Origin of the sequence: Sphingomonas alba (assembly GCF_023516555.1) — a bacterium.
Lineage (GTDB): Bacteria > Pseudomonadota > Alphaproteobacteria > Sphingomonadales > Sphingomonadaceae > Sphingomicrobium > Sphingomicrobium album.
Map to the genome: position 1 here is coordinate 612,605 of NZ_JAMGBD010000001.1, position 54,663 is coordinate 667,267.

A 54,663-nucleotide genomic window follows, 5' to 3' on the forward strand; every position below is an offset into this window, starting at 1 on the left:
TTGCGACGCCGCTCACATTCCGAGCGAGCTGCACATTCCGCTCGACGGCCTGGAGATCGGCGATTCGATCCACATCAGCCAGGTGAAGCTGCCGCAGGGCGTCGTCCCGGCGAACACGGACGAAGACTTCACCGTCGCCACCATCGTCGCCCCGTCGGCGATGAAGGCCGAAGAGGAAGAGACCGCGCCCGAGGGCGAAGTCCCGACCGTCGGTGAGGAAGCGACTGAGGCCGAAGGCGAAGCCGAAGGCGGCGAAGAAGCCTGACGCTTCCGAAAATCCGGTTATAGAAGGCCGCTCGTCCCCATGGGGACGGGCGGTTTTCTTTTGGGGGAATGGACGTGCAGATCTGGGCCGGCCTCGGCAATCCGGGCGCGCAATATGCCCTCCACCGGCACAATGTCGGCTTCATGGCGGCCGACATCATCGCCGAGGTCCATGATTTCGGCCCCTGGACGAAGAAATTCCGCAGCCTCATCAGCGAAGGCCGCATCGGCCGCCATCGCGTCCTGCTCCTGAAGCCGCAGACATACATGAACGACAGCGGCGACGCGGTTCAGCAGGCGCTGAAATTCTACAAGCTCGACCTCGACGCGTTGACCGTCTTCCACGACGAGCTCGACCTCGCGCCGATGAAGGTGAAGGTCCGCACCGGCGGCGGCCTAGCCGGCCACAACGGCCTGCGCGCCATCAACGCCATTTTCGGTCCCGACTTCCGCCGCGTCCGCATCGGCATCGGTCACCCCGGCCACAAGGACAAGGTGACCGGCTACGTCCTCGGCAATTACGCCAAGTCGGAAATAGAGCCCTTGTCAGACCTGCTCGGCGCCATTGCCGCCGAAGCGGAATGGCTCGCCGCCGGCGACGACGCCCGCTTCATGAGCGACGTCGCCCTGCGCCTGCAGGACGAATCTTAGCCGGCGACCCCGCCCCGTTTGGGGATCATGTCCTCCGTAACTCCCGTCCGCTTCATTGCTTCGGCAATCATGCGCTTGAACCGGGGGTGCTCGCGAAGCGGGTCCATGTCCGGGTCGTTGAGCTGGGTGATCAACAGGCTTCGGCTTTGGCGCGGCATCACAGGCTCTATCATGTCCAAGGCCCCTTCGATGTCGCCGACCCAGTTCGCCAGCATGCAGGCAAAATTGTACGGCATGTTGACGTTGTCAGGGTCGACGACCATCGCCCTTTGGATCCGCTCCTTGGCCCGGTCGAGATCGCCAAGAATAGTCAGCGCCGCGGCGCTCACGCCCAATGCAGACGCATTGAGACTGTCCTTCTCCAAAGCCCGCTCGCTCCGTTCCAGCATCTGCCGGGCTACTTCGGGTTTGCGCCCGTCCTCGCCCAACTCCTGGAAACAGGTGAGAAGCATCATGCAGGAGTGAAAATCATTTTCATCGAGCGAGGCCGCGAGCATGTAGTGCTTGGTCGCCTCCTCGACGCGCCGGCGCTGCATCAGCAGCCGGGCAGCCTCGCGATTGACCTCCCAGCTGTTGGGGTCGAGCTCCAGGCCACGACGAATCTCGGCATCCGCGCGCTCGAAATCACCGTGCTCGGCAATATGGCGTGCCCGGACGCTATAGGGTGCGGCTAGCGTCGGATCGAGCCTGAGCGCTTCTTCCGCCGCCGTCAGCCCATCGTCGACATCGCGGCCATGATGATATCGCAAGCTGGCCTGGGCGATGGCGAGCAGGCCCCATGCCTGGGCATAGTCCGAATCCATGGCGATAGCCTGCTTCACGGTGCGAATGACGATCTCGTCGCGCCGGACGTCTCCGTAATTGCCCGAAATCCAAAGCTGGCGCGCCATCAAGTACAGGTTGTAGGCGTCGGCATTGGATGTTCCGCGTTGTTCGATCGCCTTCTTTTCCGCCGGCAACAGTTTGACCTTCAGGGCATCGACGATGGCTTTGGAAAGCTCGTCCTGCAGGTCGAAAATATCATCCAGGTCGCGGTCGAAGCGCTCGGCCCAGACGTGATCGCCGGTCGATCCATCGATCAGCTGCGCAGTAATCCGGACGCGGCCGCCCGCCTTTCGCACGCTGCCCTCCAGCACGTGGCTGACTCCCAGGCGATCTGCCAAGTTGCAGATATCGACCGACTGGCCCTTGAACTGGAACGCCGTGTTCCGGGCCGTCACTGAAAGCGCCGAGACCTTCGACAAGTCTGTGGTGATGTCCTCGCTGATGCCGTCGCTGAAATATTCCTGTTCGGCATCTCCACTCATATTCGCGAACGGCAGCACGCACACCGATGGGCCCTTTTTGCGCTGCGCTGCTCGCGGCGCCTCAGCTGTCGATGATTCCCCGGCAAGCGCTGCGATGCTCGACTCAACCTTGCGCCAACCCGCAGCGCCGGCATCGCCGCGCCAGCCGCTGAGATCGGCGCACTGAATCTGGTTGAACGGCATGGGCGGGGCGGCATTGTCCAAGCTTGCCTGCACCAATGTGCCAGCCGCCCTCGCGGCGTCGGCCTCGGCCCTCACCCATTGCGATTTAGCCGCTTCTGCCGACCACAGGACGAGAACAGCCGAGGCCTCTTTCAGCCGCTCCTCGATGACGTCGGCATAGGCGCGGTGCGCTGGCAGCTGGTCGTCCCGCCAGACTTCGTAGCCGCTGGCGCGCAAGGTTTCCGCGACGCGCTCCGCTCGCGATTCATCAGCCCGCGCGTAAGAGACAAAAACGCTTGTCACCCGTGCCCCTTCTCCCTCCCGGATATCAGGAACCCTGGAGCAAGTCATGGCACGCAGCTGTCAGCGGCGTCGCGCTGCGCCTGCACGAGGACTGAAGCGCGCGTTGAAGGCGACTGTGACGCGGTCGTCCTCGGCCGCGTTCGGATGAACCCAGTGCAGCACATTGGCTGGAAACATCAGCAGCATGCCCGGCTTGGGTTTAAGGCTGCTCCGTCCGGAAGTGAAAGGCGCCTTGACCAGATTATCGGCAAGGCTGGGGCGCGTGTCGATGAACTCGATTTTGCCTGACGCATCATTGCCCGCCCCCTCCGGCGTCACGACGTAGTAAGTGCCGGACCACAGGTGGCCGGGATGGTCGTGCGGCGTGTTGTAGGCGCCCGTCGGATTGACGTTGATCCAGCCTTCGCACTCGATCTGCAGCTTGCTGAGATCCGCATTGGGCGCCAGCTTCAGTGTCGCCTGCTCCACCGCCTCACGAATGATCCCGGCGAGCTTCGCCTGCGCCTTCTCCTTGCGGCGGAACAGGTCATAGTCGGAATGCCAGCCCTGGCGGTTGCTGCGCACCGCTCCCTGCTCGCTCGCCCGGCGTGTCTCGATTTCCTTCAAGAGATCGCGATTCAGCGCCTCCGCATCGTCGACCAGGAAGGTGACAAGCGGCGTCGGGAACAGGTTCTGGACGTGCGCGAGCTTCAGCAATGTTTCGGTTCCCCCATGAAGCCCCATTCCAAGCGCAACTCACGGCGACGCGCAATGGCCTTGCCGCGATCATGCCGCTAAGCGCGTTCTAATGACTGTGCGATCGCTCTTCCCGACCCTGCTTTACGAGGCCGAGATTGGCGACGCGAACCTTCTCGGCGAGCTTGCCCATTCGATCCGCACACTCGCCCGCGACGATGCTGCCGGCATCGGCTGGAGCCGCGATAAGGCCTATCCGGGCTACACCAGCTATGCCTCGCTCAATGACCTGCCCAAACGCGATCCGGCGATCGCCGACCTGACCAAGCTGCTCGCCAAGCATGCCGCGAAATTCGCCGCCGACGCAAACCTCGACCTCGGCCGCAAACCGCGCCTCGACAGCTTGTGGGTCAACCTCCTGAAGGGAAGCGGGCATCATAGTGCTCACATCCATCCGCATTCGGTCATTTCCGGCACTTTTTACGTCGAGGTCCCTGCCGGCTCAGGCGCCATCCGCTTCGAGGACCCGCGGCTGCCGCTAATGATGGCCGCCCCGGCCCGCGACGGCAGTTTTGTCAGCATTGAGCCGCGACCCGGCCTCCTACTTCTCTGGGAAAGCTGGCTCCGTCACGAAGTCCTGCCCGGCCGCGGCAACGGCGAGCGCCTGAGCATCAGCTTCAATTTCGCGTGATCCGCCGCTAAGGCGCGCGCAAACCTCCTTAGAAAGTCATCGAATCCATGGGCTTCCGCTGCGGCATCGTCGGCCTGCCGAACGTCGGCAAATCGACGCTTTTCAATGCCTTGACCGAAACGCAGGCTGCGCAGGCGGCCAATTATCCCTTCTGCACGATCGAGCCGAACGTCGGCCAGGTCTCGGTCCCCGACCCGCGCCTCGACAAGCTCGCCGCCATTGCCGGTTCTGCCAAGATCATCCCGACCCAGCTCGCCTTCGTCGACATCGCCGGCCTGGTGAAGGGCGCGTCCAAGGGCGAGGGCCTCGGCAACCAGTTCCTCGGCAATATCCGCGAGGTGGACGCCATCGTCCATGTCCTCCGCTGCTTCGAGAATGACGACATCCAGCATGTCGAGAACAAGGTCGACCCGATCGCCGACGCCGAGACGGTCGAGACCGAGCTGCTCCTCTCCGACCTCGAAAGCCTCGAGAAGCGCGTCCCCAACCTCGTCAAGCGCGGCCAGCAGGGCGACAAGGAGTCGAAGATCGCTGCCTCGGTCCTCAGCCAGGCACTCGACCTGCTGCGGGAAGGCAAGCCCGCCCGCCTCACCAAGCCCAGGGACGACGAGGAAGCCCGCGTCTTCAGCCAAGCGCAACTGCTGACCGCCAAGCCAGTCCTCTACGTCTGCAACGTCAACGAAGACGAGGCCGCCAACGGCAATGCGCAATCAAAGCGCGTGTTCGAAAAGGCCCATGCCGAAGGCGCCGAAGCGGTCGTCGTCTCCGCCGCCATCGAAGCCGACCTTGTCACCATGGACATGGACGAACGCCTCGCCTTCCTGGAGGAAATGGGCCTGCACGAGACCGGCCTCGCTCGCGTCATCCGTGCCGGCTACGACCTCCTCCACCTCATCACCTTCTTCACGGTCGGACCCAAGGAAGCCCGCGCCTGGACCGTCGAGAAAGGCGCCAAGGCTCCGCAGGCCGCCGGCGAGATCCACACCGATTTCGAACGCGGCTTCATCCGCGCCGAAACCATCGCCTATGACGATTACATCGCGCTCAACGGTGAAGCGGGCGCGCGCGATGCCGGCAAGCTACGCCAGGAAGGCAAGGAATATGTCGTGAAGGACGGCGACGTCCTCCACTTCAAGTTCAACGTTTGAGCCGCCGAGCGTAGCGAAGCCAGCGCAGAGCGCCGCCTGAGCAGCGCGTAGAGTCGGCGAACCGCGGCCGACCTCGCGGAGCGAGGATCGACGGCGCGAATTCACTTCGCGCCGCTGCACTATGTCTAACGGCGCGCCTCGCGGAACAGGAGCCACGCGAGCGCGCCAGGAACAAGCACGCCGATATAGCTGGCCCACTGAGGGACGTGGCACGGACCGACGACCACCTCGAACGGCCTGACCAGGCGATAGACATGCACCAATGCCATCGCTGTGAAGATGAGCGCGGCGATGAGGGTGAATGGACGATTGTTGTTCATGGGCTCCTCCCCTCGCCCTTGAATAGCACATGCCGCCTCGCCTAGCCTCATCTCGTGAGCGGCCAGACAGATATCCAAGAGCAGGGTTTTCAGCGGAGCATGGCGGCCGCCCGCCGCAATCCACAACTGCTCCGTGCCGGTCAGGCATTGTTCGACAACGACCTGCCAACCGCGGAGAGCATCCTTCGCCCCTATCTGAAGCAGCGCCCGACCGACGTCGCTGCGATCCGCATGATGGCGGAACTGGCCGCCCGGATCGGTCGCCTTGTCGATGCGGAGAACCTGCTTCGACGCGCCCTGGAACTAGCGCCAGCCTTCACAGCGGCCCGCGCCAACCTCGCGACCGTCCTCTACAAGCAGAACCGCGCGCCCGATGCGATCGCCGAGCTGGAATTGATCGAGCGGGAAGGCGAGAGCAATCTCGGCCACGCCAGCCTCAAGGCGGCTGCGCTCGGACGGATCGGCGGGCATGACGAGGCCATCGAGCTCTATCGCATCCTGCTCGAAGCCCGGTCGGACCAGCCCAAATTGTGGATGAGTTATGCCCACATCCTCAAGACCGTGGGCCAGCAGGCTGACAGCATTGCCGCCTACCGTCGGGCGCTGGAGCTCGAACCGACGCTAGGCGAAGTCTGGTGGAGCCTCGCGAACCTGAAGACGATCAGGTTCGACGACGCCGACATTGCTGCCATCACGCATGCCTTGGCCAAGCCCGGCCTCGGCAAGCAGGATCGCTTCCACCTCCACTTCGCGCTGGGCAAGGCACTTGAAGACAAGGGTGAAGCCGAGGCCTCCTTTGCCCATTACGCGGAGGGCAACCGCCTGCGCCGCTCGCTGCTCGATTATTCCCCGGACGACATGCACCGCCATGTCGAGCGGTCGGTCGCCTTGTTCACGCCTGGCTTTTTCGCCGCTGGCGACGGCCAGGGCTGCGACAACAATGCGCCGATTTTCATCGTTGGCATGCCGCGGGCGGGCTCGACACTCGTCGAGCAGATCCTTGCCAGTCATCCGGCGGTCGAAGGGACGGCCGAACTACCCGACATTCCGGCTATTGTCCGTCGCCTCGAGGGGCCAAGAGAGCGCGGAGACCCAAGCCATTATCCGGAATGCCTCGCTGACATTGGGGCGGACGAGTTGAAGGGTCTTGGCGAGGAATATCTGGACCGCGCCGCCGCCCAGCGTTTCACGGACTGCCCGTTCTTCATCGACAAGCTTCCCAACAATTGGGCGCATGTCGGGCTGATCCGCCTGATCCTGCCCAAGGCACGGATCATCGACGCGCGCCGCCATCCGCTCGACTGCGGCTATTCCAATTTCAAGCAACATTATGCCCGGGGGCAGCGCTTCTCCTACGATTTGGCGGAGATTGGCGCTTATTATTCCGATTACGTCACGCTGATGCGCCACTTCGATGCGGTCCTGCCTGGCTGCGTTCACCGCGTCATTCACGAGGAACTGGTCGAGAACCCGGAACGCGAAGTCCGGCGCCTGCTCGATTTCCTCGGGCTTCCGTTCGATCCGGCTTGCCTCGCCTTCCATGAAAATCCGCGTGCCGTCAGGACCGCGAGTTCCGAGCAGGTGCGCCGTCCGCTCAACCGCGACGGCTTCGACCGCTGGAAGCCATTGGAAAGCCAGCTGGAACCGCTGAAATCCGCCCTTGGCCCAGTGTTGCAGGATTGGCACCGTTAGCGTCGAAAACGGCAATCCGGCACCACAGGTGATTGCACCCAAGTAACAAAAGCTTCACGCTTCTCCCCGGGGACACAGGGGAGACGGGCATGCGCCTGCAATCGCACAATACGCCAAAGTGGAAACGCGCCGCGACGGCGCTTCTCGCCACGACTTTCATCTCCGCGCCGCTCTATGCGCAAACCGCTCCGGCGGACCCGGCAGAAAAGCCGGCGGCAGCCGCCGCGCAAGAGAGCGAGGATATCATCGTCACCGCCCAAAAGCGGACCGAGAATCTGCAGGATGTGCCGATTGCCATCACGGCGATCACCACCAAGACCCTGGATGACCTTCAGGTGGACAGTTTCGAGGATTATGCCCGGCTTGTCCCGTCGCTTTCCTCAAAGGCCGGCGGTGGCGGCGGCAGCGCCGACGGACCAGGCACGAACAACGTTTATTTCCGTGGCGTCGCCAGCGGCGACAATGCCAACCATTCGGCGTCCCTGCCCAGCGTCGGCACCTATCTCGACGAACAGCCAATCACGACGATCAGCGGCGCGCTCGACATTCACATTTTCGATATTGCGCGCGTCGAGGCGCTCGCTGGCCCGCAGGGCACGCTTTACGGCGCGTCCAGCCAGGCCGGCACCGTCCGCATCATCACTAACAAGCCTGACCTCAGCAGCACCTATGGCGCGGCAAACCTTGAGCTTAACAAGGTCGCTCATGGTGATTGGGGTTATACGGGCGAAGGCTTCATCAACCTGCCGATTTCCAGTAACGTGGCTACGCGTATCGTCGGCTGGTACCGCCACGATGGCGGCTACATCGACAATATCCATGGGTCGCGCACTATGCGTGAAGTGGATTCCTCCGGCACACCGACCGGCGGCAGCTTTACCTTCGACAATGGCGCCCTGGCCGAGGATAATTACAACGACGTCGATACCTATGGCGCTCGTGCGGCCCTCAAGATCGATCTCAATGACAATTGGACGATCACGCCCCAGGTTATCGGCCAGGTTCAGAAAGCCGATGGGTCGTTCGCGGAAGAACGTGGTCTCGGCAAACTCGAAACCATGCAGTTCAACCCTGAATCGCTGAAGGACAAATGGATCCAGGCGGCCCTCACCGTCGAAGGCAAGCTCGGCAATTTCGACGTCACCTACGCCGGTTCCTATATGCGCCGGCAGGTCGATTCAGAGCTCGACTATTCGGATTATTCTTACTTCTACGATGAGCTCACGACTTACGGCGCCTATTGGTACGACAACGACTATAATCCGCTTCTTCCAAACCAGCTGATCCAGGCTGACGACAGCTACAAGAAAATGTCGCACGAGCTGCGCGTCGCCTCACCGAGCGACAAGCGCCTTCGCCTGATTGGCGGCCTCTTCTACCAGCGCCAGGAACATAATATCGAGCAAAACTACATCGTTCCGGGGCTGGCTGATGTCGCCAAGGTCCCCGGCACGAATGACATCTGGTACACAAAGCAGCTGCGCGTCGACCGGGACTACGCGGCATTCGGCGAGCTTTCTTTCGATATCACTCCGCAGCTGACGGCAACCGCGGGCGGCCGCTGGTACAAATACGACAACTCCCTGGTCGGCTTCTTCGGCTTTGCCAGCTACGTCGGCGATTGCTTCGGACCGTCCGAGATTTCGGGAACGCCCTGCACCAACCTCGACAAGCGAGTGAAGGACACCGGGTTCGTCCATCGCCTCAACCTGACCTACAAGCCCAATGAAGACATGTTGTTCTATGCGACCTGGTCGCGAGGTTTCCGGCCCGGCGGCGTCAATCGTCGCGGCACCTTCCCGCCCTACGATCCGGATTATCTGACCAACTATGAGGCGGGCGCAAAAATCAGCTTCGGTCACGGCTCGCACTTCAACGTCGCCGGCTACATCGAAGACTGGAAGGACATGCAGGTCTCGCTGCTGGGACAAAACGGCCTCACCGTCGTCCGCAATGTCGGTAAGTCACGGATCACCGGCATCGAAGCCGACCTCCTCCTGCGGCCGATGCCTGGCCTGACGTGGAGTACCGGCGTCTCATACAACCATGCCGTTTTACGGGAAGATTTTTGCTTTCAAGAAGGCGTAGTCGACTGCCGCAACGCCGGCCTTCAGGGCGGGTTGGATTTCCTGGCCGAAAAAGGTGACAAGCTGCCGCTCACCGCCCCGTGGAAGGGCAGCTCGGCTCTTCGCTACGAATGGAACCTCAATGCCGACCTCAAGGCCAACGTCCAAGGCGTGCTCACTTATGAGGGCAAACGCAAACGCGACCTGCGGCCTGGCATCAACGACATTTACGGCGATTTGAACTCCTATGCGGAGGTCGACATTTCGGCCGGTTTGGACAAAGGCCCATGGAGCGTCGATTTGTTCGCCAAGAACCTGTTCGATGTGCGCGGACAATTGTCGAAAGGCATCCAGTGCCGCGAGGAAATCTGCGGCGACCCGTTCGGCGAAACGGCCAGTGGCGGCAAGATCTATACGGTCGTCAGCCGGCCGCGCACGATCGGCCTTCGCGTCGGCCGCAAATTTTAGAGGACGCCGCTCGACCGGCCATGCTACCGCCCACTGCGTGAGCATGGCCGGGTAGAGCTAAGTGGGCGTGAAAGCTTCAATTATTGCCGATCCCCATGCTGCGTTGAAACAAGCGCGGCAGTTGCTGGCATCCGACCCAAAGACGGCTGAAAAGCAGGCCCGGCGCCTGCTGGAATCGCACCCAGACGATCCGGCGGCCTTGCGCCTGCTCGGCGCCGCTCTGCGCAAGCTTGGCAAGGCTGACGAAGCCACGCTGGCCGAGCGGCAAGCGGTTCAGCTTTCGACCCGCAGTCCCGCCCATCGCGAAGCCGCGCGCGCCATTGCCAACGGCGAAAAGAAGCGCGCCATCGCGATCCTCGAATCGATCATTGCGCGTGACGAAACCGACGTTGTCGCGCTCGTCATGCTCGGCCTGCAATTCTCCACCGAAAGCGAATACGAGGTTGCCGAATCCCTGCTTCGCAGGGCGGTCGAAGTCGCGCCCGAGGATGTGTCGGCGCGCATGACGCTCAGTGAGCACCTACATCGCGCTAAGCGTTCGATTGAGGCACTGGCCGTATTCGATCAACTCGCGCCCGACGCGCGTGCCACCGCAAACGCAATGTCGTTGCGCGCGAGCATACTTCGCGATCTTGGCCGCCAGGAAGAGGAGGTCGCCGTCCTCCAGCAGCTGGTCGCGACCGAGCAGCGGAACGAAAATTACCGCATCCGCCTAGGCCACGCCTTCCGTACGCTCGGGCGGGCGGATGAGGCGGTTGCGACCTATCGGGCCGTACTCGCCGGCGCCCCCTTCGAAGGCACGTCCTGGTGGAGCCTGGCCAACCTCAAAACCGTCAAGTTCCGCGACGCCGACATCGCGACAATGGAAAAGGGCCTGACGGTGCCCCAGGCGCACGTAATGAACCGGGTTCGCCTGCATTTTGCGCTCGGCAAGGCGTTTGAGGACCGCAAGGAAATCGAGCGTTCCTTCCACCATTATGACGCGGCCAATCGCCTGCGAAATGCATCGACGACCTACCGGCCGGAGCGCATCAGAGGATGGGTCGACCAGGCCGCCGATTGCTACAGCGAGGAATTCCTGTCGGGGAGCGCCAAGAATGCGTGCCAATCGGCCGAACCGATCTTCGTAATCGGCATTCAGCGGTCCGGTTCGACGTTGCTGGAGCAGATCCTCGACTCCCATCCGGACATCGAAGGCACGGCCGAGCTCACGGAGCTGCCGACGATCATCCGTGAGCAGGGCGAGGTCGCCCAGCGCCGCGGGATTTCCTTCAACGAACTCCTGCGCAGGATGAGTGCCGGCGAGCTTCGCGAGCTCGGCGAGGACTATTTGCGGCGCACCAGCGTTTACCGGCTGACCGACAAGCCCCGGTTCACCGACAAGATGCCGAACAACTGGATTTACGCGGGGGTGATCCGCAAGATCCTGCCCAACGCCAAGATCATCGATATGCGCCGGCACCCGCTCGACTGCTGCTTTTCCAACTGGAAGCAGCTCTACGGCCGCGGGCTGGAGCACAGCTACTCGATGGAGAACATGGGCCTCTACTATGCCGACTATGTCCGGCTGCTCCGGCTCGTCGACAGCCTCCAGCCGGGCAAGATCCATCGCGCCATTTACGAGCGGCTGGTCGAGGATACCGAAGGCGAAGTCCGCAACCTGCTCGACTATCTCGGCCTGCCGTTCGACGAGGCCGTCCTCAACTTCCATTCGAACGAGCGCTCCGTCCGGACGATCAGCGCGGAGCAGGTTCGCCAGCCGATCAACCGCAAGGGCCTCAACCAGTACAAGCCCTACGAGCAATGGCTCGGCCCGATGAAGACGGCTCTTGGCAGCGCACTGGACGATTGGCAGTCATGATCTACTGGGACGACGTGGAAGTCGGGGCCGAGCGTGTCTTCGGCACCTATGAGGTGACGCGCGAGGAAGTCCTCGAATTCGCGCGCAAATACGACCCCCAGCCCTTCCATCTGTCCGACGAGGAAGCCGCCAAGACCCATTTCGGCCGCCTCGCCGCCAGCGGCTGGCACACCGCCGCCATGACGATGCGCGTCATCGTCGACGCGATCACGGAAGACCAACAGGCTGGCCTCGGTTCGCCGGGTGTCGATGATTTGCGCTGGCAGAAGCCGGTCTATCCCGGTGACACGCTGACCGTGACCGGCACCGTCGTCGAAAAGACGCCCTCGCGCTCCAAGCCCGAAATCGGCAGCGTCCGCACCCAGACCATCGTCACCAACCAGGACCACGTCCCGGTCATGACCTACACATCCATCGTGCTGATGCGCCGGAACCCCGACGCGGACGCTTAGTCGCCCTCGAATTCTATCAGGCTAGCGACGTCGATCCCCTCGGCGCGCAGGGCCTCCGCGCCGCCGAGGTCCGGCAAATCGATGAGGAAGCGCGCACCGACGACATGGCCGCCTGCGCGCCGGATCAGCCGAGCCGCGGCGAGCGCTGTCCCGCCGGTTGCAATCAGGTCGTCGGCCAACAGCACCTTCGCTCCCGCCGAACATGCATCGACATGCATCGCCAGCCGGTCGGTGCCATATTCCAGGGCATAATCTTCGGCGATGGTCGCGCCGGGCAGCTTGCCGTCCTTGCGGATCAGCAGCAGGCCGCAGCCGAGCTCGCGCGCCAGCGCCGCGCCGAGGATGAACCCCCGCGCCTCCACGCCGGCAACCAGGTCCGGCGCTTCGCCGACCGTCGCGGCCAACCGCTCGACGGCCAAGCCGAATCCGCGCCCGTCGAGCAGCAGGGTGGTGACATCACGGAATTGGATACCGGGCTTCGGAAAGTCCGGGATGGTGCGGACCAGCGCCTTCAAATCATCGTTGGCGCTGGTCACGCAAACCTCGCTTAGCCCGCGACGCCGGCCTTCTTGGTGGCCCGGGTGCGTTTGGCCTTGTTGACCGGATCCAGCGGCCCGACCGGAGCGACCTTGCGCTTCGCCTCGGCCCAGATGTTCTGGTAGCTCAGATAGCCCAGGACCGTCCCGACCAGGAGGAACAGGAGCACCGCCCAGCCATAGTGATGGCGGTTCTCAAGCTTCGGCTCGGCCGTCCACACCAGGAACGCGGACACGTCCTTCGCCATCTGGTCGACCGTCGGCTTCGGATTGCCCTCGGCGTAAGTCACCTGACCATCGCTCACCAGCGGCTGCGGCATGGCGATGTTCAGATTGGCGAAATAGGGGTTGTAGTGCAGGCCCTGCGGCGTTTTCGCGCCCGGGAACTTCTTCACCAGCTCGGTTGGCTGGTTCCGGTAGCCCGTCAGGATCGAATAGACATAGGCCGCGCCGCCATGGCGCGCCTTGGTCATCAGCGACAAATCGGGCGGAAGCGCATTGTTGTTGGCCGCGCGCGCCGCGGTCTCATTGGCATAAGGCGCCGGGAAGTGATCCGCCGGCGTCGCCTTGCGGGTCGCGGGCTCGCCCGTGTCCGGATTGACCGAGGGAACTTCGGTCGCCCACTGGTTGGCGATCGCCTTCACTTCGGCTTCCGAATAGCCAAGCTCATGCAGGTCCCGGAACGCCACCAGCTTCATCGAGTGGCAGGCCGAACAGACCTCCTTGTAGATCTGGAAGCCGCGCTGGACCTGCTGGCGGTCGAAGCTGCCAAACGGACCGTCGGACTGCAAATGCAGCGCCTTCGGATGGACGTGATATTCCTCCTCCGCCGTCGCTTCCGGCGGGGATTGAATGTTGCCGACCAGGTTCACGAAGAAACTGATCACCGCAACGCCGGCGAAGACTAGGCCGACAAGAAAGCCAAGAATACGGACCATGGTCCCCTGTTCCCCTTAATTCGCCGGCTTCGTCTGGCCGATGGGCGCGGCTTCCGCCTTCTCGCCGTGCAGCACGCTTTCCGAAATCGAGCTCGGCAGCGGCAGCGGCGTTTCGAACTTCGAAACGAGCGGCAGGATGATGAGGAAGTGCGCGAAATAATAAGCGGTCGCCAGCTGGCCGAGCGCGATGTTCAGCGGCGTGATCGGCGCGCCGCCGACATAGCCGAGCACCAGCACGTCGAGGATCAGCAGGCCGAAGAAGCGCTTGAACACCGGGCGATAGCTGCCCGACCGGACCGGCGACTTGTCGAGCCACGGCAGGAAGAACAGCAGCAGGATCGAGCCGAACATCGCCGTCACGCCCCACAGCTTGGCCGGGATGATGACGTCGACGGTGAAGCTGCGCAGGATCGCGTAGAATGGCCAGAAATACCATTCGGGCACGATGTGCGCCGGCGTCGCCAGCGGGTTGGCCGGAATGTAATTGTCCGGATGGCCCAGATAGTTCGGCGCGAAGAAGGTCAGCACGCAATAAGCGAACAACAGCGCACCGGCGAACCAGCCGTCCTTCGCCGTATAGAACGGGTGGAAGGGCAGCGTGTCCTTCTCGGTCTTCACATCGACGCCGGTCGGGTTGTTCGACCCCGGGATATGCAGCGCCCAGATGTGCAGGACCGTCACCGCCGCAATCACGAACGGCAGGAGGTAGTGCAGCGAGAAGAAGCGGGTCAGCGCCGCCTGGTCAGGCGCATAGCCGCCCAGCAACCAGACGCGGATCGGCTCGCCGACGACCGGGAAGGCCGAGAAGAAGCCGGTGATGACCTGCGCGCCCCAATAGCTCATCTGCCCCCAGGGCAGGACGTAGCCCATGAACGCCGTCGCCATCATCAGCAAATAGATGACGAGGCCGAGCATCCACACCAGCTCGCGCGGCGCCTTGTAGCTTCCGTAGAAGAGGCCGCGGAAGATGTGGACGTAGACGACGATGAAGAAGAAGCTGGCGCCGTTCATGTGCGCGTAGCGGAGCCACCAGCCCGCATTCACGTCGCGCATGATGTGCTCGATCGAATTGAAGGCGCCGTCCGCCGACGCATAATAATGCATCGCAAGCACGATGCCGGTGACGATCTGGACGGTCAGGAAGATGCCGGCGGCGACGCCGAAATTCCACCAGTAGTTCAGGTTGCGCGGCACCGGATAGCCGCCGCCGATCGCGCCGTAGACCAGGCGCGGAAGCGGCAGGCGCTCGTCGAACCAGCGGCCAAGGCCAGTCTTCGGTTCGTAGGGCTTTGCCCAGGCGAAACTCATCCCCGTTTTCCCCTTTAACCGATCGTCACGACAGTGTCGGACGTGAAGGCATATTCCGGCACCTGCAGGTTCAGCGGCGCCGGTCCCTGGCGGATGCGGGCCGCCGTGTCGTAGGCCGATCCGTGGCACGGGCAGAAATAGCCGCCGAACGGACCGCGGTTCTCGCCTTCGCCGGTGCCGAGCGGGATGCAGCCCAGATGGGTGCAGACGCCCATGGTGATCAGCCAGTTCATCTTGCCCGGCTTGGTGCGCTCGGCCAGCGTCTGCGGGTCGCGCAGGGTGCTGACATCGACGGCATTGGCCGCCGCGATTTCCTGCGGCGTCAGGTTGCGGACGAACACCGGCTGCTTGCGCCATACGGTCTTGATGGCCTGGCCAGGCGCGATCTTGGAAATGTCGACTTCGGTTGAAGCCAGCGCCAGCACGTCGGCCGACGGGCTCATCTGGCTGACCAGGGGCAGGACGACCGCGGCGGCGCCGACACCGGCAAAGCTCACTGCGGCGATGTTGATGAAATCACGGCGGCGAAGGCTGTGGTCCTCCCCCACCTGCGAGACCATATTTCCTTCTTGCGCGGCCATGCTCACCCTTAGAACGTCGGTTGCCAATGCCCGGACGGGCTTGAAAGCGTACGTCCGCGAGCGGCGTCGCCGTCGCGAAAGTTGCACGGCTGATAGCGGGCGGTTTTGGTGCTGCCAAGGGCGGAATTATTGGGCTGCAACCTCTTCCGGCGTCAGCACTACCAACTCGCCTTTGCGTCCAATCCACGCCGAGCGCGCCATGACTGCGGCGGCGTAAAGAACGACGACGATCACGAGCCAGCGGAGCGTCTCGACAGGCATCTGCTTGACGATCAAGGCGGCAACCAGGACGGCCGGAAGACCACCGAGCGTCAGGGCCAGGACAATCCTCAAGTCCATCTTTCCAATCTGGATGTGACGGACGCTGGCCGTCGCGCCCATAAGGCCGGCGCTCGCCGCCATGATCGGGAAGCAGAGCCGCGGATCCATTCCCATCAGGCTCAGCAGGACCAGCGTCGGCGCATAATTGCCGACACCGAAATTCAGCAGGATGCCAAAGCCGAAGCTCGCCGCGATCGCGAGTATGGTGAGGCCCATTGGCAAGCCGGTTTCAGTGCCACCGCCGGGCATCAGGTGCAGGTTGGTGAGCGTGTACGCCGCGGCGGCTAGCGTCAGGCCGATCGCAACGATCATCTGAACCACCCAGACGCGCGACTTTGTCACCATCGGCGCTCCGAGCAGCCCTCCGACGACGCATGCAAGGATGCAGCCGACCAGCAGGACTGCGTCGACCCTCACTCCCAGCAGGATCAGGAAGATGAAGCCCTGCAGCACCGCCGGTAGTGTCAGGCCGACCAGGATGGTTTGCGGAATGAGCGCATCCGGGACGATCTTGCGGAACTTGAGCCAGGCCGTGGTTGGCGCAAACGAACCGATCCCCAGCGTATCGAAAAAGCTGACGACCGCGCCGACGAGCAGCGCCTCGGGCCGTGGCGTCGCCTTCTGGCGAACGGCGGCGCGCAGGAGCGCCACCAGACAAACAATGGCGGCAAGCGTAATCGGAACGAGAAGCGCAATCAGCATGGCCGCCCCCTTCGAGCCACGGATGGTGATGGCATCCTAGATGAATGGCACATGCGCGGCTATGGGCCCGCGATGCGCATCGCCTTGTTCGAGCCTGAGATCGCCGGGAACGTCGGCGCCGTCATGCGGCTTGGCGCCTGCATGGGGGTGCCGGTCGACCTCATCGAACCAATGGGCTTCGAATGGGACGACAAGAGGGTTCGTCGGACTGCCATGGATTATATCGACCATGTCGACGTCTCGCGGCATCGCTCCTTCGACGCCTTCCGCGAAGTCACCCCGGGCCGCTTGGTACTGTTCACCACGAAGGGCGAAGCGTCGCCTTACGATTTCGAGTTCGAACCGACCGACTTGCTGCTGTTCGGCAAGGAGAGCGGCGGCGTTCCCGCCGATGTCGCGGCCGCCAGCGATGCGAGGTTGCGCATCCCGATCCGCGCCGACGTGCGCTCGTTCAACCTTGCCATGGCCGCCGCCCTCGCCTTGGGTGAGGCATTGCGCCAGACCGGAGAATTGCCCCGATGAAACCGCTCGACGACCAGCAGCAGGCCGCCCGCGACTGGTTCGAATCGCTCCGCGACCGCATCTGCGCCGCCTTTGAGGCGATCGAGCGGGAAGCCGGTAGCGACGCGAGCTTCGAATACACGCCCTGGGACCGCACCGACGAAAGCGGTGAGCCCGGGGGTGGCGGCGTCCGCGGCCAGATGACCGGCAAGGTCTTCGAGAAAGTCGGCGTCAACGTCTCGACCGTCGGCGGCACCTTCTCGGACGAATTTGCCAGCTCGATTCCCGGCGCCGAGGAAGACCCGAGCTTCTTCGCCACCGGCATTAGCCTCGTTGCCCACATGGCCAATCCGCATGTCCCGGCCGTGCACATGAACACTCGCTTCCTGACCACGACAAAGCGCTGGTTCGGCGGCGGCGCCGACCTCAACCCAGCCATTCCCTACGAGGAGGATACGGACGCCTTCCACGCCCGCCTGCGCGCCGCCTGCGCCGCGCACGACCCGACCTTCTATCCGCGCTTCTCCAAGTGGGCGGAGGAGTATTTCTGGCTTCCGCACCGCCAGGTCGCGCGCGGCGTCGGCGGCATCTTCTACGACCGGCTCGAAGGCCATTTCGACGAGCATTTCGCCTTCACCCGCGATGTCGGCGAGGCCTTCCTCGACATTTTCCCGCAAATCGTCCGAAAGCGGATGGATACGCCGTTCACCGACGAGGATTTGGAGCGCCTGCTGGAATTCCGGGGCCGATACGTCGAGTTCAACCTGCTCTACGACCGCGGCACGCTCTTCGGCCTCAAGACCGGCGGCAATATCGACGCCATCCTCATGAGCCTTCCGCCCGTGGCGAAGTGGAAATGAGCGGCCGACCCGACATGCCGGGGTGCATGGCGGTAGGGCGGCCGCTCGAAGACCTGCCTGACGGCCAGCTGGCGGCGGTCGTCACCTACCTCGAAATGCTCGAGCCGCCTGCAACCGAAGTTCCCGAATCCGCGCTTCGCTTGCGCCGCGTCGCCGAACCGACCGTCAACCAGTATCGCGCGCTCTTCCGCAAGGTCGGCGCACCATGGCTCTGGTTCTCCCGCCTTAAGCTCAAAGATGCCGACCTCCAGGCGATCATTGGCGACCGCGAAATCCATCTCTACGAAGTCGCCGCCGTCGAAGCGGTCGTCGGCATGCTGGAACTGGATTTCCGCCAGCCCGGCCAATGCGAACTTGCGTTCGTCGGCCTCGTGCCCGAGCTTTCCGGCCGGGGCCACGGCCGCTGGCTGCTGGCCCATGCAGTCCGCCTCGCCTGGCGCGAAGGCGTGAAGCGCGTCCACGTTCACACCTGCACGCTCGACCATCCTGCCGCCGTCGCCGCCTACCGCCGCGCCGGGTTCGTGCCCTACAAGCGCGGGATCGAGCGTTTCACCGATCCACGCCTTACCGGCGACCTGCCGCCGGACTCAGCGCCTCAATGTCCGCTGCTTGGAACGCTGACCGTCGAAAGCCCGGATCCCTGAGCGTAGAGCCGGGCGACCATGACAACAAACACCGTCGTGATCATCGCCGAGACCAGCTCCGTGAACAGCGCAATGAACAGGGCCGACACGGACATGGCCTCCGGCTCGCCGAACAGCAGCTGGCCGACGATCCCCGCGATCGCGCCGACCGCACCCAAAAGGACGATGGCAGCAAAGCCCAGCATCAGCACGAACGCGAAGAGCCGCCACCAATTGCCGCTGCTCAGCGCCCAGGCCCGCTTCAGCATCGCGACCGGCCCGAGATGCTCGGCGCTCGCCACCGCAGACATCAGGATCATCCGCACGGTCATGAACAGCAGTACGCAGACGACGAGGACGGTGATGAGCGCATCCGTGCCCGACACCGCCTCCGGATCGTCGAACAAATGCCTGCCGAAGACGCCCATCAGGATGATCAGCGGGAGCATCCACAGCATGGTCCCTGCGAGATAGACAGGCATCCGCCTGAGGCCGTGCGCAATCGCGTCGGCGACGCTCGTCGCCGGTCCAAGCGCCAGCCGAATCATCGCCAATTGCCCAACCAGGCCGATCAGCGCTGAAATCAGGAAAAGCCAGCTCGTCATCCCGCCGGCGACGATGGTCGCCGGAGTCTGCTTGGGGTCAATGACCCCGGCGATCACGCCCGGCAGGAAAACGAGCGCCAGCGCCACCGCGCCCAGCAGCTTGCCGTCGCGCGTCAGCACGTCCCGGGTTTCGTCCCACGCCTTCGACAAGGACAACTTTCCCACGCAATTCCTCCCCATTCGCCTTTCAGCCCTTATGCGGAGCCTGGCTGCGCCGCGCAATCGCGCTTGCGTCCGCGTTCGCTGGGCGCCATCTCGCCCGCCATGAAGCAGGTTGCCGGCGTCGAATGGCAGGTCAGCGAGGGCCTGACGCCTTACGAGGACGCCCTCGCGGCGATGGAGTCGCGCGCCGCGGCCATCCGCGCCGGCGAAGCGAACGAGCTGATCTGGTTGGTCGAGCACCCGCCGCTCTTCACCGCCGGCACCAGCGCCAACGCCGACGAGCTTATGAACCCCCTGCACTTCCCGGTGTTCGAGGCCGGGCGCGGCGGCCGCTACACCTACCATGGCCCCGGCCAGCGCGTCGGCTATTTGATGCTCGACCTCGAAAAACGCGGGAAGGACATACGCTGCTTCGTCCACGCGCTAGAAGGCTGGATCATTGCCGCCCTCGCCCAGCTGGACGTAAAGGCGCGCCGCGAGCCGGGCCGCATCGGCCTTTGGGTCGGCGAAGGCGCGAACGAAGCGAAAATCGCCGCCATCGGCGTCCGCGTGAAGCGCTGGGTGACGCTGCACGGCTTCAGCGTGAACATTTCACCGGACCTCTCGCACTTCGGTGGGATCGTCCCCTGTGGAATCAGCGATTTCGGGGTCACCAGCCTGCAGGCTTTGGACGTCGATGCTGAAATGGCGGAGCTCGATGGCGCGCTGGAGGCCGCATTTCCGGCATTTCTCGCTGAATTGCCCGCCAGTGACAAAGTGCCTTGAGGCTACAGAACCTTGCGACTATTGTGCGCGCGATTTGTGACGGGGGACCCTCGATCCAGATCGAAGATAATTAGGGAGTTTTGAATGCGTGCTCTTATCCTGGTCGCCGGTGCGGCCCTGGCGCTTTCGGCTTGCAGCAAGAACGAAGCCGCCGACAACACGATGAACGTCGATGATACCATGACCACCAACGAGGTCCTGGCCAACGACACCATGAACACCGACATGAACGCGGTTGACGCCAATTCGGCGATGAACGCTGCTGACACTGCCAACGCTGCTGCTGACACGGCCAATGCCGCTGCCAACACTGCGAACGCTGCTGCCAACAACGCTCAGTAATCGCTTGTCCGCCTCCGTCATGGAGGCGTTGGCATTTTAAGAGGCTGCCGGTAGATGCCGGCAGCCTCTTTTTATTTCTGCACCGGAGCTTCCCGAATGCGCGCACTCGTCTTCGTCCTCGCCGCAACCTCGCTGGCGCTTGCCGGCTGCGGGAAGAAGGACGTGACCGGCAATACTAGCGCGCTGGATGAAACCGTCAGCGCCCAGGATTTCTCGACCAACGACACGACCGCGATCGATGCGGCCACCGGCGCCGACGCCAATATGGCCGCCGACGTCGACATCAACGCCCCGCTTCCCGACAGCGACAATGAAGGCGCTGACAATCCCGCGCGCTCATCGACGCGAAGCGGCAGCCCCAGCAAGAGCGCGAATGACAAGGGCAACAGCAGCAGCAACAACAACACGGCTGCTCCGGCCCCAGCGACGCCGCCGGCCGCCCCGGCAACCCAGCCGACCGAAACCAACGCCAACTAGGCTTAGGGCAGTCCCACGACCTTGTGCGCCTGCAGCGACAGGCGCCATTTCGGCCGCTCCATCGCCAGCGCGATCGCCGCGTCCATTGCAGCCTTGCCATCGGCGCAGTCCATCGGCTGCACCAGGAAGTGCCTGAAATCCCATTCCTCCAGAGCCGCCGGGTCGATTTCCGGCTGCGGCCACACCAGCTTGAGCTCGTCGCCCCGGCGCTGGACGACCTCGGTCGACCCCTTGGGGCTGATGCAGAGCCAGTCGATTCCCGGCGTCGCGGGCAACGTGCCGTTGCTCTCCACTGCGACCCTGAAGCCGTGCGCGTGCAAGACATCGATCAGGGCTTTGTCCAGTTGCAGCATCGGTTCGCCGCCGGTGACGACGACCAGCCGCTTGTCGGCCTTCTCGCCCCATAAAGTCGCGACGTGCGCCGCCAGCGCATCCGCATCGGCAAACTTGCCGCCGCCCTCACCGTCCGTACCGACGAAATCCGTGTCGCAGAAATTGCACTGCGCCTCCGCCCGGTCCTGCTCGCGCCCGCTCCACAGATTGCAGCCGGCGAAGCGCAGGAAGACGGCGCGGCTGCCGCTCTGCACCCCCTCGCCCTGCAGCGTCAGGAAGGCTTCCTTGACCGCGTAGCTCATGCCGCCACGTATCGCGTCGGGTCGGGCAGGCCCGCGTCCTCGAAGCCCTTGGCACGCAGGCGGCAGGCGTCGCACTCGCCGCAAGCCGCGCCGTCCTCTGCCGGATCGTAGCAGCTATGGCTCATGCCCGCGTCCAGCCCCAGCCGGTCCGCCTCGCGGGCGATGTCCGCCTTGGTCATGTGCAGCAAGGGCGCGTGGATGGTGAAGGGATCGCCTTCGACTCCGGCTTTGGTGGCGCGGTTGGCGAGATCCTGGAAGGCGGCGACAAACTCCGGCCGGCAGTCCGGGTAGCCCGAATAATCGAGCGCATTGACGCCAACGAACAGGTCGCGAGCGCCTGCCGCTTCCGCCCAGGCCAAAGCCAGGCTCAGGAAGACCGTGTTGCGCGCCGGGACATAGGTGACCGGAATCCCTTTGCCGACGCCTTCCTTGGGGACGTCGATGTCGTCGGTCAGGGCGGAACCGCCAAAAGCGGACAGGTCCATCGGCAGGATGATGTGGCGGTCGGCCAATCCAGCCGCGATGCGCCTGGCGGCTTCCAGCTCAACGCGGTGCCGCTGGTTATAGTCCACGGTCAAAGCCAGCACCTCGAACCCGGCCTCGCGGGCAAGCCCGGCGCAGACCATGGAATCGAGCCCGCCTGACAGCAGCACCACCGCCTTTTTACGTTCCGAATTCATCGCGCGGGCATCTAGGCGTTCGGGCCGCCAAAAAGAAGGGGCCGCAAAAGCGGCCCCAGTGTCGAGCGGACAAGCGCTCGATAGGGAGGAAAGCGTGCCGAAAAACAGGCACGGGCACATCCTAACCCACGTTGGTTAAACGGGGCCTTAATGAGCGATGGCTGTCTTTGCAGCCGGGCAGTCGCCAACGCGGCGCGCGTGCAGGGTATAACTGAACGGGAAACCGTCGGAGATGCCCTGCGTCTCGATGCGCAAGGTGCGCGGCGTGATCACCCGCATCTTCGACTGACCGAAGCCGCCGCCGGTGCAGGTGTAATGGATCACTGCCTCGGTGTCGGTGGAGGAAATCACGACTCGGGTGCATTGGCCTTTGCGATGCTCCCACTGGGACAGGGCCACGGCCTGCGGCACGCAAAGCTTCTCGGCATTCGCGCCCGTCGCCGACTTGCTGACCTCCCACAACCCGCCGGATGCCGACAGGACCGGTGGCAGCGTCGCCGCAGTCAGCCCGATTGCCGCGCCCACGAGGCTAGCTTTGATTAACTTTCTCTTCATGCGTCAGCTCAACATGACTATTTAACGAAAGTTAGTTAAGAAAATCCAGCCTCTATGCCACGTCTTCAAGCGCGATTGGGAAATCCGTTGCGCAGAAGGCACAATCGACACGGATGAAGCCATCCTCACCGACCATCGCCTCCCGCTCTTCAAGGGGAAAGCGGGCGATGACCGATTTCACATAGTCGGGGTCGCAGCGGCAGCCGCGGCTCAATGACACGGGTTCGAGGGTGCGGACTTCCTCCTCCTCGTGGAACAGCCGCCAGACCAGGTCTTCCAGCGGCAACGCCGGATCGGTCAGTTCCTCGTCCTTCACCGACCCTGCCAGGATGGCGACATGCGGCCATTCGGGATGATCGAGCCGCGTGTGTAGCCGTTCGCGGCCCTCCTCGCCTTCGGGAAGGTGCTGGAACATCAATCCGCCGGCAACCCAGCCCTGTTCGCCTTTGCGGGCGGACAGCCGGACAATGCTCGGGATTTGCTCCGACTGGCTGAAATAGCTTTGCGCCGCATGGGCCAGGCTCTCGCCTTCCAGGGGGACAATCCCCTGGTAGCGTTCGTCGGACGCCGGTTGGTCGAACGTGATGGCCAGGTAACCGCGGCCGAACAGCGAGAAGAGGTTCGGGTTCGGCCCCGCCTCGGCCAGCCGCTCGGCGTCGTGGCGGACGTAGCCGCGCAGTTCGCCGCCCCGGTAATCGCAAACCAGAAGGTCGACGATCCCGTTCTCGGTCTGCGCCTGCAGCGTCATCTGCCCGCCGGGGTCCTTCAGCAGCGCGCCGAGCAGCGACGTCAGCACCAGCGCCTCGGCCAGCAATTGCTCTATGACGCGTGGGTAGTTGTGGTTGGCTAGGATTCGGTCGAGCGAAGGCCCCAGCCGCGCCAATCGCCCCCGCGCATGCCGCGAAGGAATGGTAACGCCAAGAGCGGTGTCGAGGTTGGTGGTCTGCTCGGGCGTCAACAATCAATCCTTCTTTGCCAGACTCCCATCCTCGCTCGTCCTGAGCGAAGTCGAAGGGCGTTCCACGGGCGGTTTCGCAAGTAAATGGATACGCCCCGAGTCCCCTGCAACCAGCGCCTCCTTCTTTGCACGCGTCCATCCCTTGATCCGGCGCTCGAAAGCAAAGGCTTCATCACGAGTGGGCGCGGCTTCGGCCCAAACCAACTCGACCGGACGGCGACGGCGGGTCCAGTCAGGCCCTCACCAGCTTGGTGCTGCGCCAGGCGCACTTCAAGATTGTCGGTGTGGCCGGCATAAAACGACCCGTCGCTGCACTTGAGGAGATATGCCCAGAATTGCATTCGCGTCGTGCCTCCGCCCTTCGACTTCGCTCAGTACGAGCGGAGGGGTTTGCTTTGCCAAGAGTAGATAATTCTAGCCACCAGCATTCGCTCGTCCTGAGCGAAGTCGAAGGGCGTCGTCACCAACAAAACCCCCGTTCGTCCTGAGCGAAGTCGAAGGGCGCACCTCCAACAACCAAACTCACAACTTCCCGAAGCACCAGAGCAAAAGGCTCTTCTGCGCGTGGAGGCGGTTTTCTGCCTCGTCCCACACCACCGAAGCCGGCCCGTCCATCACCTCATCCACCACTTCCTCACCGCGATGCGCAGGCAGGCAGTGCAGGAAGACGGCATTGTCCGCCGCGCAACCCATCAGGTCCTCATCGACCCGATACGGCTCCATCAGGGCGACCTTGGCAGTGCTGTCCGCCTGACCCATCGAGATCCAGGTATCGGTGACCACCGCATGAGCGTCGGTCGCGGCTTCGCGAGCGTCACGGACGATCGGCACGGTGCAGCCGCGCGCCGCGGCCTCCTGGAGGAAATCCACGTCAGGCTCATGGCCCGAAGGACAGGCGACCTTCAGCCCGAAGCGCATCAGCGACGCCGCCTCGATCAGCGAGTTGCAGACATTATTGCCGTCGCCGAGCCAGGCCCAACGGCTGCCTTCCAGCGCGCCATTGCGCTCGATGTAGGCCTGCATGTCGGCAAGCAACTGGCACGGGTGCGACAAATCGGTCAGCGCATTGATCACCGGTACGCTGGCGTGCCGCGCCATTTCCTCGACCTTCGCATGATCGTCGGTGCGGATCATGATCGCATCGACATAGCGCGACAGGACGCGCGCCGTGTCGGCGATGGTCTCGCCGCGGCCGAGCTGGCTCGACCCGCCTTCCAGGATCAGTGCGCTGCCACCCAATTGGCGCATCGCCATGTCGAAGCTGACGCGGGTTCGCGTGCTCGACTTCTCAAAAATCATCGCCAGCACAAATCCGGCCAGCGGCGCGTCGGAATCGGGCTTGCCCTTAGGCCAGCCCGCGCGCGCCGCCTTGCGGGTCGCGGCGTCCTTCAGAATGGCGGCGACGCCGTCGGCGCCGGCGTCCGACAGGTTCAGGAAATGACGGACTTCGGTCACGCCGCTTCCGGCACCTCATAGGCCGAGGCCGCGGCCGACAGGCCGTCGACGAACTCGCGGATATGCTGCTCTTCGATGTTGAGCGGCGGCAGGACACGGACGACATTGTCGCCGGCCGACACCGTCAGGATACCGCGCGTACGCAAATAGGCGACGAAGGCCCGGCTGTCGGTCTTCATCTTGATGCCCAGCATCAGGCCAAGGCCGCGGACGCTCTCGAAGATATGGTCGTGATTGGGGATCATCTGCTCAAGAGCAGAGCGCAGGCGCTCGCCGGTCGAGCGGACCTGCGCCAGGAAATCCTCATTGGCGACGATGTCGAACACCGCCTCGCCTGCCGCCATCGCCAGCGGGTTGCCGCCATAGGTCGACCCGTGCGTTCCGATGACCATGCCGGCCGCGGCCTTCTCGCTTGCCAGGCAGGCGCCCATCGGGAAGCCGCCGCCGATGCCCTTGGCCGAGCTCATGATGTCCGGCGTCACGCCATAATACTGGTAGGCATAAAGGTGGCCCGTGCGGGCGACGCCCGTCTGGACCTCGTCAAACACCAGCATCAGGTCGTGCTCGTCGCAAAGGTCGCGCAGGCCCTGCAGGAACTCCTTGCTGGCCGGGCGGATGCCGCCCTCGCCCTGTACAGGCTCCAGCAGGAAACCGGCCGTGTTTTCGTCCATCAGCGCCTTGGCGGATTCCAAATTGTCGAATTCGCCGACCTTGAAACCCTCCAGCAGCGGCGCGAACCCGTCGATCATCTTCGGCTGATCGGTGGCGCTGATCGCCGCCATGGTGCGGCCGTGAAACGCCTGCTTGAAGGTGATGAGCGTGTGCTTGTGGGGGTTGCCCTTGGCATAATGGTAACGGCGCGCGGTCTTGATCGCGCACTCGATCGCCTCGACGCCCGAATTGGTGAAGAAGACCGTGTCGGCGAAGGTCAGATCGGTCAGCCGCTTGGCGAAGGACTCGCCCTGCGGCGAGCCATAGAGGTTGGAGACGTGCATCAGCGTCGCCGCCTGCTCCTGGATCGCCTTGGTCAAATGCGGGTGGCCGTGGCCGAGGATGTTGACCGCGATGCCGGCGGCGAAATCGAGATATTTCTCGCCATTCTCCCCGTAGAGATATGCCCCATCGCCCCTCACTGGCCGGACTTCCGAACGCGGATACACAGGCATGAGCGGCGTAATAGCCATAACGGCGAATTCCCCTTCCCGGCTGAAATGCAAAAGGCGACCTCGTGGGCCGCCTCGGCGGCTATAGCGAGAGGGCCCAAAAAGAGAAAGGGGCGCCCCGTTTTCGGAACGCCCCTTCCTTACGCTTCACTCAGGCCAACAGGCCTAACGCTTAGTCGTGGTCCCAGCCGTGATCGTCTTCGTAACGATCATTGCGGCCATCGCGATCGCGGTCGCGGTAGTTGTTCGATCCCCAGCGATTGCCATCGCGGGCATCGTGTTGGAGCCGCTGCTCGAGGCGAGCCAGGCGGACTTCGACAGCCTGGCGCTCCTGGAAGTTCAAGCCATTGCGGCCTGACCGATACAGGCGACGCTCAAGATCGCGGCTGTCGTCCATCAAGCGGGCGGCCTCGCGGTTGCTGAGGATGTTCCGCCGGTCGAGCTGACGAACCTCGTTCTGGAACCGGTCGATACGGACCTGCAGGTTGCGGGCCTGGCCGTAGCCGTTGTTGTAGCCGTAGCCATTGCCATAGAGCGGCTGGGCGTACTGCGCGGCGGCGGGAACGGCTGCCGTCAGTGCGGTCATCGCGACGGCGGCGGAAATCAGGAACTTACGCATTCTCACTCTCCTACTTTGGAGCGGGTTGATGCGTATCTCTTGGGCCTGCCGACTTGTTTGAATGCTGAATGCAGTCGTTATCTCACGTTCACCGAAGTAAAACCGCAAGTATCTGTATTTATTCGTTATTTACTATTCAGTTAGCTGGCGTTCAGCGACCTTTGAAACCATTGCTGAATCCAAAGTCCGCGAATCGACTCAGTTCTTGATCTTCCACCCGCTCCGCAGCAGCGAGTAGCAGGTCGCCCAGAGCGCCATATTGAGCGCAAGCAGCCCAAAAGCGCCGACCATCAGCGGCGAGTCGGTCACCTCCAGGAAGCCGTAGCGGAAGCCGGAGATGACGTAGAAGAACGGATTCAAATGACTGATGGCGCGAAACGTCGGCGCCAGCTGCTCGACCGAATAGAAGGTACCGCTGAGCAACGACAAAGGCGCCACCACGAAATTGGTGATCATCGCCGCATGGTCGAACTTCTCCGCCCAGATCGAGGTCAGCACCCCGAGGAAGGACAGCAGGAGCGACCCCATCAAACCGAACCACAGGGCCGCCAGCGGATGACGGACCTCGACCGACACGCCCGGCCAAAGCGCCATCGCCAGCCACACCGCCCCGCCGACCAGGAAGGCCCGCGTCACCGCCGCGCCGACCAGCCCGGCGATCAGCTCGCCAGTCGACAGTGGCGGCATCAGATAGTCGACGATCGTTCCCTGGATCTTGCCGACCAGCAGCGAGAAGGATGAGTTGGCGAAGCTGTTCTGAAGCATCGCCATGACGATCAACCCCGGCGCCAGAAAGTCGGCAAAGGGATGGCCAAGGACCATTCGCCCGGTCCGCCCCATCGCGACCGTAAAGATGATGAGATAGAGCATCGTCGTGACCGCCGGGCCCCAGACGGTTTGCAGCTGCACCTTGAAGAACCGGCGCACCTCCTTGATATAGAGGGTCTTGAGCCCTCCCCAGTTGACACCGTTCAGCGTGGCTTCGCCCGGCTTGGTGCGGACCCATGAAGGTTGTTGCAAGTTGGAGGTCTGGTCGTTCACGCGAGCATCGCCTATCGGCTGAATTCGCGCGCGGCAATGATTTGGAGTGTTTTGTTGAATGTCCTGGACTGAAGAACGGATCGAGCGGCTAAAGTCGATGTGGTCGGAAGGCTCGACCGCTAGCCAGATTGCCGACGAGCTCGGCGGCGTCAGCCGCAATGCCGTCATCGGCAAAGCGCACCGCCTCGGCCTCGAAGCCCGCCCCTCGCCGGTGAAACCGGGCGAGGAGAAGGAAACGCCGAAGAAGGCAGCCAAGGCCGCCGCGCCGAAGGCCGCGAAAGCGCCCAAAGCGGAGCCGCCTGCCGCCGCCGCTAACGCCGCCGACGTCGCCCCGGGCGATGCGCCGGATGGCCCCGGCCCCGATCTTCCGTCGCAGGCGCCGCAGGCCCAGCGCCCGCAAGCGGCAACGCCCGACGCCACGCTCCAATATCGTTCGGTCGGCCCCGGCGGCTTTATCCGCCAGGGTCCCGGCGACACCCAGGCTCCAATTCCGCCGGCGCCCCCGCGTCGCCTGGTTCCGGCCAAGCCGAGCGCCGAGGTCGCCGACAAGACCAGCCTGCTGGACTTGAACGACCGCATTTGCCGCTGGCCGATCGGCCACCCGGGCGAGCCAGATTTCCATTTCTGCGGACAGTCGGCCAACCCAGGCTTTCCGTATTGCGTCCAGCATTGCGGCGTCGCCTATCAGGCGCAGCTTCCCCGCCGCGACCGGCGCCCGCCACCGCCATTACCGTTCGGCGGGCCGCGCGTCCGCTAGGCGCTAAGGAAAGCCCGGATCTCCCGCTCGAGCCCCGGCCAGGCTGACTCGTCGCCGAGCGGGACGTGGTTGCCGCTTTCGAACTCGAAATAGCGCGCGCCCTTGATGGCTTTGGCTACCTGGCGACCGGCATCGGCAGGCGCATTCCCATCCTTGTCTGCGTGACAGACAAGCGTCTCGGCTCTGATGTTCTTCAGCTCACAGCGCACGTCGATCCGCGAGGCAAGATCGATCATCGGCTCCATGTTCTTGACTGGCCCGAGCGTCGCGAAATTCTCGTTGTGCCAGTCGATCAGCGCCGGGCTGGCTGACGGGAAATAGAGCGTGATGAACATCTCGCCCAATAGGCTGCGGCGGAATGCGGGCCGTTGCCGGTTCATCTCCAAGAGCGATTCGCGATAGGCGATTTCTTCGGGATCGGCACGTACACGCCAGCCCGCGGCGAAACTGTTGACCAGCACCAGCTTGCGCACCCGCTCCGGATTGCGGGCGGCAAACGCCATGGCGATCGCCGCCCCATGCGATATTCCCAGCAAGTCGCACTGTTCGATTCCCGCCGCATCCGCGACCGTTTCCAGGTCGCCGACCAGGTGCTCGAATGAGAATCCCGGCAGGTCCCAGTCCGACATGCCAAAGCCGCGCATGTCTTGCCGCACCAAGCGGTTCGCCCGTGAGCAGGCCTCGATCCAGTGGCCGTAAACAGGACTGTCCCAGTCGTGCTGGAGGTGCGTCATCCAGTTCGGCGCCTTGAGGATCGGGAAGCCCGTGCCGCATTCGGCGAAAGCAATCCGCGCCCCGTCGCCGGCCTTGCAGTACCTGATGGCATCCTTGGCAGGCGTCGGCGTGGGTGCGGGCGCAGCCGTCCCGGCCGCCGCATCCTCCGCCTCCATTCGCCGCCGCCAGGTCGCCGGCGGCTCGCCGAATTCGCGCTTGAAGGCGCGGTTGAACGCCGCCTCACTGTTGAATCCGACGGCGTACGCGATGTTGGCGGTGTTATGCCTGCCGTCACGGAGCATGTTTGCGGCCGACCGCATCCGCCAGCGTGCGCAGTAACGCATCGGCGGCTCGCCCAGCAGCTCGACAAAGCGCTCGCCCAACACCGTCCGCGATACGCCGGCCTCGCGCGCGAGTCCTGCGATCGTCAGGTCCTCGGCATAGCGCGCGTGGATGATCGCCAGCGCCTTGGACACGGCAGGGTCGGCCAACCCCTTGATCCAGCCCTTGGCCCCAGCCGGCAGCTGCTCGATATATTCGCGCACGGCCTGCGTGAGGAATAGCTCGGCAAGGCGCGCCACAACCTCCTGCGAAGGTTTTTCTTCGGCGAGGAAACGCATCGAACTGTCGACCCACTCCTCCTGCCCGCTGGCGATATCGAGGGTCAGCATCGGCGGGAGCGCTTCAAGCAAGGGGTGGGACGTCTCGGCGTCCGTGCCCAGGAACCCGCACCAGATCTCCGTCGCCGGGCCTTCGCTCCCGACATTGACGCGGTGCGTGCCCTCCGCTGTCATCCAGCCGATGTCGTCAACTTCGGCGGGCTTCAGCCCCTTCCGGCTTTCCAGAAAATGGGGGTCGTTGCGCGGCAGCAGGACGATTTCGCCGGCGCGGACGGTCACCGCCGGCATCCCCTCCACTTCGACCATCAACTCGCCCGAGCGGACATAATGGTAGCTGATGAGCTTCCCGGGTTCAGGATAGAATGGCGCGAAATGCCGGGGCGTGAATTCGGCGTGGATGCAGAAGTCGCCGGTCATCTGGCCGTCTACGACCACGCCGCCGGTCAGGCGCAGCGAGCTTAGGATGTCAGTGAGAACGTCCATTGGAGCCGTGCGAATCCACGATCCGGCGTTTCGGTCAATTTATCCGGCAGCGCAATCATTTTGGCAAACCGCGCCTTCACCTAGATAGCAGTGGTCACATTCGCAGGACGAATTTTCGTTTCGGCAAGCAATGCTTCCGAAGATGAAGAGACGCGCCTCGGATAATTAAAAGGGGAATTTGAATGGAAAACCATGATCTCAAGTCGTCGCAGGGTGCGATGATGCTTCTGTTTGCGTGCTTGTCTGCATTTTCGGCGGCCGCGACGACGATCGTGCCGTTGATCATCCACGCCTAAAAGAAATTCGGAGATAGATTAATGTATCACGACTTCAATTACGAAGCGACGCTGGCATCGTCCTTGCGCGCCGCCTGGAAGCTCGACGACGTTCTCGCCGAGGACCAGGAGCTGGATTTCACGCGCGACTTCATGCCCGACAATCTGGTTCGCACCAATGAGCTCGACCAGCTCGGCCCGGCCGAGCAGCGCGTACTGAACCAGATTACGGGCAACACGTATCTGCACATCTTCGGCGTCGTCGAAGAGTTCATCCTGCCGTTCCTTATGGACCATGCGCGTGAAGTGCTTCGCGAGGACGATTACCGCGTCCGCGCCCTGCTGAACTTCGCGGCGGAAGAAGCCAAGCACATCCACCTGTTCAAGCGCTTCGCGGCGGCCTTCAATCGCGGCTTCCCGGTGGAATGCCAGGTGATCGGTCCGTCCGAAGCGATCGGCGCGGAAGTGCTGAAGCACGAGCCGCTGGCTGTCGCACTCGTGATCCTGATGATCGAGTGGATGACCCAGCAGCATTATCTCGGCAGCATCCGCGACGACAGCGACATCGACCCGCTCTTCAAGAGCCTGATGAAGCATCACTGGATGGAAGAAGCTCAGCACGCGAAGATCGATACGTTGATCGTCGAGGCGCTGGTCGAAGGAAAAACCGAAGCCGAGATCCAGGCTGCGATGGACGATTTCTTCGCCATCGGCGCCTTCCTCGACGGCGGGCTGGCCACGCAGACTGGCTTCAACCTGGATGCGCTGGAAAAGATGATCGGCCGCAAGCTGGAAAACCGACAGCTGGTCGAACAGCAGCAGCACCAGGCGGCACGCTGGACTTTCGTCGGCTCCGGCATGGTCCACCAGCGCTTCCGTGAAATCCTCGGCTCGATCTCGCCGGCGGCACTTGCCCGCATCGACGAGGCTGCGCCGACCTTTGCCTGAACACCAATCACTCAAAGAAGGGAAATTTTGACATGTTGAACTTCGTTTCCAATCCGCACACCAACGGTCTCGACCTCGCCGCCCTCGGTGAGATGGTCGAAGCCATCGAAAAGGATGCGAGCCTGGCGCAGGCCGGCTTCGCGGTCACCACACGCTGGTCGGGCCAGACCCGCAGCGAGACGGTGGTCGAAAGCTACAGCCTTGGCGGCAAGCGCATCGAGCGCCAGCACCGCATCGTTGCCGACGAGCCGTGCGAACTGCTCGGCACCGACAGTGCGCCGAACCCGCAGGAACTGCTCATGGCGGCGATCAATGCCTGCATGACCGTCGGCTATGTCGCCAACGCGTCGCTTCGCGGCATCCGCCTCGATTCTGTCGAGATCCGGATGAACGGCACGCTCGACCTGCGCGGCTTCCTCGGCCTCAGCGACGATGTGCCGCCGGGTTACGAGAACGTCGACTATGACGTGATCATCAAGGGCGACGGTACGCCGGAGGATTTCGAGGAAATCCACCGCGCCGTGATGAAGACCTCGCCAAACTACTTCAACCTCAGCCGGCCCGTTCGCATGAACGGCACCCTCCACGTCGGTTGACCCGGAGACCGCCGAGAGCAGTCGGGGGCTTGCCTGAGCAAGTCCCCGGCTGGTCGAGAGACGGTTCCGGGCGGCCGGCCAACACGCCCCGGGCGTGATTGGACCGACGTCACGCGATTCACTCGCGTGACGCCTCCGTTGAAGGAATTCAAATGACCGATACTGCTGTTATCAATCCCAACAAGGCGCTCTGGGAAAAGGGCGACTTCACCCGCATTGCCGAAACCATGCGCCAATCCGGGCAGGAGCTGGTCGATACGCTCGGCATCCGCCCAGGCATGAAAGTGCTCGATCTCGGTTCCGGCGACGGCACCACGGCCATCCCTGCCGCAGAATATGGCGCCGTCGTGCTCGGCGTTGATATTGCCGAAAATCTCGTCGCCGCCGGCAACGTCCGCGCGGAACAGGCAGGCCTCGACAATCTGCGCTTCGAGCAGGGCGATGCCTCGAACCTCGCCGAGTTGGAGGACGAGAGCTTCGGCCTCGTCGTCAGCATCTTCGGCGCCATGTTCGCGCCGCGTCCTGACGATGTCGCCAGAGAGATGGTGCGAGTCACCCGTCCCGGCGGCCGCATTGTCATGGGCAACTGGATCCCTGGCGATCCGACGCTCGTCGCGCAAATCCTGAAGATCAGCGCCGCCTACACGCCGCCCCCGCCCGAAGGTTTTGTCAGCCCCATGACCTGGGGTGATGAGACCATTGTCCGCCAGCGCTTCACCGCGGCGGGGATCGCCGACAAGGACATCCAGTTCGAGAAGAACAGCTGGTTCTTCCGTGAGGATGGCCCGCCGGAGCACCTCTTCGAGATTTTCCGCGACTATTACGGGCCGACCATGAACGCCTTCGCCGCCGCCGCAAAGGACGGTCGCGAATGCCAGCTCGACCAGGAACTGCGCGCCTTGTTCGTTGCCCAGAACAAGGGCGGCGAACGCACCGAAATCCCGGCGACCTTCCTGAAAGTGACGGTCGGCAAGAGATGAGGCACACATTGATGAGTCACGCCTACCCTGACATCGTCAGGCAGTGGGCCGCCGATCGTGAACCGCAGAAAGCCAGCAAGATTGGCTTTGCGACCCGCGTCGCAGCACTGTTCGCCAGGCTTCAACCTGATAAACTGCTCGACGTGATCCGAGTCTTTTGACCGCGCTCGTTGAGCCTTTGGAGGCACAACCATGACCAATCCAGATTTGTCTAAGTCCGGAACCGGTGTGTTCGCGTTCGGAATCTTGAGCTACGCCGTCTTCTTCGCCGTGTTCCTGTACGCGATCGGCTTCATCGGCGGCTTTTTCACGCCCACCACCCTCGACGGGACACCGACCGGCCCGGTCGAAAAGGCGCTGGCGATTGATATCGGCCTGCTCGGCCTTTTCGCGGTCCAGCACAGCGTCATGGCCCGTCCCGCATTCAAGCGCTGGTGGACGACCATCGTGCCGGAAGCAGCGGAGCGCAGCATGTACGTGCTGCTGAGTTCACTGGCGCTCGTCGCGCTCTTCACCTTCTGGCAGCCGATAGGCGGTATCATCTGGGACGCACCGGATGGCTGGGCGCGCAACACGGTCATCGGCATCTACCTGCTTGGCTGGGTGCTATTGCTCTACACGACCTTCCTGATCGACCATTTCGACCTGTTCGGCCTGCGTCAGTCGTGGAATCGGTTGAAGGGCAATAAATATACTCCTCCGCAATTCTACACGCCGAGCCTGTATCGCATTGTCCGCCATCCGCTTTACGTCGGTTGGCTGACGATTTTCTGGGCGGCGCCGACGATGACCGTGTCCCACCTGGTCTTCGCGCTTGCGACCACGGCTTACATCCTGATCGCCATTCAGCTTGAAGAACGCGACCTCGTTGATGCGTTTGGCGAGCGCTACGTCGAATATCGCAAGCGGACGCCGATGCTGCTGCCGCGCCTATGGCGGCGTCGAGAAGAACCAACGACGGCCGCCAAGGCTTGATCGTCGAACCAATATTCAATGGGCTCCGGATTTCCGGGGCCCTTTTTCTTGTCGAACTCTTCGGCGGCTTGTCGAAAGCGCCTCTTTCCTCCAAATAACAATAGCTTAGGCGGATGCCGCCGAATCTCCTGGGGGATTGATTTCTATGCCGAATTTCTCGTCGCGTTGCCTGGCGCTGTTGCTTGCCGGCTCGATTTTCGCCGGCAGTGCGCCAGCCATTGCGCAGCAGGCCAATGGCTGGGGCATACCCCTCACCGACGTCACCCCCGATACGTCGATCCGTTACGGCACGCTACCCAACGGCATGAAATATGCGATCATGCGCAACGCCATCCCCAAGGGCGCCGGCGCCGTCCGCCTGCGCTTCGAATTCGGCTCGATTGGCGAGCGCGACGACGAGCGCGGCCTCGCCCACTTCATCGAACATATGGCGTTCAACGGCTCCACCCACGTGCCCGAGGGCGAGATGGTGAAGATCCTGGAGCGCAAGGGCCTGAAGTTCGGACCTGATACCAACGCCATCACCGGCTTCGACACCACGACCTACATGCTCGACCTGCCCAAGACCGATGACGATACGGTCGACACGGCGTTGATGCTGTTCCGCGAGGTCGCCAGCGAGGTGAAGTTCGATCCTGCCGCCGTCGACCGCGAACGCGGTGTCGTGCTTGGCGAGAAGCGCGTCCGCGATACCTACCAGCTTCACCAGCTGGAGGACCAGATCGGCTTCCAGCTGCCGTCGACCCCCTATCCCAACCGCATCCCGATCGGGCTCGAGAATGTCTTGAAGACCGCGCCCGCTGATCGACTCAAGGACCTCTATCATCGCTATTACCAGCCGCAGAATGCGACCCTGGTGTTCGTCGGCGATGCCGATCCGGCGCTCATCGAGAAGAAGATTCTCGCCCGCTTTTCCGACTGGAAGGGCGCCGGCGCGGCGGGTCCGGCCCTGCCTCGCGGCAAAGTCGACCTGAAGCGTGGCGCCGAATTCCACAGCTTCTCCGATCCTGCGGTCGCGACGACGGTCAGCCTCACCTCCTTCCGCCCGTGGGAGGAACCGGCCGACACGCTCGCCGAACGCCGCAGAAATGCCGTGCGCGCGCTCGCCGCCGCGACCTTCAACCGCCGCATCCAGCGACTGGTCGCCGCGCCCGACTCCGTCATTCTCGGTGGCGGCGTCAGCACCAATGATTCCGACGATGCCGCTCTCGGCGTCTCCTTGGGCATCGTCGCCAAGGACGGCTCGTGGAAGCAGGCTTTGGGCATCGCCGAACAGGAACTTCGCCGGGCGCTGACATACGGCTTCAACGCCACGGAGTTGAAGACACAGAAGATGGACATGCTCGGCCTGTTCAAGAAGGGCGTCGAGCAGACGGAGTCGCGCACCCACCAGTCGCTGGCCAACACGATCCTTGGCACCGTCGACAAGCCGGACTTCGTCACCACACCGGCCTTCCGCCTCGCCAATTTCGAGAAGATTTATCCCAGCATCACGCCGACGGAAGTCACCGCCGCCTTCCGCGAAATGTGGTCGGGCAGCGCCCCGCTCGTTCACGTCAGCGCCAAGGAGGCGATCACGACGCCGGTGCTCGCGACGGCTTACGCCGACAGCGCCAGGATCGCCGTCGCCGCGCCTGTCGAGGAAGCCGCAGTCGCCTTCGGCTATGCAAAGTTCGGAGAGCCCGGGAAAATCGTCGAGGATCGCCGCGTGGCCGACCTCGGCATTCGCACCATCCGTTTCGCGAACAACGTCCGCCTCAACATCAAGCAAACCGATTTCGAGAAGGGCAAGATCGCCTATTCCGCCCGCCTTGCCGGTGGCACGGTCGCCCTCCCGCAAAACCAGCCGGGCATTGCGACCATGTTGTCCGCTTCCGCGGCCATGTCCGCGACCCGCAAGCATTCGCTCGACGACATCCGCACCATCCTTGCCGGCCACGACGTCTCGCCAGGTTGGTCGGTGCAGACCGACGCGTTCGTGGCCGCCGGCAACACGAGCGCCAAGGACATCGCCCTGCAGATGAAACTGAGCGCCGCCTATCTCACCGACCCCGGCTACCGCGCCGAGGCGGAGACGCAGTGGAAGAATATCGTCCCGATCGTCGACAAGCAGCTGACGGCGACGCCGGCGAACCTGCTCGGTTCGAGGCTCCCGGCCATTCTTGCCTCCAACGACTTGCGCTTCGGCATTCCGCCGACGAGCGAGCTCGAAAAGCGCAACCTCAGCCAGGCCAGTGCGGCCATGGCGCCGTTCGTCACCCAGGCGCCGATCGAGATCGGCATCGTCGGCGACGTCGACGAAAATGCCGCGATCAAGGCGGTCGCCGAAAGCTTCGGCGCCCTGCCGGCCCGCCTGGCGTCGGAGCCGGTCAATCCGGGCACAAAGACCGCGCACTTCCGCACCGACACCTCGCTGATCCAGCTCTCGCACAGCGGCGGCGCCGACCAGGCGCTTGTCGGCGCGGCCTGGCCGACCGACGACGACCATGATTTCCGCAAGGAAGTCGGGCTCGCCATGCTCGGCGAGGTCATGGACCTGATGCTGACCGAAAGCGTCCGCGAGGAGCTGGGGGATTCCTACGGCGTCTCCGTCGGCTCGGACATGTCCGATGTCTACAAGGGCTTCGGGTTCCTGCTGGTCAGCTCGGTCGTCGCACCTGACAAGGTCGATGAGGTCGAAGGCGCCATCGCCAAGGTCGCCAGGAGCCTACGCGACAAGCCGGTCAGTGACGACATCCTGCTCCGCGCCCGGACGCCGATGCTCGAAAGCGCCGCCAAGGAGACCCGGCAGAACTCTTACTGGCTGCGTTATGTCGACGAGGCCCAGACCGAAGCCGACCGCCTCGATCGCATCCGCACCCGCGACAAGCTGATCCGTTCGATAACCGCCGCCGACCTGCAGGCGCTGGCAAAACAGTATCTGGTCGACGGCAAGGAACAGCGCGTCCGCATCCTCAGCGACAAGCTGCAGACTGCGTCGGCGGCCACGAAGGACGCAACGGCGAAAGCCAACTAAGGAATGGGCTCCGGAGGCCTAACCCCCGGAGCCCACGCTACTCAGGCGTCTTCCGCCTGCTTGTTCGCCTTGGCCTCGATCTGGTCATGCTTGGGCGAACTACCGCCGATTTCGATCTTCCTCGGCTTCATGGCTTCCGGGATCTCCCGGACAAGCTCGATCGCAAGCATGCCGTCCTTAAGGTCGGCGCCGCGCACCTGGATGTGATCGGCGAGTGCGAAGCGGCGCTCGAACGATCGATTGGCAATGCCCCGATGAACATAGTTGGAGCCATCGTCATCGGGCTTCTGCCCGCGCACGAGCAGCTGGTTCTGCTGTGATGTGAGCTCGATATCGTCCTTGCCGAAGCCGGCAACCGCCACTTCGATACGATACCGGTTGTCGTCGACCTTGATGAGGTCGAACGGCGGGTAGTTTTCTCCGCCGAAATTGCTGTTCTCCAGCATTTCGAAGAGCCGGTCGAAACCGACGCTGGAACGGCGAAAATTTCCAAAATCCAATGCACTACGCATGTCTTGTCCTCCATAAGAAGCGACTGGCAGGGCGAGGGCGCGCGTGCGGGCGTCTTCGCCCCGTCACCGGGCCCAAGTGGCGCCCGGCGGCCAAGAAATGGTTTTCGCAAAATCGATTTCAAGAGGCCTGATGTCCCTTTAAAATCACAGCATTGCGAAACTCGGCAGCGGCGCTTGGCAGCCTGTGTTTCGCGGCCCTATAGCCGGTGCAAATGTCCGACTTATTCTCGTCCAACTCCAATTCGACGCCCGATAGCTACGACGCTTCCTCGATCGAGGTCCTCGAGGGCCTGGAACCCGTCCGCCGCCGTCCCGGCATGTATATTGGCGGGACCGATGCGCGGGCGCTCCACCACCTCGCCGCCGAGGTCATCGACAATTCGATGGACGAAGCTGTCGCCGGCCATGCAAGCCGGATCGAGGTGACGCTGGAGTCGGGCAACCGCCTGATCGTCACTGACAACGGCCGCGGCATGCCCGTCGACCCCCACCCCAAATATCCGGGCAAGTCGGCGCTCGAAGTCATCCTCACCATGCTGCACTCGGGCGGCAAGTTCGAGGGCAAGGCCTATTCGACCTCCGGCGGCCTCCACGGCGTCGGCGTCTCGGTCGTCAACGCCTTGTCGACCGAAACAATCGTCGAGGTCGCCCGCGACAAGAAGCTCTACCGCCAGACCTTCTCAAAGGGCCTCGCCACCTCTCCGCTCGAAGAGATCGGCGCCGCTCCCAATCGCCGCGGGACGACCGTCAGCTTCGTCCCGGACGCCGAGATTTTTGGCGCGGACGCAAGGTTCGACCCCGCCCGCCTCTACAAACTGGCTCGCTCGAAGGCTTACCTCTTCGCGGGTGTCGAAATCCGCTGGCGCTGCGACCCGTCGCTCGCCTCCGCCGAGGTCCCCGAACAAGCCGTTTTCCAGTTCCCCGGCGGCCTCGCCGATCACCTCGCCGAGCAGATCGGCACGCGAGAGTGCGTCACCGCCCAGCCCTTCGCGGGCCGGCAGGACTTCCCGGACTCGCAGGGCTCCGCCGAATGGGCCGTCGCCTGGCCTTTGTGGTCCGAGGGCAGCGAAAGCTATTATTGCAACACTATCCCGACGCCCGACGGCGGCACCCACGAAGCCGGCCTCCGCGCCGCCCTCACCAAGGGCATCCGCGCCTTCGGCGACCTCATTGGCAACAAGAAGGCGAAGGACATCACCGCCGACGACGTCTTCAACGGCGTCGAACTGATGCTGAGCGTCTTCATCCGCAACCCGCATTTCCAGAGCCAGACCAAGGACCGCCTCACCAGCCTCGAGGCCGCGCGGTTCGTCGAAGCCGCCGTCCGTGACCATTTCGACCATTTCCTGGCCGACAATATGGATCGCGGCCGCGCTTTGCTCGGCTCGATCATCGAGCGGATGGAGGAGCGCCTCAAGCGCCGCGCGGAGCGCGAGGTGAAGCGCAAGACCGCCACCTCCGCGCGCAAGCTCCGCCTCCCCGGCAAACTCACCGACTGCGCCAATGACGAGCCGGCGGGAACCGAGCTCTTCATCGTCGAAGGCGACAGCGCCGGCGGCTCGGCCAAGCAGGCCCGCGACCGCAAGACGCAGGCGATCCTCCCCATCCGCGGCAAGATCCTCAACGTGGCCTCGGCGACCGCCGACAAGATCCGCGCCAATACGGAAATCGCCGACCTTATCCAGGCTTTGGGCTGCGGCACGCGCGACAAGTGGGAAGAAGATTCGCTGCGTTACGAGCGAATCATCATCATGACCGACGCCGACGTCGACGGCGCCCATATCGCCACCTTGCTGATGACTTTCTTTTTTCAGGAAATGCCGGAGCTGGTGCGGCGCGGCCACCTCTACCTTGCGCAGCCGCCGCTCTACCGCCTGACCTCGGGGTCGAAATCCCTCTACGCCCGCGACGACGCCCACCGTGCCGAGATCGAAGCAAAGGAGTTCAAGGGCAAGAAGGTCGAAGTCGGCCGCTTCAAGGGTCTCGGCGAGATGAACCCGAACCAGCTCAAGGAAACGACGATGGACCCGGGCTCACGCTCGCTCCTCCGCGTCACGCTCCCCTCGCAATATGAGGACCGGCAGCCGGTAAAGGACCTGGTCGAGCGGCTGATGGGCAAGAACCCCGAACACCGCTTCCAGTTTATCCAGAGCCGAGCCTCGGCGATCGAAGACGATGCCATCGACGCCTAGTCCGGGGGACTAGGCCAAAGATGGCATGATCGACGCTTAGAAGCTCGACGCGGAGTCTAGCAGCCCCAGCCTGTCACCTGGGCCCAATGGGCCTCGCGCTTCATGCGGTCGATGTCCGCTTCGTCGAGCGGCTGGTCTAGGCTGACGCCGCAATGCTCCGGCGTCCGCCAGACGACCGTGCCCATGCGGTCCTGCGAACCGACGACCATCAGCATGTCGTTGCCAGGCGCCGGCAAGTCGCGGCCGCCCATCCGGGCGCCTTCGGCGGAGACGTCGGTGATCATCACGGAACGCGAGCGAGTGACGGATACCGCGGAGCCCGCCAACATTACTTCCTCGCGCGGATAGCGGCGGCGGCAATCGTGAAAGGGGTTTGCAACTGCGTCCATTCCCGCGTCCTTTTCGCGTTGAAGTCACGCGTGTCGCACCGCGCGACCTCCTCTGAAATGGCACAATCCCGATTGTTCCAGCTTGGGACGAAATCCGTTGCGTCAGCCTGGGCCAGTGACCACCTTGATCTGTGGCGCACTGGAGAGCGGGAGCCCTAACGCGCACCCCACCCAGTCAAGATCGTTTTCACCGTCCGGAACAGGATCAGGATGTCCAGCCAGGGCGAGAAATATTTGATGTAGAAGAAATCGAACTGCAGCTTCTGGTGGACTTCATTGACCTCGGCGACATGGCCCTGGTTGACCTGCGCCCAGCCCGAGATTCCCGGCCGGACAACATGGCGGTAGCGGTAAAAGGGAATTTCCGCCGTGTACCAGGTCGACAAGACATGCGCCTCTGGGCGCGGACCAATGAAGCTCATCTCTCCGCGCAAAATGTTGCCGAGCTGCGGCAGCTCGTCGAGGCGTGCGCGACGGAGGAACGCACCGAGCCCGGTAACTCGAACGTCGCCGTCGCCGGTCATCGCAGCCTGCCGGTCGTCGGCGTCGAGGTCCGATACCAACCTCATGGTCCGGAATTTGTAGACGGTGAACTCCTGACCGCCGCGCCCGATGCGCTTCTGCCGGAACAGGACGGGCGCACCATCGGCAAGGCGGATGGCGATCGCGCATAGCGCCATCAGGGGCAGTGCAACCGGAAGTATCGCCACCGCCCACAGGAAATCGGCGAGATGCTTCACCGCCATATAGGCGTTGGTGGGCGCCAGGCTGCCGAAGCTGTTCTCCGACAGATGCTGGATCTGGACCCTGCCGGTCAGCGACTCCTTGAGCTGCTCGACCTGGTAGACAATGCGGCCATCGACCGCAGCATCGGCCAGGAAAGCCTCCCATTCGTCGGGCACCGCCGCAAAATCGGCAACGATGGCGCTGCACTGGTCCGCGTCCCTCAAGTCCGGCCGATGCAGGTGATGCCAATGGACCCGATCGATTTGCGGCAGGCCGTCCACCGCACCGAACGGAACTATGGCGATGCGCGGCAGGACGTGCCGCTGGACGAAGAAATACATGGCGTAGGCCCAGACCAGGTGCAGGCCGAAGCCGACCGCCAGCATTGGGCGGTGATAGGGCAGCCGGGACAGAAGCAGCAGCGTCACGATCGTCGCGTGGGATGCGACGATCGCCGGCAGGATCAGCTGTCCGCCGCGAATGCCGGGATAGGTACTGACCGAAATCCGGATCCAGAGCGCAAGGCAGATCGCCGCGACATTGGCGAACATGCTGTTGTGATAGGCAAATGGATCGAATGTCGCGTCGGTGATCCACCAGCGGAGGAATGCCCAGGGGATGAGCGCCGCGACGACAATGGCTCCCAGGAATTCGAAGCGGCGGCGCAGGACGAACCTTTGCTTGGCGCGCGGTTTCGGGGGTGCGACCTGCAGCATCTCAGAGCGACCAATAGTCGATGCCGGCGGGCATGTCCTTGCCCCGCCACATCGCCTTGATGTCGGCCAGCGTCCCATCCGGAGCGACCAAAGCCGCCAGCTGGTCCCGATCGAAGTCGCGATACTGGTCATGCTTTACCGCGCCGATGACCAGGTCGAAGGCCCGTCCATCCACTTTTTCGGGCTCGCGGCCGAATTCGGCCCTGACTTCACGGGGGTCCGCGTGCGGATCGGCAACCGAAACCCGATGGCCCAATTGCTCCAATCGCTCGATCAGGTCGGCGGAGCGGCTGTTGCGGAGGTCGGGCACGTTTTCCTTGAACGTCAGGCCCAACACCAGTGCCGTGCCGGCCTTGCCCGCGCGATGCGCATGCAGCCGGTCGGCGATCCAGCGCCCCATGCCGTCATTGGTGTCGCGCCCGGCAAGGATGACCTGCGGATGGTGGCCAAGGCTCTGCGCCAGGTGACTGAGGTAATAAGGGTCGACGCCGATGCAGTGGCCGCCGACGAGGCCGGGTTCGAATCCGAGGAAATTCCATTTCGTCTTCGCTGCAGCCAGCACATCCCACGTGCTGACGCCCATGCCGCCGAGGATCTGCGCGACCTCGTTCATAAAGGCGACATTGATGTCCCGCTGGGCGTTCTCGATGACCTTGGCGGCTTCGGCGGCCTTGATCGAAGCGGCCCGGAACACGCCGGCGCTGGTTATGGCGCCGTAGACTTGGGCAAGCTGCTCCACGACCTCGTCGTCCTCGCCGGCGATCACCTTGACGATCTTGTCGATACTGTGGATCCGGTCGCCGGGGTTGATGCGCTCCGGGCTGTAGCCCAGCCGGAAGTCGCGCCCGCGCTTCAGGCCGGCTGCCTCCAGTGCCCCGCCGCAGGTTTCCTCGGTCACGCCGGGATAGACGGTACTTTCATAAACAATTGTCGGCCGCCTGGCGGGATCGGCCACCCGGGCAATCATCGCAGTCGCCGACAACACGGCGCCAAGGTCCGGCCTGTTCGCCATATCCACCGGCGTCGGGACGGTGACGATGTAGACATCGGCGGCGCCGCAATCGGCTTCATCGCTCGTCAGGTTGAGGGACGATGCCGCAAGCCTTGCAGCCTCGATTTCGCCCGTACGGTCGTGGCCCTCGCGAAGCTCGCCGATGCGACCTTTGTCGATATCGAAACCGACCACCGCAAAATGCTCTGCGAGCGCCACGGCCAATGGCAGGCCAACATAGCCGAGGCCCGCCACCACAATCCTGGTCTTACCGCTTTGCGCCATATCCGCTTCAGAACTCATTTGAGTCCACTACGGGCGCAATTCAGTCCATTCTAGACCGAGTTTGCTCCATATTGGCCACGACCAACTCCAAAATGGACCAATCCGAAGCGCTCCACTTCGGCCCGGTCATAGACATTTCGAAGATCGACCAAGGCTTTGCCCTTCATCTTCTGCGCGATCACTTCGAGGTCGAGCGCCCGGAATTCGTCCCATTCAGTAACGATAACGACTGCGTCCGCGCCCGCTGCCGTCTCATATTCATCCTCTGCAAAAGTGATGCCGGGCAGCAAAGGCTCGGCCTGTTCGCGGCCGACGGGATCGAAGGCCGCGACTTCGGCGCCGCCTTCCAGCAGTCGCTGGATCAACGGGATGGACGGTGCGTCACGCATGTCATCGGTGTTCGGCTTGAAGGTGAGGCCGAGGACCCCGATGCGCTTGCCCTTGAGGCTGCCACCGACCGCCTTTGCTACGCGATCTGCCATCGCCGCCTTGCGGTCGTCGTTGACGCTGACGACGGTCGAGATGATCCTCTGTTCCACTCCCGCCTCTTCGGCGGTCCTCAGCAACGCCAGCGTATCCTTGGGGAAGCAGCTGCCGCCATAACCGGGGCCGGCATGCAGGAACTTGGCGCCGATGCGGTTGTCGAGGCCGATGCCGCGCGCCACTTCCTGGACGTCCGCGCCGACCGCTTCGCACAGGTCCGCCACTTCGTTGATGAAGCTGATCTTCATCGCCAGGAAGGCGTTGGCGGCATATTTGGTCAGCTCCGCGGTCCGTCGTCCGGTGAGCACGATCGGCGCCTGGTTAAGGAACAGGGGCCGGTAGATCTCTTTCAGGACTTCACGGGCGTGGTCGTCCTCGGCGCCGACCACAATCCGGTCGGGAATCTTGAAATCGCGGATCGCGGCGCCCTCACGCAGGAATTCGGGGTTTGACGCGACGCTGCAACCTTCGGGCGCGCCCTCTTCCTTCAGGATTTCGGCGATACGATCGCCTGTGCCGACCGGCACGGTCGATTTGGTGACGACGACGATCGGCTTGGTTGCCGCCTTGGCTAGCTCCCGCACCGCTTCGTAGACATAGGTCAGGTCGGCATGCCCATCGCCGCGGCGGGCCGGCGTGCCGACGGCGATGAACACCGCGTCCGCGCGCTCGATTCCCGCCTTGAGATCCGTCGTGAACGACAGGCGGCCGTGCTGGATGTTGGACTTTACCAGCCCTTCCAGCCCCGGCTCCCAGATCGGCATGACCCCGGCCTTGATCTTGTCGATCTTGGCGGTGTCCTTGTCGATGCAGGTCACGTGGTGGCCGAAGTCGGCAAAGCAGGCGCCGGAAACGAGGCCGACATAGCCCGTGCCGATCATGGCGAGATGCATGGAATACCCTTTGGAAGACTGATCGACCGCGCCTTTAGCCGCGCCGCCCCTGCCGTGCTAGGCCCAGCGAATGACCGACATCACGATCAGGCTCGAAAAGCAGGACGAACGCCACGGCCGTTACGTCGCACAGGTCGAAGGCCGGGACGGCGAAGCTGAGCTGACCTTCACCTGGCGCGGCGAGCACCTGCTTTCCGCCGACCACACCGAGACGCCCGATGATCTGCGCGGCATGGGTATTGCGCTGGCCCTGGTGGAACGCCTCGTCGCGGATGCCCGCGCCCAGGGGTTCAAAATCATCCCTCTCTGCCCCTACATCCACGACAAATATGAAAGCCACCCCGAGTGGGCGGACGTGATGACGAGCGCCCCGGGAGAGCTCCCGCACATCGTCATCCGCTAGCGCCTTCTTTTCGCCCGAAAAGTCGCTATATCGCGGCCGCTTCCGTTATGGCCAAAGTTCTTCCCACCCCGCCGCGCGTCGGCATGGTATCGCTCGGCTGCCCCAAGGCGCTGGTCGATTCCGAGCGAATCCTCACCAAGCTCCGCGCCGAAGGTTATGAGATGTCGCCCGATTATGCCGGCGCCGACGTCGTGCTCGTCAACACCTGCGGTTTCCTCGATTCCGCCAAGGAAGAGAGCCTCGAAGCGATTGGGGAAGCGATCGCGGAGAACGGCCGCGTCGTTGTCACCGGCTGCATGGGCAAGGAAGCCGAAATCATCCGCAACCGCTTCCCGGACGTGCTCGCGATTACCGGCCCGCAACAGTATGAGGAAGTCGTCGCCGCCGTCCACGAGGCCGCGCCGCCGATCCCCTCACCATTCGTCGACCTGGTACCCGAAGCCGGCCTGAAGCTGACGCCGCGCCACTATAGCTATGTGAAGATCTCCGAGGGCTGCAATCACCGCTGCGCCTTCTGCATCATCCCATCGATCCGCGGCGACCTCGCCAGCCGCCGTCCTGACGCCATCCTCCGCGAAGCGGAAAAGCTCGTGGCGGCAGGCACCAAAGAATTGTTGGTCATCAGCCAGGACACCAGCGCCTATGGCCTCGACCTCAAGCATGCGGCCTATCCGCTCAAGGGCGGCGGTGAAGTCCGCGCTCACATGACCGACCTCGCCGCGGCGATGGGCGAATTGCGCACTCCGGAGGGTGAGACTCCCTGGGTCCGCCTCCACTACGTCTACCCCTATCCGCACGTCGACCGCATCATCCCGATGATGGCGGCGGGCAAGGTGCTGCCCTACCTCGACATCCCGTTCCAGCACGCCTCGCCGAAGGTGCTCCGCGCCATGAAGCGCCCGGCGAACGAAGCGAAGGTGCTCGAGCGGCTGCAGGCGTGGCGCGCAATCGTCCCCGACATCGCCGTCCGCTCCAGCTTCGTCGTTGGCTTCCCGGGCGAGACCGAGGAGGACTTCCAGTATCTCCTCGACTGGCTGGGTGAGGCCCAGCTCGACCGCGTCGGGGCCTTCAAGTTCGAACCCGTCGAGGGCGCCTCCGCCAACGACCTCCCCGACCCCGTTTCGGACGAGGAGAAGCAGGACCGCTACGACCGCATCATGGCCCTCTCGGCCCGCATCAGCGCCGACAAGCTCGCCGCCAAGGTCGGCTCGACCCTCGACGTCCTGATCGACGCGGTCGATGAAAAAACAGGCGGCGCGACCGGCCGCTCCAAGGCCGACGCCCCGGAAATCGACGGCGAAGTCCATTTACGCGACGCCAGCGGCCTCAAGCCGGGCGATATCGTCCGCGCCAATATCGAAGAGTCAGACGAGCACGATCTCTACGGCGTCCCCGCCTAAAGCGCCCGCCGCCGCTCGCCGCTCAGCCGGTCCCCGACCTCGCTTTGCGCCAGGAAGTCGCGCATCATCTCGCGGACGTCTTCGTAGGTGCCCAGCCGCACCGAGCCGCTGGTCCCCGGCCAGCTGGCAAAGACGAAACCGTCCTCAAGGCTAAAGAGGAGTGCGTCGCTGGCATGAGCGTTAGCGGGCGAGAGGTGCATTCCCCACATGGCGTTGGCCCTATCCATTCCCCTGTTATCCTGACATTTTGACCGGCAGCCCGAGCGCCGCCCATCGCATTAATTACGGATTAACAACGGAAATGTTCCCCCATGGGAAAAGGCCTTAGGGCGAGGTTGCGGGTCTTTCCCTAGCCGTTTTTGCCGTCGAGCCCCTGCGACCGTTCCTCGGCCGCTCGCTCATAGGAATCGGCAAGCTGCGCGAAGACCTTGCGGCCTTCCTCCGTCAGCGCCGTCTGCGCGAGCTGGCGATAGGACGCCGCGCGCGCGCGCAACTGCTTCACAACCTCAGGCATTTCCCGCTCCAGCCCGAGTGACCCCGGCCCGAAACTATAGCGAATCGCAGACCCGTTGTTTAATTTTTATTAATCTCGCGAAAATGGCGCCCCGGGGACCTTCCTCGCGGCGCCATTCTCGAACTCCCGGTCTTACGGCCACCAGACCCATTCGTCGGAGTCGATGCGGCCATTGCCGTTGCGATCGATCCTTCCCCAGGCATTGGCCGACCAATATTCGTCGGCGCTGAGGTAACCGTCACCATTGGCGTCGAACGAGGTCCAATAGTTCGGCCAATAGTCCGGATGGTAATAGGCCTCGCGGTAGAAGCCGCCGGCGCGATAGCAATGTTCGAACTCGCTCCGGCTGATGCGGCCGTCGTGGTTCATGTCCCAATAGCCGTAGCTGCTGGTTCGATAGGTGTTCCATTCGTCGCCACTGATGAAGCCGTCATTGTTGACGTCGACATATCCATAGGTGCCGCAAACACCGCCAGCTGAAGCAACGCCTACCGGCGCCGTATTAAACGCGCAGCCGGCAAGGCCTGCCGTGCCTGCGAGTAGGATCGGTAAAATGAACTTACGCATTGGGCTCTCCTCATCGAGCCCCCCACTGGCCGCACTGACGCGGCATGACCCAAAAACCCCCGAAATCGGTCGCTGTTCCGCGTCAGGGGCCCCCGAGCGCAAGGAGAGAATTGCAAAGCAATTGTCGACTAGCGCGCAGAGAGGGCGCGGCCCGGCCGGCCTGCGCGCATTGGCGCGACAGGACCGACGTCACGAATTTACTTCGTGACGGCGCAGGCGGCATTGCTTCATTCCTCCATCGAGCCCATTTGGCAGCGATGAATCGCGAGCAACTGATCGCCAAGATGCGTGGCCGTATCGAGATGTGCCGCCGCCTCGCCCAATCGACGACGGACCAGCGCACGGCTGACACACTGCGTCAGATGGCCGACGAAGGCGATCGAGACTTGGCCGAGTTGATGGCCCAGCCAGTAAGCGAGCCGGCCGAGATCGAGATCAAGCCGGAGGCTCCCCCGGCCGCATAGGCCGATGAATGCTTCGCAGTGGGCGCTTGGAACCTCAGGCCAGGAAGAGTAAGCCGAACGCTTCTTGGGCTGGAGGGACCGTCCAATGACCGTCAAGCAAATGTTCGCTCTATCGTTCGCCGCGTCGGCGTCACTGATTGCCACCGCCGTTTCCGCCGGGGGCGGTTTGGAAGGCAATACGCGGCGGTTTAGCGCCAATATGACAGGTGCGGCCGAGGTGCCGGGTCCCGGCGATACGGACGGAACCGGCAAGGCCATTCTCGAGCTCGATCCGGCTCACGATCGCCTCTGTTACAAGCTGAAGGTTGAAGGAATCGACCCCGCAACCATGTCGCATATCCATCTTGGCGCCGAAGGCGTTGCGGGCGCTGTCGCCGTAAAACTGGACCCGCCCACCAAGGGCGTCAGCGGCAACTGCACCCAGATTCCGCCCGAATTGACCCAAGGGCTGATGAAGAAGGCATCCGACTATTACGTCAACGTCCACAATGACGCCTTCCCCAACGGCGCCATCAGGGGCCAGGTCAAATAGCTGCCGAGCGCAGTTAAGAGACGCGCAGCGTCACCTGAACTGCGCGAAAGATAGCGAATTGCGGCCAGCCCGCGGCGCAGCGGACGGGACTGACGTCCTGCGATTCACTCGCATGACTGCCCCACCGAATCCCCAGAACAAACCACTCTCGGAGCGACCCCGCAAATGGTCGAACGCGGAGACTCGCCCGTCCACGTCATCCCCGCGAACGCGGGCATTCGCCTCTCCACGTCATCCCCGCGAACGCGGGGATCCCGCTTCCCTCAGACATTGATCGTCTCGAACAAGTCGTCTGCACGCCGAAAAATTGCTGCAGTGCAAGAGTCCCCTTTGGGTGGAAAGCTGCCACCACCTTTGCGTCTGCCATATCCGGGAACGCGAAGGTCGCCGAGCAGTGATCGCTTGGCGGCGTAAAGCTCGGCCGAACGTTCTAAGGGTGCTCGACCGAGACTTTCGTCCCCGGTTCGTTTTCGCTGGTCGTCACGGTTGCGCCGAGTTGTTTGGCAAGTGCATCCACGATTCCGGTGCCAAGGCCCGGCGTTCCTGCGCCATCGCCATTGCCGATGCCAACTCCGTCATCCTTGACGGTAAGCGACCAACCTTCTCCCTTAGCGGCATAGTCAACCGTGACTGAGCCGCTCTGCTCGGGTTCTGGGAAGGCATGCTTCAGCGCGTTGATGACCAATTCGGTCACGATGAGCCCGAGACTGACCGACACGTTGGCAGTCGCCTTGGTGTCGTCGGCAGTCGAGGACAGCGAGATTCGCTCGGCATCGTCGATCATCGAAGCCCCGATGCTGTCGCACAGCTGCTTGAGGTAGGGGCGAAGCTCGACCTCGTCGTTCGAGGTTATGGCCAGCTGCTTTTGCAGCGTGGCAATCGACATGACCCGGTTGTGCGCGCTGTAGAGGTGTGTGCGGGTTTCTTCGGACTGAACTCGGCGGGCGCTCTGCATGAGCACGCTGGCGATGATCTGAAGGCTGTTGGCGACGCGATGCTGGAGTTCCCTAAGCAGGATCTGCTTCTCCTGAACCAGCTCATCCTTCAACTTCGCCGCCAGCCGAGCCGACGTGATATCCGTGACCGTCATCGCAATCATGGGCTGTTGGCCGCCACCGAGGTCAAGGCGCTGCGCATTTATTGAGACGCAGGCCGTCGCGTGTCCGTCACGGACCAGGTTCATTTCATAGGATTCGACTGCCGCATTGTTGGCCAGCGTCGCCCGAAGCAGCGCATTGAGCTGGGGAACGTCCCATTCACCGTTACCGATTTTTGCCAGCGCAATGCCTTCAATGGCCCTCGGAACAATCCCGAAGGCGCTGCAGAACGACGCACTCGCGCTAATGACCACGAACCGGTCGTCAAGCACCAGCAGTGGCGCTTGGGATGATTCTATCAAGGCCAACGCAAGGCTGGCGGCGGCGTCGGGACGTAAGGGCGTAATAAATTCCATGGCCAAGGCCTTCGGAGACCGAGATCGTCGCGGGACTGCGATTGGCTCGGCAGAAATGCCGGACGTTAGACCGACCCGAAATGGCTGATCAAAAACGCGGAGAGGCCACTATACGCTTTGTTTCCAAAAACCTTGCATCAATTCGGGAGACCTAAAGACGGGCCTTCATGGCGTTGGGGCCGAGGTCGTCTAATGAGCTCACGCTAATGGCAGGAATGGGTCGAAAGCAGACTCTACCGCATTGCAAAAAAATTCTTTCCTACAGCCCCCAATCCATGATCCAATATGGTTCATGGATGAAATCGACCACGAACCAGAAAGCAACCTTGCCCTCGCCACGACGCTCGAGGACAGCTTCTTCGAAACCCGTCGCTTCCGCAACGATGGCTGGGACGGTCCGACCAAGGCGCTCTTCTGCCGGACGCTGGCCGAGACCGGCATCGTCCGCGATGCCTGCCGAGCGTGCAATATGTCGGCCAAGTCGGCCTATGCCTTGCGCCACCGCGATCCATTGTTCGCCCGCGCCTGGGAAGCCGCTTTGTCCATGGCCCGCGAGCGTCTCGCCGACGAATTGCTTGCCCGGTCGCTGAAGGGCAGCGCCGAGCAGATCGTCCGCGACGGCTGCATCTGGGGCGAACGCCACCATTTCGACAACAAGCTCGCCTTCTCCATCCTCCGCCGCCTCGACCGCCGCGCCGAGCTTGGTTCGACCTTCAAGACCCCGGCCGCCTGGGAGATGCCGGCGACGCCGCCTGCCCTGACCGGCGAGTGGCAACTCGTGCTCGACGCCATGAGCGAAGACCGCATCGCCGACGCCGAGCGGCTGCTCACCCCGAAGCCCAAAGGTAACGGGGGTAACGACCCCCCGTTTTCGTTGGATTCCGAAGAGGAAAACGAGGGTGACAGCGAGCCCGAAGCCCCGCAGCGCGTGTGGCGTGATTGGGAGGACGAGTGGCGCACCGACTTCCCTGCCCCCGCCGGTTTCGACGGCGACGAATGGGGATCCTGGGATGACGAGGAAGGCTATTCCCGCACCCTCACCCAAGACGAACGCGCCGCCCTAGCCGCCGCCGGCATGATCCGCATCGAAGAAACGATCGAGATCAGCATCGAAGAAGACGAAGCCGCAAGAGACGCCTTCTTCGCCGCCCTCCGCACCGTCACCCCGGCCAACGAGCCGGGGTCCGCCTGCCTTCAACCGCAACAAGGAAAGGCAGATGCCGGATCGAGTCCGGCATGACGGTGCAAAAGAGCATTTGAGCCGCTAAAGCGCCCGGCATGACCGACTTCTCCGCCCTCATCGCACCCGACCGTGGCGGTCCGGCGCATGGCATTCACCTTGTCGACAAGGACAGCTTCGCCGGCTGGCTCAAGGGTCAGCCCGCCGCCCGCCGTGCCCTGCTCGCCGCCCAAAGGTTTGAGGGCAAGACCGCCTACCAGTTCGCCATCCTGCCTGGCGACAGCGCCGATCGCTTCGATGTCGTCAGCACGGTCAAGAATGCGGCGTCCCTCTCGCCCTGGTGCCTGGCAAAGCTCGCAGAAGCGCTCCCCGAAGGCACGTACCGGCTGGCGGAAGGCGATCCGGGCATCGCCGCATTCGGCTGGCTGGTCGGCCAGCACCGCTTCACCCGCTACAAGAAGCCCAAGGACCCCACGGGACCTCGCCTGCTGCTCACGAAGGACCCCGCGGGCGTCGATGAAACGGTTCGACTCGCTGAAGCTACCGCCCTCGTCCGCGATCTCGTCGACACCGGCCCCGCCGACATGGGCCCGGCCGAACTCGAAGCCACCGCCCGCGACCTCGCCAAGGAGTTTGGCGCCAACATCGACGTGACCTCCGGCGACAAGCTCACCAAGGGCTATCCAATGATCGCCGCGGTCGGCGGCGGCGCCAGCGAGGCTCGCGCGCCCCGCCTGATCGAGCTGCGCTGGGGCAATCCCAAGCATCCGAAGCTCGCCGTCATTGGCAAGGGCGTCTGCTTTGACAGCGGCGGGCTCGACATCAAGTCGGCCGGCGGCATGCGGCTGATGAAGAAGGACATGGGCGGTGCCGCCCATGCGCTGGCGCTCGGCCGCCTGATCATGGGCGCGAAATTGCCGGTGCGGCTACACCTCCTCGTCGCGGCGGTAGAGAATGCGGTCTCCGCCGGCTCCTACCGGCCCGGCGATGTCCTCGTGTCGCGCAACGGCCTGACCGTCGAGGTCGACAATACCGACGCCGAAGGCCGCCTCGTGCTTGGCGACGCCATCACCAGGGCCGCCGAGGAGGAGCCTGAACTCATTCTCGACTTCGCGACACTGACCGGCGCCGCCCGCGTCGCGCTCGGTCCCGACCTGCCCGCCATGTTCGCCAATGACGAGGCGCTGGCCGCCGATTATCTCGCCGCCTCCGCCGAAGTTACTGATCCGGTCTGGCGCATGCCCCTCTGGGATCAATACGACGACATGCTGAAAAGCGACGTCGCCGAACTCGCCAATGCTTCGGACTCGCCGATGGCCGGCGCGGTCACGGCCGCGCTCTTCCTGCGTCGCTTCATTCCCGAGGGCACGCCCTGGGCGCATCTCGATACATTTGCCTGGATGCCGGCGGCCAAACCGGGTCGTCCCAAGGGTGGTGAGGCGCTTGGCCTGCGGGCCGCCTTTGCGCTCCTCGAGTCCCGTTATGGGAGCCGGAATGTGCAGAATGCGGGCTAATCTCGCTGAATCCGGCCATTTTTTCGGTTTGACGACGCAACAAAAGGGTCCCTCTCCCGTTACCCCTCCAAGCACGATCCGTGGAGGAAGACCCAATGGACGACAGCTCGCTTTCCATGTGGATGCGCGCGCTGATCGGTTATGTGCGGTCGGGGGAACCCGATCTTACCAACCGTCAGATGGCGTTGTTGATGCTGGTGTATCTGACCCCCGGCCCGCATACGGTCCGCGGCATTGCCAAAGTGCTTGGCGTGTCGAAGCCCGTAGTCACGCGTGCCTTGAACACTCTCGGTGGCCTCGGCTATCTCAGGCGCGAACGAGACCAGGACGACCGGCGCAATATCTTCGTCGTTCGGACGCACGAGGGGGCCGAGTTTCTTGAAGGGTTCAAGCGCAATCTCCGCGCAGGCGAAGAAGGCGGCAGCGGGCAGCGCTCGGCCTTCGGCCAAGGCGGGCAGCAAGAGCGGCCACGCGAGCCGGCGTACGCCGTCCGCTGAGGGCGGCTACCCGCTGGCCGGTGTCTCGAATCCGCCGGACCCTGATTACTACGCCTACCGGCAGGACCTGGCCGACGTCGCGCTCGCCGGTCAGGTGATTGCCTCGCATTATGCCGAGCCGCTGCTGCGCCACCTCGTCGCCGCCGCGCCATTGCGCCGTGCCGCCAGTGACGAGTCGGAAGAAATCGCCACCCTTGGGGCCGGCGATGAGATGCTGTTCCTGGATGATACCCGGGGGTGGGCCTGGGGCTACGCCGGAACCGAACGCCGCGTCGGCTATGTCAAGGCGGAGGCCTTGGGGCTTTAGCTAGATGCCGCGAGCCGCGCGGATGGCGCGCCACTTCGCGACATTGGCATTATGCTCGGCCAGCGTCTCGGCGAACACATGGCCGCCGGTGCCGTCGGCGACGAAATAGATCGCCTTGGTGGGCGCTGGATCGAGCACGGCGGCGATGCTTTCCTTGCCCGGATTGGCGATCGGCCCTTCCGGCAAGCCGGCGCGCTTGTAGGTGTTGTACCCGGTGTCGGCGTTGAGCTCGGAGCGAAGGATCTTGCGACCGAGCGGCTTCCCCTTGGTGATGGGGTAAATCACCGTCGGGTCGGCATCCAGCTTCATGCCGATGCGAAGGCGATTGCAATAGACGCCGGCGACCATCCGCCGCTCGGAGGCCTTGCCGGTTTCCTTCTCGACGATGGAGGCAAGCGTAATGGCTTCCTCCTTGGTTGAGATCGGGCAGCTTCCCGCCTTCCGCCGGGACCAGGCGGCGTCGAGCTCTTTGGTCATCGCCGCCTGCATGCGGTCGATCACCTGATCACGGCTTTCACCCTGCTGCCAGGCATAGCTGCTCGGCAGGACGGAGCCTTCTGCCGGCAACGGAGCGGCGCCGGTCAGTTGAGGAATGGCCTCGACCTTTTCCATGACGAGGATGGACGGCAACCCTTCGGGGATGGTCACCATCCGGGCCACCGGCTTGCCGTGTTGCAAGATGTCCAAAACCTTGTCCGGGCTGGCATGGGCCGGAATTTCGAACTCCCCGGCCTGGATAGGGTCACCCTCTCCGAGCAGGCGAGCGAGATAGTAGAATTTCCACCGCGGTCCGCTAATCGCGCCGGCGTACCACAGGTAGTCGGTAGCGCTCGCTAGCCGGGCGCCTTCAGGAATGACGACGTTCGTATTCTGCTTCAGTGGCCCCGGCCCCCACCAGGACCAGCCCACCAGCGCCATCAGCGCGAACGCCAGGACGGCGCCTATGCGCTGCAGCTTTTTCTTCACACGGCCTTCACGATCAGCGAGGCGTTGGTACCTCCAAAGCCGAACGAGTTGTTAAGCGCCGCCCGTACCGGCCGCTTCTTGGCCTTGTGCGGAACCAGGTCCACGCCCTCGGTGCCCTCGTCAGGATCGTCGAGATTGAGGGTAGGTGGCACGATCTGGTCGCGGATCGCCAGGATGCAGAAGATCGTCTCTACCGCGCCGGCACCGCCGAGCAGATGTCCAATCGCGGACTTTGTGCTGCTCATAGATGCCCCGCCCAGGTCGCTGCCAAGCACCCTTTTGACGGCGGCAAGCTCGATGGTGTCAGCCATCGTCGAGGTACCATGGGCATTCACATAGTCGATGTCTTCAGGCTTCATGCCCGCCTTGCGCAGCGCCATGCGCATCGCCAACTCCGCGCCCTTACCCTCGGGATGCGGCGCGGTGAC

Annotated in this window: 60 protein-coding genes and 1 pseudogene (2 of these 61 only partly in view); 30 read left to right on the plus strand and 31 right to left on the minus strand. The window is 63.5% G+C overall.

Annotation, left to right across the window (positions count from 1 at the left end):
• A protein-coding gene (locus LZ536_RS03170) for a 50S ribosomal protein L25/general stress protein Ctc (RefSeq protein ID WP_249846844.1) crosses the window boundary here: on the plus strand, positions 1 to 265 show its 3' end. It extends 407 nt beyond the left edge of the window; only the last 265 of its 672 coding nucleotides appear in the window; the start codon falls outside the window, past its left edge; its stop codon occupies positions 263 to 265.
• 74 nt (positions 266 to 339) lie between these two features.
• On the plus strand, positions 340 to 915 hold the full coding sequence (gene pth / locus LZ536_RS03175) for an aminoacyl-tRNA hydrolase (protein WP_249846845.1): 576 nt from the start codon (positions 340 to 342) through the stop codon (positions 913 to 915).
• On the opposite strand, the gene LZ536_RS03180 is transcribed toward pth, so the two are convergent.
• Both LZ536_RS03180 and LZ536_RS03185 read right to left on the minus strand, forming a co-directional pair.
• Entirely contained in the window at positions 912 to 2,687 is a 1,776-nt protein-coding gene (locus LZ536_RS03180; protein WP_249846846.1) for a TIR domain-containing protein, read from the minus strand. The genes pth and LZ536_RS03180 overlap by 4 nt on opposite strands.
• A gap of 60 nt (positions 2,688 to 2,747) precedes the next feature.
• A complete protein-coding gene (locus LZ536_RS03185; RefSeq protein ID WP_249846847.1) occupies positions 2,748 to 3,383 on the minus strand; it encodes a TIGR02466 family protein in 636 nt (211 codons plus the stop codon).
• A 91-nt stretch (positions 3,384 to 3,474) separates the two neighbouring features.
• Here LZ536_RS03185 and LZ536_RS03190 point away from each other — a divergent pair, with 91 nt between their 5' ends.
• Both LZ536_RS03190 and ychF read left to right on the plus strand, forming a co-directional pair.
• A complete protein-coding gene (locus LZ536_RS03190; protein WP_249846848.1) occupies positions 3,475 to 4,053 on the plus strand; it encodes a TIGR02466 family protein in 579 nt (192 codons plus the stop codon).
• A 47-nt stretch (positions 4,054 to 4,100) separates the two neighbouring features.
• Complete coding sequence (ychF, locus tag LZ536_RS03195) at positions 4,101 to 5,201, plus strand: redox-regulated ATPase YchF (protein ID WP_249846849.1); 1,101 nt, start codon at positions 4,101 to 4,103, stop codon at positions 5,199 to 5,201.
• A 125-nt stretch (positions 5,202 to 5,326) separates the two neighbouring features.
• Here ychF and LZ536_RS03200 read toward each other — a convergent pair whose 3' ends face one another.
• A complete protein-coding gene (locus tag LZ536_RS03200; RefSeq protein WP_249846850.1) occupies positions 5,327 to 5,521 on the minus strand; it encodes a TNT domain-containing protein in 195 nt (64 codons plus the stop codon).
• A gap of 99 nt (positions 5,522 to 5,620) precedes the next feature.
• On the opposite strand from LZ536_RS03200, the gene LZ536_RS03205 reads away from it, so the two are divergent.
• From LZ536_RS03205 to LZ536_RS03220, 4 genes are all read left to right on the plus strand, one after another.
• Positions 5,621 to 7,213, plus strand: coding sequence for a tetratricopeptide repeat-containing sulfotransferase family protein (locus LZ536_RS03205; RefSeq protein WP_249846851.1), 1,593 nt, complete (start codon positions 5,621 to 5,623; stop codon positions 7,211 to 7,213).
• A gap of 89 nt (positions 7,214 to 7,302) precedes the next feature.
• Complete coding sequence (locus LZ536_RS03210) at positions 7,303 to 9,747, plus strand: TonB-dependent receptor (protein ID WP_249846852.1); 2,445 nt, start codon at positions 7,303 to 7,305, stop codon at positions 9,745 to 9,747.
• Between the two features lie 67 nt (positions 9,748 to 9,814).
• Complete coding sequence (locus LZ536_RS03215) at positions 9,815 to 11,608, plus strand: tetratricopeptide repeat-containing sulfotransferase family protein (RefSeq protein WP_249846853.1); 1,794 nt, start codon at positions 9,815 to 9,817, stop codon at positions 11,606 to 11,608.
• Entirely contained in the window at positions 11,605 to 12,060 is a 456-nt protein-coding gene (locus LZ536_RS03220; RefSeq protein ID WP_249846854.1) for a MaoC family dehydratase, read from the plus strand. The genes LZ536_RS03215 and LZ536_RS03220 overlap by 4 nt, the downstream gene beginning before the upstream one ends.
• Here LZ536_RS03220 and LZ536_RS03225 read toward each other — a convergent pair.
• The 5 genes from LZ536_RS03225 to LZ536_RS03245 form a co-directional block, all read right to left on the minus strand.
• A complete protein-coding gene (locus LZ536_RS03225) occupies positions 12,057 to 12,596 on the minus strand; it encodes an adenine phosphoribosyltransferase (protein WP_249846855.1) in 540 nt (179 codons plus the stop codon). The genes LZ536_RS03220 and LZ536_RS03225 overlap by 4 nt on opposite strands.
• Positions 12,597 to 12,607: 11 nt before the next feature.
• The gene (locus LZ536_RS03230; RefSeq protein ID WP_249846856.1) at positions 12,608 to 13,534 is read right to left on the minus strand and encodes a cytochrome c1; all 927 of its coding nucleotides are present in this window, start codon (positions 13,532 to 13,534) and stop codon (positions 12,608 to 12,610) included.
• A 15-nt stretch (positions 13,535 to 13,549) separates the two neighbouring features.
• On the minus strand, positions 13,550 to 14,842 hold the full coding sequence (locus tag LZ536_RS03235; protein WP_249846857.1) for a cytochrome b: 1,293 nt from the start codon (positions 14,840 to 14,842) through the stop codon (positions 13,550 to 13,552).
• A 14-nt stretch (positions 14,843 to 14,856) separates the two neighbouring features.
• The gene (gene petA / locus LZ536_RS03240) at positions 14,857 to 15,423 is read right to left on the minus strand and encodes a ubiquinol-cytochrome c reductase iron-sulfur subunit (protein ID WP_249846858.1); all 567 of its coding nucleotides are present in this window, start codon (positions 15,421 to 15,423) and stop codon (positions 14,857 to 14,859) included.
• A gap of 126 nt (positions 15,424 to 15,549) precedes the next feature.
• Positions 15,550 to 16,446, minus strand: a complete 897-nt coding sequence (locus tag LZ536_RS03245; protein ID WP_249846859.1) for a sulfite exporter TauE/SafE family protein — start codon at positions 16,444 to 16,446, stop codon at positions 15,550 to 15,552.
• Positions 16,447 to 16,518: 72 nt separating this feature from the next.
• Here LZ536_RS03245 and LZ536_RS03250 point away from each other — a divergent pair, with 72 nt between their 5' ends.
• From LZ536_RS03250 to LZ536_RS03260, 3 genes are read left to right on the plus strand one after another with little or no spacing between them, the layout of a single operon-like run.
• Positions 16,519 to 16,968: a tRNA (cytidine(34)-2'-O)-methyltransferase gene (locus LZ536_RS03250; RefSeq protein ID WP_249848545.1), complete on the plus strand. Its 450-nt coding sequence runs from the start codon at positions 16,519 to 16,521 to the stop codon at positions 16,966 to 16,968.
• Positions 16,965 to 17,807, plus strand: a complete 843-nt coding sequence (gene hemF, locus LZ536_RS03255) for an oxygen-dependent coproporphyrinogen oxidase (RefSeq protein WP_249846860.1) — start codon at positions 16,965 to 16,967, stop codon at positions 17,805 to 17,807. The genes LZ536_RS03250 and hemF overlap by 4 nt, the downstream gene beginning before the upstream one ends.
• Entirely contained in the window at positions 17,804 to 18,451 is a 648-nt protein-coding gene (locus LZ536_RS03260) for a GNAT family N-acetyltransferase (RefSeq protein WP_249846861.1), read from the plus strand. Before hemF ends, LZ536_RS03260 begins: the two co-directional genes overlap by 4 nt.
• Here the strand turns inward: LZ536_RS03260 and LZ536_RS03265 are convergent.
• A complete protein-coding gene (locus LZ536_RS03265; RefSeq protein ID WP_249846862.1) occupies positions 18,403 to 19,200 on the minus strand; it encodes a DUF7847 domain-containing protein in 798 nt (265 codons plus the stop codon). The two genes, LZ536_RS03260 and LZ536_RS03265, sit on opposite strands and share 49 nt — an antisense overlap.
• Before the next feature lie 99 nt (positions 19,201 to 19,299).
• Between LZ536_RS03265 and lipB the strand changes: the two genes are divergently transcribed.
• From lipB to LZ536_RS03280, 3 genes are all read left to right on the plus strand, one after another.
• Positions 19,300 to 19,962: a lipoyl(octanoyl) transferase LipB gene (gene lipB / locus LZ536_RS03270; protein WP_249848546.1), complete on the plus strand. Its 663-nt coding sequence runs from the start codon at positions 19,300 to 19,302 to the stop codon at positions 19,960 to 19,962.
• An 84-nt stretch (positions 19,963 to 20,046) separates the two neighbouring features.
• The gene (locus tag LZ536_RS03275; RefSeq protein WP_249846863.1) at positions 20,047 to 20,304 is read left to right on the plus strand and encodes a hypothetical protein; all 258 of its coding nucleotides are present in this window, start codon (positions 20,047 to 20,049) and stop codon (positions 20,302 to 20,304) included.
• Positions 20,305 to 20,400: 96 nt separating this feature from the next.
• The gene (locus LZ536_RS03280; protein ID WP_249846864.1) at positions 20,401 to 20,781 is read left to right on the plus strand and encodes a hypothetical protein; all 381 of its coding nucleotides are present in this window, start codon (positions 20,401 to 20,403) and stop codon (positions 20,779 to 20,781) included.
• A 2-nt stretch (positions 20,782 to 20,783) separates the two neighbouring features.
• Here the strand turns inward: LZ536_RS03280 and queE are convergent, their stop codons facing one another.
• The 10 genes and pseudogenes from queE to LZ536_RS03325 form a co-directional block, all read right to left on the minus strand.
• Positions 20,784 to 21,416 (minus strand): 7-carboxy-7-deazaguanine synthase, encoded by a 633-nt coding sequence (queE, locus tag LZ536_RS03285; RefSeq protein ID WP_249846865.1) that lies wholly within the window; start codon positions 21,414 to 21,416, stop codon positions 20,784 to 20,786.
• The gene (queC, locus tag LZ536_RS03290) at positions 21,413 to 22,096 is read right to left on the minus strand and encodes a 7-cyano-7-deazaguanine synthase QueC (protein WP_249846866.1); all 684 of its coding nucleotides are present in this window, start codon (positions 22,094 to 22,096) and stop codon (positions 21,413 to 21,415) included. Before queC ends, queE begins: the two co-directional genes overlap by 4 nt.
• A gap of 147 nt (positions 22,097 to 22,243) precedes the next feature.
• The gene (locus LZ536_RS03295) at positions 22,244 to 22,621 is read right to left on the minus strand and encodes a DUF3617 domain-containing protein (RefSeq protein WP_249846867.1); all 378 of its coding nucleotides are present in this window, start codon (positions 22,619 to 22,621) and stop codon (positions 22,244 to 22,246) included.
• 82 nt (positions 22,622 to 22,703) lie between these two features.
• Positions 22,704 to 23,609, minus strand: a complete 906-nt coding sequence (gene hslO, locus LZ536_RS03300) for an Hsp33 family molecular chaperone HslO (protein WP_249846868.1) — start codon at positions 23,607 to 23,609, stop codon at positions 22,704 to 22,706.
• Between the two features lie 3 nt (positions 23,610 to 23,612).
• On the minus strand, positions 23,613 to 23,813 hold the full coding sequence (locus LZ536_RS13165) for a hypothetical protein (RefSeq protein ID WP_431357909.1): 201 nt from the start codon (positions 23,811 to 23,813) through the stop codon (positions 23,613 to 23,615).
• 77 nt (positions 23,814 to 23,890) lie between these two features.
• Positions 23,891 to 23,950, minus strand: a pseudogene (locus LZ536_RS13170) (GIY-YIG nuclease family protein); the annotation flags it as partial.
• 181 nt (positions 23,951 to 24,131) lie between these two features.
• A complete protein-coding gene (gene argF / locus LZ536_RS03310) occupies positions 24,132 to 25,064 on the minus strand; it encodes an ornithine carbamoyltransferase (RefSeq protein WP_249846870.1) in 933 nt (310 codons plus the stop codon).
• On the minus strand, positions 25,061 to 26,248 hold the full coding sequence (locus LZ536_RS03315; protein WP_249846871.1) for an aspartate aminotransferase family protein: 1,188 nt from the start codon (positions 26,246 to 26,248) through the stop codon (positions 25,061 to 25,063). The genes argF and LZ536_RS03315 overlap by 4 nt, the downstream gene beginning before the upstream one ends.
• Positions 26,249 to 26,399: 151 nt before the next feature.
• Positions 26,400 to 26,846 (minus strand): hypothetical protein, encoded by a 447-nt coding sequence (locus tag LZ536_RS03320; protein ID WP_249846872.1) that lies wholly within the window; start codon positions 26,844 to 26,846, stop codon positions 26,400 to 26,402.
• Positions 26,847 to 27,044: 198 nt separating this feature from the next.
• Positions 27,045 to 27,887 (minus strand): ABC transporter permease, encoded by an 843-nt coding sequence (locus tag LZ536_RS03325; RefSeq protein ID WP_431357910.1) that lies wholly within the window; start codon positions 27,885 to 27,887, stop codon positions 27,045 to 27,047.
• A 58-nt stretch (positions 27,888 to 27,945) separates the two neighbouring features.
• Here LZ536_RS03325 and LZ536_RS03330 point away from each other — a divergent pair, with 58 nt between their 5' ends.
• The gene (locus LZ536_RS03330; RefSeq protein WP_249846873.1) at positions 27,946 to 28,644 is read left to right on the plus strand and encodes a GcrA family cell cycle regulator; all 699 of its coding nucleotides are present in this window, start codon (positions 27,946 to 27,948) and stop codon (positions 28,642 to 28,644) included.
• On the opposite strand, the gene LZ536_RS03335 is transcribed toward LZ536_RS03330, so the two are convergent.
• Positions 28,641 to 30,461 (minus strand): alpha/beta fold hydrolase, encoded by a 1,821-nt coding sequence (locus LZ536_RS03335; RefSeq protein WP_249846874.1) that lies wholly within the window; start codon positions 30,459 to 30,461, stop codon positions 28,641 to 28,643. The two genes, LZ536_RS03330 and LZ536_RS03335, sit on opposite strands and share 4 nt — an antisense overlap.
• Before the next feature lie 317 nt (positions 30,462 to 30,778).
• On the opposite strand from LZ536_RS03335, the gene LZ536_RS03340 reads away from it, so the two are divergent.
• From LZ536_RS03340 to LZ536_RS03365, 6 genes are all read left to right on the plus strand, one after another.
• Entirely contained in the window at positions 30,779 to 31,684 is a 906-nt protein-coding gene (locus LZ536_RS03340) for a diiron oxygenase (RefSeq protein WP_249846875.1), read from the plus strand.
• A 32-nt stretch (positions 31,685 to 31,716) separates the two neighbouring features.
• Positions 31,717 to 32,280: an OsmC family protein gene (locus LZ536_RS03345; RefSeq protein ID WP_249846876.1), complete on the plus strand. Its 564-nt coding sequence runs from the start codon at positions 31,717 to 31,719 to the stop codon at positions 32,278 to 32,280.
• A 152-nt stretch (positions 32,281 to 32,432) separates the two neighbouring features.
• Entirely contained in the window at positions 32,433 to 33,260 is an 828-nt protein-coding gene (locus tag LZ536_RS03350; protein ID WP_249846877.1) for a class I SAM-dependent methyltransferase, read from the plus strand.
• 11 nt (positions 33,261 to 33,271) lie between these two features.
• Positions 33,272 to 33,421, plus strand: coding sequence for a hypothetical protein (locus LZ536_RS03355; RefSeq protein WP_249846878.1), 150 nt, complete (start codon positions 33,272 to 33,274; stop codon positions 33,419 to 33,421).
• A 31-nt stretch (positions 33,422 to 33,452) separates the two neighbouring features.
• Positions 33,453 to 34,235 carry a methanethiol S-methyltransferase gene (gene mddA, locus LZ536_RS03360; protein WP_249846879.1) on the plus strand — a complete coding sequence of 261 codons (783 nt, stop codon included), beginning with the start codon at positions 33,453 to 33,455 and terminating at the stop codon, positions 34,233 to 34,235.
• 145 nt (positions 34,236 to 34,380) lie between these two features.
• On the plus strand, positions 34,381 to 37,251 hold the full coding sequence (locus LZ536_RS03365; RefSeq protein ID WP_249846880.1) for a M16 family metallopeptidase: 2,871 nt from the start codon (positions 34,381 to 34,383) through the stop codon (positions 37,249 to 37,251).
• 41 nt (positions 37,252 to 37,292) lie between these two features.
• Here the strand turns inward: LZ536_RS03365 and LZ536_RS03370 are convergent, their stop codons facing one another.
• Positions 37,293 to 37,763, minus strand: coding sequence for an Hsp20 family protein (locus LZ536_RS03370; protein WP_249846881.1), 471 nt, complete (start codon positions 37,761 to 37,763; stop codon positions 37,293 to 37,295).
• Between the two features lie 212 nt (positions 37,764 to 37,975).
• Here LZ536_RS03370 and parE point away from each other — a divergent pair, with 212 nt between their 5' ends.
• Positions 37,976 to 39,955 carry a DNA topoisomerase IV subunit B gene (gene parE / locus LZ536_RS03375; RefSeq protein WP_249846882.1) on the plus strand — a complete coding sequence of 660 codons (1,980 nt, stop codon included), beginning with the start codon at positions 37,976 to 37,978 and terminating at the stop codon, positions 39,953 to 39,955.
• Between the two features lie 56 nt (positions 39,956 to 40,011).
• Here parE and LZ536_RS03380 read toward each other — a convergent pair whose 3' ends face one another.
• From LZ536_RS03380 to LZ536_RS03395, 4 genes are all read right to left on the minus strand, one after another.
• Entirely contained in the window at positions 40,012 to 40,344 is a 333-nt protein-coding gene (locus tag LZ536_RS03380) for a PilZ domain-containing protein (RefSeq protein ID WP_249846883.1), read from the minus strand.
• Between the two features lie 155 nt (positions 40,345 to 40,499).
• The gene (locus tag LZ536_RS03385) at positions 40,500 to 41,786 is read right to left on the minus strand and encodes a sugar transferase (protein WP_249846884.1); all 1,287 of its coding nucleotides are present in this window, start codon (positions 41,784 to 41,786) and stop codon (positions 40,500 to 40,502) included.
• A 1-nt stretch (position 41,787) separates the two neighbouring features.
• A complete protein-coding gene (locus LZ536_RS03390) occupies positions 41,788 to 43,080 on the minus strand; it encodes a nucleotide sugar dehydrogenase (RefSeq protein ID WP_249846885.1) in 1,293 nt (430 codons plus the stop codon).
• A 32-nt stretch (positions 43,081 to 43,112) separates the two neighbouring features.
• Positions 43,113 to 44,438: a UDP-glucose dehydrogenase family protein gene (locus tag LZ536_RS03395; protein WP_249846886.1), complete on the minus strand. Its 1,326-nt coding sequence runs from the start codon at positions 44,436 to 44,438 to the stop codon at positions 43,113 to 43,115.
• A gap of 70 nt (positions 44,439 to 44,508) precedes the next feature.
• Here LZ536_RS03395 and LZ536_RS03400 point away from each other — a divergent pair, with 70 nt between their 5' ends.
• Together LZ536_RS03400 and rimO are read left to right on the plus strand one after the other, a co-directional pair.
• Entirely contained in the window at positions 44,509 to 44,841 is a 333-nt protein-coding gene (locus tag LZ536_RS03400; RefSeq protein ID WP_249846887.1) for a GNAT family N-acetyltransferase, read from the plus strand.
• A gap of 47 nt (positions 44,842 to 44,888) precedes the next feature.
• Positions 44,889 to 46,241 (plus strand): 30S ribosomal protein S12 methylthiotransferase RimO, encoded by a 1,353-nt coding sequence (rimO, locus tag LZ536_RS03405; protein WP_249846888.1) that lies wholly within the window; start codon positions 44,889 to 44,891, stop codon positions 46,239 to 46,241.
• Here rimO and LZ536_RS03410 read toward each other — a convergent pair.
• The 3 genes from LZ536_RS03410 to LZ536_RS03420 all read right to left on the minus strand — a co-directional run bounded on the left by LZ536_RS03410 (position 46,238) and on the right by LZ536_RS03420 (position 47,322).
• Positions 46,238 to 46,468: a hypothetical protein gene (locus tag LZ536_RS03410; protein WP_249846889.1), complete on the minus strand. Its 231-nt coding sequence runs from the start codon at positions 46,466 to 46,468 to the stop codon at positions 46,238 to 46,240. The genes rimO and LZ536_RS03410 overlap by 4 nt on opposite strands.
• Before the next feature lie 122 nt (positions 46,469 to 46,590).
• Positions 46,591 to 46,755, minus strand: coding sequence for a hypothetical protein (locus LZ536_RS03415; protein WP_249846890.1), 165 nt, complete (start codon positions 46,753 to 46,755; stop codon positions 46,591 to 46,593).
• A gap of 132 nt (positions 46,756 to 46,887) precedes the next feature.
• Positions 46,888 to 47,322: a CREC-EF hand family protein gene (locus tag LZ536_RS03420; protein WP_249846891.1), complete on the minus strand. Its 435-nt coding sequence runs from the start codon at positions 47,320 to 47,322 to the stop codon at positions 46,888 to 46,890.
• Positions 47,323 to 47,579: 257 nt separating this feature from the next.
• Between LZ536_RS03420 and LZ536_RS03425 the strand changes: the two genes are divergently transcribed.
• Together LZ536_RS03425 and LZ536_RS03430 are read left to right on the plus strand one after the other, a co-directional pair.
• Positions 47,580 to 47,786, plus strand: coding sequence for a hypothetical protein (locus LZ536_RS03425; protein WP_249846892.1), 207 nt, complete (start codon positions 47,580 to 47,582; stop codon positions 47,784 to 47,786).
• 85 nt (positions 47,787 to 47,871) lie between these two features.
• Positions 47,872 to 48,318 (plus strand): CHRD domain-containing protein, encoded by a 447-nt coding sequence (locus LZ536_RS03430; protein WP_249846893.1) that lies wholly within the window; start codon positions 47,872 to 47,874, stop codon positions 48,316 to 48,318.
• Positions 48,319 to 48,748: 430 nt separating this feature from the next.
• Here the strand turns inward: LZ536_RS03430 and LZ536_RS03435 are convergent, their stop codons facing one another.
• The gene (locus LZ536_RS03435; protein ID WP_249846894.1) at positions 48,749 to 49,771 is read right to left on the minus strand and encodes a sensor histidine kinase; all 1,023 of its coding nucleotides are present in this window, start codon (positions 49,769 to 49,771) and stop codon (positions 48,749 to 48,751) included.
• Between the two features lie 292 nt (positions 49,772 to 50,063).
• On the opposite strand from LZ536_RS03435, the gene LZ536_RS03440 reads away from it, so the two are divergent.
• The 4 genes from LZ536_RS03440 (at position 50,064) to LZ536_RS03455 (ending at position 53,269) form a co-directional block, all read left to right on the plus strand.
• The gene (locus LZ536_RS03440) at positions 50,064 to 51,011 is read left to right on the plus strand and encodes a hypothetical protein (RefSeq protein ID WP_249846895.1); all 948 of its coding nucleotides are present in this window, start codon (positions 50,064 to 50,066) and stop codon (positions 51,009 to 51,011) included.
• Positions 51,012 to 51,049: 38 nt separating this feature from the next.
• Positions 51,050 to 52,465: a leucyl aminopeptidase family protein gene (locus tag LZ536_RS03445; protein WP_249846896.1), complete on the plus strand. Its 1,416-nt coding sequence runs from the start codon at positions 51,050 to 51,052 to the stop codon at positions 52,463 to 52,465.
• 122 nt (positions 52,466 to 52,587) lie between these two features.
• Positions 52,588 to 52,962, plus strand: a complete 375-nt coding sequence (locus LZ536_RS03450) for a MarR family winged helix-turn-helix transcriptional regulator (protein ID WP_249848548.1) — start codon at positions 52,588 to 52,590, stop codon at positions 52,960 to 52,962.
• Positions 52,844 to 53,269: a hypothetical protein gene (locus LZ536_RS03455; RefSeq protein WP_249846897.1), complete on the plus strand. Its 426-nt coding sequence runs from the start codon at positions 52,844 to 52,846 to the stop codon at positions 53,267 to 53,269. Before LZ536_RS03450 ends, LZ536_RS03455 begins: the two co-directional genes overlap by 119 nt.
• Here the strand turns inward: LZ536_RS03455 and mltG are convergent, their stop codons facing one another.
• Positions 53,270 to 54,187 carry an endolytic transglycosylase MltG gene (gene mltG / locus LZ536_RS03460; RefSeq protein ID WP_249848549.1) on the minus strand — a complete coding sequence of 306 codons (918 nt, stop codon included), beginning with the start codon at positions 54,185 to 54,187 and terminating at the stop codon, positions 53,270 to 53,272.
• Positions 54,188 to 54,231: 44 nt separating this feature from the next.
• Positions 54,232 to 54,663, minus strand: partial view of a beta-ketoacyl-ACP synthase II gene (gene fabF, locus LZ536_RS03465; protein ID WP_249846898.1) — the 3' end only. 825 nt of this gene lie beyond the right edge of the window; the window shows 432 of its 1,257 coding nt (coding positions 826–1,257); the start codon falls outside the window, past its right edge — the gene reads right to left on this strand; the stop codon is at positions 54,232 to 54,234.

What these genes read in the sequence shown, in the direction of transcription:
- LZ536_RS03190 (WP_249846848.1), top strand. Translation starts at nt 3,475, where the DNA reads ATGACTGTGCGATCGCTCTTCCCGACCCTGCTTTACGAGGCCGAGATT.
- ychF (WP_249846849.1), top strand. Translation starts at nt 4,101, where the DNA reads ATGGGCTTCCGCTGCGGCATCGTCGGCCTGCCGAACGTCGGCAAATCG.
- LZ536_RS03200 (WP_249846850.1), bottom strand. Translation starts at nt 5,521, where the DNA reads ATGAACAACAATCGTCCATTCACCCTCATCGCCGCGCTCATCTTCACA.
- LZ536_RS03205 (WP_249846851.1), top strand. Translation starts at nt 5,621, where the DNA reads ATGGCGGCCGCCCGCCGCAATCCACAACTGCTCCGTGCCGGTCAGGCA.
- LZ536_RS03210 (WP_249846852.1), top strand. Translation starts at nt 7,303, where the DNA reads ATGCGCCTGCAATCGCACAATACGCCAAAGTGGAAACGCGCCGCGACG.
- LZ536_RS03220 (WP_249846854.1), top strand. Translation starts at nt 11,605, where the DNA reads ATGATCTACTGGGACGACGTGGAAGTCGGGGCCGAGCGTGTCTTCGGC.
- LZ536_RS03230 (WP_249846856.1), bottom strand. Translation starts at nt 13,534, where the DNA reads ATGGTCCGTATTCTTGGCTTTCTTGTCGGCCTAGTCTTCGCCGGCGTT.
- LZ536_RS03235 (WP_249846857.1), bottom strand. Translation starts at nt 14,842, where the DNA reads ATGAGTTTCGCCTGGGCAAAGCCCTACGAACCGAAGACTGGCCTTGGC.
- petA (WP_249846858.1), bottom strand. Translation starts at nt 15,423, where the DNA reads ATGGCCGCGCAAGAAGGAAATATGGTCTCGCAGGTGGGGGAGGACCAC.
- LZ536_RS03245 (WP_249846859.1), bottom strand. Translation starts at nt 16,446, where the DNA reads ATGCTGATTGCGCTTCTCGTTCCGATTACGCTTGCCGCCATTGTTTGT.
- LZ536_RS03250 (WP_249848545.1), top strand. Translation starts at nt 16,519, where the DNA reads ATGCGCATCGCCTTGTTCGAGCCTGAGATCGCCGGGAACGTCGGCGCC.
- hemF (WP_249846860.1), top strand. Translation starts at nt 16,965, where the DNA reads ATGAAACCGCTCGACGACCAGCAGCAGGCCGCCCGCGACTGGTTCGAA.
- LZ536_RS03260 (WP_249846861.1), top strand. Translation starts at nt 17,804, where the DNA reads ATGAGCGGCCGACCCGACATGCCGGGGTGCATGGCGGTAGGGCGGCCG.
- lipB (WP_249848546.1), top strand. Translation starts at nt 19,300, where the DNA reads ATGAAGCAGGTTGCCGGCGTCGAATGGCAGGTCAGCGAGGGCCTGACG.
- LZ536_RS03275 (WP_249846863.1), top strand. Translation starts at nt 20,047, where the DNA reads ATGCGTGCTCTTATCCTGGTCGCCGGTGCGGCCCTGGCGCTTTCGGCT.
- LZ536_RS03280 (WP_249846864.1), top strand. Translation starts at nt 20,401, where the DNA reads ATGCGCGCACTCGTCTTCGTCCTCGCCGCAACCTCGCTGGCGCTTGCC.
- queE (WP_249846865.1), bottom strand. Translation starts at nt 21,416, where the DNA reads ATGAGCTACGCGGTCAAGGAAGCCTTCCTGACGCTGCAGGGCGAGGGG.
- queC (WP_249846866.1), bottom strand. Translation starts at nt 22,096, where the DNA reads ATGAATTCGGAACGTAAAAAGGCGGTGGTGCTGCTGTCAGGCGGGCTC.
- LZ536_RS03315 (WP_249846871.1), bottom strand. Translation starts at nt 26,248, where the DNA reads ATGGCTATTACGCCGCTCATGCCTGTGTATCCGCGTTCGGAAGTCCGG.
- LZ536_RS03320 (WP_249846872.1), bottom strand. Translation starts at nt 26,846, where the DNA reads ATGCGTAAGTTCCTGATTTCCGCCGCCGTCGCGATGACCGCACTGACG.
- LZ536_RS03330 (WP_249846873.1), top strand. Translation starts at nt 27,946, where the DNA reads ATGTCCTGGACTGAAGAACGGATCGAGCGGCTAAAGTCGATGTGGTCG.
- LZ536_RS03335 (WP_249846874.1), bottom strand. Translation starts at nt 30,461, where the DNA reads ATGGACGTTCTCACTGACATCCTAAGCTCGCTGCGCCTGACCGGCGGC.
- LZ536_RS03340 (WP_249846875.1), top strand. Translation starts at nt 30,779, where the DNA reads ATGTATCACGACTTCAATTACGAAGCGACGCTGGCATCGTCCTTGCGC.
- LZ536_RS03345 (WP_249846876.1), top strand. Translation starts at nt 31,717, where the DNA reads ATGTTGAACTTCGTTTCCAATCCGCACACCAACGGTCTCGACCTCGCC.
- LZ536_RS03350 (WP_249846877.1), top strand. Translation starts at nt 32,433, where the DNA reads ATGACCGATACTGCTGTTATCAATCCCAACAAGGCGCTCTGGGAAAAG.
- LZ536_RS03355 (WP_249846878.1), top strand. Translation starts at nt 33,272, where the DNA reads ATGAGTCACGCCTACCCTGACATCGTCAGGCAGTGGGCCGCCGATCGT.
- mddA (WP_249846879.1), top strand. Translation starts at nt 33,453, where the DNA reads ATGACCAATCCAGATTTGTCTAAGTCCGGAACCGGTGTGTTCGCGTTC.
- LZ536_RS03365 (WP_249846880.1), top strand. Translation starts at nt 34,381, where the DNA reads ATGCCGAATTTCTCGTCGCGTTGCCTGGCGCTGTTGCTTGCCGGCTCG.
- LZ536_RS03370 (WP_249846881.1), bottom strand. Translation starts at nt 37,763, where the DNA reads ATGCGTAGTGCATTGGATTTTGGAAATTTTCGCCGTTCCAGCGTCGGT.
- parE (WP_249846882.1), top strand. Translation starts at nt 37,976, where the DNA reads ATGTCCGACTTATTCTCGTCCAACTCCAATTCGACGCCCGATAGCTAC.
- LZ536_RS03380 (WP_249846883.1), bottom strand. Translation starts at nt 40,344, where the DNA reads ATGGACGCAGTTGCAAACCCCTTTCACGATTGCCGCCGCCGCTATCCG.
- LZ536_RS03385 (WP_249846884.1), bottom strand. Translation starts at nt 41,786, where the DNA reads ATGCTGCAGGTCGCACCCCCGAAACCGCGCGCCAAGCAAAGGTTCGTC.
- LZ536_RS03390 (WP_249846885.1), bottom strand. Translation starts at nt 43,080, where the DNA reads ATGAGTTCTGAAGCGGATATGGCGCAAAGCGGTAAGACCAGGATTGTG.
- LZ536_RS03395 (WP_249846886.1), bottom strand. Translation starts at nt 44,438, where the DNA reads ATGCATCTCGCCATGATCGGCACGGGCTATGTCGGCCTCGTTTCCGGC.
- LZ536_RS03400 (WP_249846887.1), top strand. Translation starts at nt 44,509, where the DNA reads ATGACCGACATCACGATCAGGCTCGAAAAGCAGGACGAACGCCACGGC.
- rimO (WP_249846888.1), top strand. Translation starts at nt 44,889, where the DNA reads ATGGCCAAAGTTCTTCCCACCCCGCCGCGCGTCGGCATGGTATCGCTC.
- LZ536_RS03410 (WP_249846889.1), bottom strand. Translation starts at nt 46,468, where the DNA reads ATGGATAGGGCCAACGCCATGTGGGGAATGCACCTCTCGCCCGCTAAC.
- LZ536_RS03415 (WP_249846890.1), bottom strand. Translation starts at nt 46,755, where the DNA reads ATGCCTGAGGTTGTGAAGCAGTTGCGCGCGCGCGCGGCGTCCTATCGC.
- LZ536_RS03420 (WP_249846891.1), bottom strand. Translation starts at nt 47,322, where the DNA reads ATGCGTAAGTTCATTTTACCGATCCTACTCGCAGGCACGGCAGGCCTT.
- LZ536_RS03425 (WP_249846892.1), top strand. Translation starts at nt 47,580, where the DNA reads ATGAATCGCGAGCAACTGATCGCCAAGATGCGTGGCCGTATCGAGATG.
- LZ536_RS03430 (WP_249846893.1), top strand. Translation starts at nt 47,872, where the DNA reads ATGACCGTCAAGCAAATGTTCGCTCTATCGTTCGCCGCGTCGGCGTCA.
- LZ536_RS03435 (WP_249846894.1), bottom strand. Translation starts at nt 49,771, where the DNA reads ATGGAATTTATTACGCCCTTACGTCCCGACGCCGCCGCCAGCCTTGCG.
- LZ536_RS03440 (WP_249846895.1), top strand. Translation starts at nt 50,064, where the DNA reads ATGGATGAAATCGACCACGAACCAGAAAGCAACCTTGCCCTCGCCACG.
- LZ536_RS03445 (WP_249846896.1), top strand. Translation starts at nt 51,050, where the DNA reads ATGACCGACTTCTCCGCCCTCATCGCACCCGACCGTGGCGGTCCGGCG.
- LZ536_RS03450 (WP_249848548.1), top strand. Translation starts at nt 52,588, where the DNA reads ATGCGCGCGCTGATCGGTTATGTGCGGTCGGGGGAACCCGATCTTACC.
- mltG (WP_249848549.1), bottom strand. Translation starts at nt 54,187, where the DNA reads ATGGCGCTGGTGGGCTGGTCCTGGTGGGGGCCGGGGCCACTGAAGCAG.